Source organism: Gilliamella sp. Nev3-1 (assembly GCF_001690435.1).
GTDB lineage: Bacteria > Pseudomonadota > Gammaproteobacteria > Enterobacterales > Orbaceae > Gilliamella > Gilliamella apicola_C.
This window is the reverse complement of record NZ_LZHN01000074.1, coordinates 173,015-230,685: the sequence shown is the minus strand read 5'-3', so window position 1 is coordinate 230,685 and position 57,671 is coordinate 173,015. Positions and strand designations below refer to the sequence as shown.

Genomic DNA, 57,671 nt, shown 5'->3' with positions numbered 1-57,671 from the left:
TTAATCCCGCTTGGATTGCCCATTTTTGTAAAATATGCCCCGCTTCCGTATGGCAAGAGGCCGAATCGGCATTATATTCATAAACTTTAAAGCCACGCTCATCCATACAGAAATCTAATCGTCCAGTAATCATTTGATAACGGCGTTGCTGCCAAGAAAGACGTAATCTTGGCCATAATATTTCAGGAACATTAAAATTAATTAATAAATTATTATCCTTTAACACCTTGTCGGTAGCATGTAAATACATTAAATGTAACTCGTTTGTTGCCCGAATTAACTCTTGTTCCGCACTTTCTGAAATGGTGAAATAACGATATTGATCATCATGGCTAATCGCATGACCTGCTGCTAATACATACGCATTTTCTAATGGGTCTGATTCATTTAACCATTTTTTAGCAAATTGGCTTCCATTTTTAATATGAGCACTGTGGATTTCCAGTAAAGGCTTAGGAATTGTTGGTTGTGGTAAAGTATATTCGGTTTTGTCAGTTTGAATCATCCAACCTAAGATTTTCGTGTCATCAAACGTATCATGTAATTGATAGCCCTCATTGCTCACTGTCATTTTAAGTTCGCGCGTCCATTGTTGCCCAATGGGTAAACGGGTATGTATTACATTTTGCTCAGCTATCCTAATTTTATCTTCAAACACTTCAGTAATAACAGCGACATGACCTGTCCTATCAAATACACCTCCATCATCCCATATCAACAAAGATCCTGCTTCTGGTATTTTTTTACTACCATTAGCATACGCCTGTAAAGGTAAAATGGCTTCGTTAACAACTTGCCTTAAAAAGCGTAGTGAAAAAATTTCGTGAGCCATACCCACATCAGTAAATACAATACCGTAATTTAAGAATAAAAATCGCCTTGCAAATTCAACACATTGCCATTTATATCCCATATACTCATACCCAGAATAGCTACGAAATGATGCATCAGTCGGGTATTGGGTTCGATCCAATGTTTCATAATCAGAAGAATAAATGGCAACGCCACCTGGCGCATAACCTAATAATGTTCCGAAAGGTTCTTTATCGCTGAGCTGAGATAACATATTGTATTAACCTTATAGAGAATGAATAGCAAGATACATTTATCAAGCTGTTAGAATTTTCTTATCATAGATCAAATTATAGCCTTTAAAAAGCAATGTTTATATTTCATTACTTGAAGAAGACTAAATTGCCTATATATAGTGACTATTCTTAGTAGTCTTACTGATACATTGCTCCAATTAAGTGAGAAAAATACAATTATGCAAAAAACAAAATTAAATGAATTATTAGAGTTTCCTTGTTCTTTTACCTATAAAGTCATGGGAGAAGCAAAGCCAGAGCTGGTAGATAAAGTGGTATCAGTGATTCAACGCCACGCTCCTGGTGATTATACGCCATCAATTAAACCAAGTAGCAAAGGTAATTATCATTCTGTGTCAATTACTATTAATGCCACTCATATTGATCAGGTTGAAAATCTTTATAAAGAATTAAGCGAAATCGATATTGTTAGAATGGTTTTATAATATTTTATTTTTTATTAAAAATAGAGTCTTATTTCCACAAATAAGGCTCTCTATTGATTATAAAATAGGTTTAGTTGAATCAATATGATAGCTAAAAAATTGAGTAAAATCGATATTTCACCAGAAACAAAAACTTCAATAAAATCAATGGCTTTTCTGAATGTTTTTTTAGTAAAGTTTATGATATATTGGCTTTTAGTTTATTGTTGTATAAATAGAAAAATTAACCTAATGAATTAAAAAAGCGCAAGATAATGTTAACCCACTTGCACTTTTAATTGATAACGAATTATCCCAAAATTGTTGCTAATTCTTCGGTTACTTGAGCGACAGGCTGTGTTCCATCAACACGGAAATACTTTGTGCGTCCTTCTTTTGCTTCATGCTGATAATAATTAATAAGTGGTTTAGTTAAATCATGATATTCAACAAGGCGTTTACGAACGATCTCTTCATTATCATCTTTGCGAATGGTGAGGGGCTCACCTGTCACATCATCAATGTTTTCAACCTTTGGCGGATTATGGCGAATATGGTAAACACGACCTGAAGCAGCATGAATACGACGGCCACTCATACGATCAATAATCACTGCATCGGGCACATCAAATTCAAGTACATAGTCAACGTTAATGCCAGCCGCCTTCATTGCATCTGCTTGCGGAACGGTACGTGGAAAGCCATCTAATAAAAACCCATTTGCACAATCACTTTGCGCAATACGCTCTTTAACCAATGCAATAACAAGCTCATCGGTAACCAATTTACCTGCATCCATTAACTCTTTTGCTTGCAAACCAAGAGGCGTACCCGCTTTTACCGCTGCACGTAACATATCACCCGTTGAAATTTGGGAAATACCGTATTTTTGCATAATAAATTGTGCTTGAGTTCCCTTTCCTGCTCCTGGTGCGCCTAATAAAATAATTCGCATAAAATAACCTCTTATGGCTTTAAATATAGATACAATTTTCTATTCTGGTAAATAATGAAATATCACTTTACTGCTGGAGATTAAGCCATCAGTGTGACAAATATAGTTTATAGCGCCACAACCTTTAACCATTTGAGCACTCTGCTGGCAAATGGGGCAGACATACTGTTCTAGGTAATGCTGTTTGCAATGAGGACAGTCGTAATGTTGTGGCGACACAGTACTCATTTTATTATGGCATTTTGGGCAAATACCTTCTTGCCCACCACCATCAACGCTCTTTTTTGTTGTCATCAGCTATTTACGACCTCGTACATGTTTCATTAAACGGCGACGTTTACGTTGTTGAGAAGCCGTCAAACTATTCTTACGCCCTTCAAATGGGTTGGCTCCTTCTTTAAATTGAATTCGAATTGGTGACCCCATAATTTTTAACGATCGTCTAAAGTAGTTCATTAAATAGCGCTTATAAGAATCAGGTAAATCTTCAACTTGATTACCATGAATCACCACAATTGGTGGGTTATAACCGCCCGCATGTGCATATTTTAATTTAACGCGACGCCCTCGAACCAAAGGTGGCTGATGATCGTCTTGCGCCATTTGCATAATCTTGGTTAATAAAGCGGTATTAACTCGGCGCGTTGCACAATCATAGGCTTCTTGAATGGAATCAAATAAATTACCAACGCCACTGCCATGAAGTGCCGAAATAAAGTGTACACGTGCAAAATCAATAAAATCTAACCGATCATCTAACGTTGACTTTACTTGCTCTTTAATATCTTGAGATAAACCATCCCACTTATTAACGGCTATCACAAGTGATCGCCCACTATTAATAATAAAACCAAGTAATGATAAATCCTGATCAGATATACCTTCTCTGGCATCTATAACCAAAATAACAACGTTAGCATCTTCAATTGCTTGTAATGTTTTAATAACTGAAAACTTTTCGACAGTTTCGGTAACCTTTCCGCGTTTACGAACACCTGCAGTATCAATCATGACATATTCACGATCATCACGTGTCATAGGTATATAAATACTGTCACGCGTTGTACCCGGCATATCATAGACAACGACGCGTTCTTCACCTAAAACTCGATTAGTGAGTGTTGACTTACCAACGTTCGGTCTACCAACAATAGCAACTTTGATTGGCTGGTTAATCAGTGACTCAGCATCATCTTCAACATCATCATAAGCATCAAGAAGCTCATCATCGGTAGGCTCATCAGACAAAACCTCATGCTGATCATTTTCAAAATGAAAAATAGGATCTAATACCGTTTCGATTAACACATTAACACCACGACCATGACTTGCTGCAATCGGATGAATGTTACCTAATCCTAAACTATAAAAATCAGAAATAGCGCTATCAGCATCAATACCATCAATTTTATTAGCAACTAAAAATGTTGCTTTTTGACGAGAACGAAGATGTTTAGCAATGGCATGATCAGCAGGCATAGCACCAGCTCTTGCATCAACTAAAAAAAGCACAATATCTGCTTCTTCTATTGCTTGTAAGGATTGTTCAGCCATAAAGCTTTCAACCCCATCCTCGGTGCCATCAATACCACCAGTATCAATGACGATATATTCATGCCCTTTGATCTCTGCGCGCCCATACTTACGGTCACGCGTTAATCCAGGGAAATCAGCTACTAAGGCATCTCGAGTTCGAGTTAATCGATTAAATAAAGTCGACTTTCCAACATTCGGACGACCAACTAGTGCGACAACAGGTATCATATTTATTCTCAATTACTTTATTTTTTTGTGAATGCGTAAATATCACCATTTTTAGCCTGAACAATAATTTTATTATCCACAACTAATGGTTTCGAAATTAATCCACTACTACTTACTTTTGTCTTAGCAACAATTTCGCCATTTTCAGCATTCAACCAATATAGATAACCTTCAAAATCACCAAACACAACATAATTCTGGTAAATAACAGGATCTGTTAACTGGCGATGTAAAAGGCTTGTTTGAGTCCAAAGCTCAGCCCCACTATTCTTAGCAATCGCTTGGACATTATCATTTTGATCAATAACAAATAATTGATGTGTATCAACCGCAAAGTTATGAATAGAACCAAGTTCTTTGTGCCAAACAGGCTGACCATTACTTAAATCAAGTGCAACAACACTACCATTATAACCAACGGTATAGACTAAATTACCTTCAACTACGGGGCTAGAGTCAACATCATTTAATTTAGCAATTTCAGTAGAGCCTGATGGCTGAGAAATACGTTGCTGCCAAATTAATTGACCGTCGTTAATATAGTAAGCATTTACTCTACCATTATCATCGCCAACAATGGCTGCACCATGGGCAATCGTTGGTGTAGAGTTCCCTCTTAACGACAGTGCAGGGACTTCGAAAGAAACATCCCATAAATTATCACCAGTATCACGATTAAGACCTTGCAAAATACCACTTGCTGTATGAATAATTAATTTGTCTTGAGAAGATACAGGGCGAGCAAGCACTTCACCTTTTACAGGCTTTTCCCAGACCACTTTACCATCTAAGCGATCTAATGCATATACAACAGCGCGCTCACTACCTACATAGACATATTTATCATCGGCACTTACGCCCCCTGAAAATAGTGCGGTTTTACTACTAAAAAGGGTGCTTTGAGATAAATTTACATCCCATATAATATTACCACTAACTAAATCAATGGCTTTAACTTGTCCACTACGACTGGCAACGTAAATAGCATTATCATAATTAATTGGTCCTAATAATGAATAAATATGAGTATTGCCAGCCGTACTATTTTTCCACACTTGTTGGATAGGAAATTGGTTATCCACTTTCGGTGAAGGTGAAATTTGAACAATCTCTTCTTCCCCACCGAATAAAGAGCACCCAGCAAGTGAAAACATTAAAACACCAGTAAAAAGATATTTTGATAACTTCATTGTATAGCCCCTTATTGCAGGATAATTAATTTTTACTTTCGTCAGTTACAGCTTGTTTTGCCTTAGCTTCTTGTTCTGCTTTTTCTTTAGCGGCTTGGGCTTCTTGTTCAACTTGTTGTTTTGATTGCAAATATTCAGTTTGATTCAACTTCATTTTAATATTTTCTTCTAAATCTTTGGTTGGATTAGAAGTTAGAGCAACGTTATAAGCGTTAACTGCGTCGGCATAACGCATCATTTTAACTAACACATCACCACGGATATCATTAACAACAGCGCCCCAACTTTCGCTCGTTACATTGCTTAACGATGTTAAACTGTCTTGATATTGACCTTGTTGGTACTGTAAGCGTGCAATACGAATATGGGTAATGGTTCTGACAGGCTCTGAATCGGTTTTCTTTAATACATCAGATAATAATGCTTGTGCACCAGGGTAATCTTTTAATACTTCAACATAAAATTTTGCAGCGCGTAAATTCGCAAACACACTATAAATAGTATCGTCATCTTTCGCAAAAGAAACCAATTCATTAACTGAATCTGGCTTATTATCATCTAATTGAGTAAGTAATTGCTCATATTTATCTGATGATTCTATCGCTTTTTCAGCTTTACAAGATTGCCAATAACGCCAGCCATAAAAAGCGAATAATCCGATCACAAGAACCGCAACCATAATTTTCCATGTTTTAGCAAAAAAGCCCTTTATCTCTTCAAGTTGTTCTTCACTCGATAATTGATGACTCACGTTTTTCTCCTATTTTTTACTTAATTGACAAGCAAGTTTGAACAACGTCTTTTTGTGCAACTTCAACTTGTTCGCCTGTTTGTAAATTTTTAATCATTACTGAATGATTAGCTAGTTCATTTTCACCAATGATCACAGCTATTTTAGCACCTAACCTATCGGCTTTAGCAAATTGTTTCTTAAAATTAGTACTACCGTAATTTGTCATAATTCGCCAATCAGGTAGACTATCACGCAACAGCTCAGCAACACTCTGTGTGGCCGCAATTGTCTTCTCATCACCAGATGATATCATATAAATATCAATCGAATTATCGCAATTTAATGTTGGATTAACCGCCTGAACTAATAACACTAAACGCTCAACGCCCATTGCAAAACCAACAGCTGGTGTTGGTTGACCACCAAGTTGACTAACCAGACCATCATAACGACCACCACCACAAACGGTACCTTGAGCCCCTAAACTGCTTGTGACCCACTCAAAAACAGTACGATTATAATAATCCAAGCCACGAACTAATCTTTGATTAATATTGTATTTGATTCCAGCATTATCCAATAATCGACATAAACCTTCAAAGTGAATTTTGGAATCATCATCTATATAATCAAATAGTTGAGGTGCTTGATTTAGTAATTCTTGTACAACTGGATTTTTTGAATCAAGTACGCGCAATGGATTAGTATACATTCTACGCACACAGTCTTCATCCAATTTATCTTTATATTGTTCAAGAAAAGCAACGAGTGCATTTCGATAATTGGCTCTGGCTTCTAACGAACCAATTGAGTTAAGCTCAAGAGAGGTATATTGTTCAATACCAAGCGCTTTCCAAAAACGAGCTGTTAATAAAATAAGCTCTGCATCAATGTTTGGACCCTCTAGTCCAAATACTTCCACACCAAATTGATGAAATTGTCGATAACGGCCTTTTTGAGGTTTTTCATAACGAAAAGCTGGTCCTAAATACCAAAGGCGTTGCTCTTGGTTGTAAAAAAGACCATGTTCAATCCCAGCACGAACACAACCTGCGGTAAGTTCTGGGCGCAGCGTTATACTTTCATCATTACGATCGTTAAAAGTATACATCTCTTTTTCAACAATATCAGTGACTTCACCAACAGCTCGCTTAAATAGTGCAGTATCTTCAACAATCGGTGTTCTAATTTCGTTATAACCATAGCTATTTAATACGCCTTTGACAATTTTTTCAATCTGTTGCCAACTTGCACTATCTGTTGGAAGTAAGTCGTTCATTCCTCGTATTGATTGGATCTTTTTCTCAGTCATTTATTTATTCGCTATCTAATAAAATTATAATTCAGTTGCTGCAATTCTATTTTTCAACATGGATGCTTTAGCACGAATTTTAGCTTCTAATTCATCAATCATCTGTTCATTATCAATACGGCCAATACGCACACCATCTTCATAAAAACCACTTTTGTTATGACCTCCAGCAACTCCCATAGTTGAAGCTAATGCTTCCCCTGGACCATTGACCACACAACCAATAATAGATACATCCATTGGTGTAATAATGTCTTCCAATCGCTGTTCTAGTATATTGACTGTATTAATCACGTCAAACTCTTGGCGAGAACAGGTTGGGCATGCAATAAAATTAATACCCCGAGACCGTATACGCAGTGATTTTAATATATCAAAACCGACTTTAACTTCCTCAACAGGATCTGCGGCTAAAGATACTCGGAGCGTATCGCCGATGCCTTCTGATAACAATAACCCTAATCCAATCGCCGATTTAATAGCACCACTACGCACGCCACCTGCTTCAGTTATACCTAAATGTAATGGTTGCTTAATTTGCTTAGCTAACAATCGATAAGCATCCACTGCAGTAAATACATCTGAGGCTTTTACACTCACCTTAAACTGATCAAAATTAAACCTATCAAGTATATCAACATGGCGCATTGCTGATTCAACAATCGCTTTTGGGGTTGGCTCCCCATATTTCTCTTGGATATCTTTTTCCAGCGAGCCAGAATTAACACCAATGCGTATAGGAATATTTTTATCTTTGGCACAATCAACAACAGCCCTAATTCTTGACTCATTACCAATATTACCAGGGTTAATTCTCAAACAATCAACACCATATTCCGCCACTTTCAAAGCTATACGATAATCAAAATGAATATCAGCAATGAGCGGAACTTTAGATTGTTGTTTAATAAATTTAAATGCCTCTGCTGCATCCATCGTTGGAATGGAAACACGCACAATATCCACACCAACACGCTCAAGCGCTTGAATTTGGGCTACGGTTTTTTCTACATCAGTGGTGCGAGTATTTGTCATCGATTGAACCGCAATTGGCGCTCCGCAACCAATAGGGACATTACCGACATAAATTCGGGTAGATTCTCGTCTAAAAATTGGCGAATCTTGATGGCTCATACACTCTTAACTATATTACAAAATAACTAGCCAGCAATCTTAACAAGATTTAAGACAAATGTCTGTATGAGAATAAGAAAATTTGCTAACTATTAACACGAGTAGATGAGGATGGTGAAATATAATGGCTTACTTCAATAAGGTTATTTTTACTTTCTTTATTCACATAATATAACGTTATACCGAGAGCACAAAAAAGAATAAATAATCCAATAAAAATAAAGGGGAGCTTCCCTGGCTTTTTAGTTATAAATGCTTGCGTTTGGTATTTCTTTTGCTGAGATTTAGATTGTTGGGTTAACTCATCAATATAAGGTTGATACTGATCAACAGGTAAACCGACAATATCGGCATAAGATCGAATATAACCTTTTACAAAAACAAGAGGGGCGTGAGGCAATTGGTCTTTTTCGATATCAGCAACTACCGTTTTCCGCACATGAATTTTATTGGCAATATCATCTTGAGTTAATCCCATTTGTTCTCGTAAATCAGTGAGCATCACTCCTAGTGAAATATTGTCCATTATCCCCTCATAAACTTAATACTAACCGTTGTAAAACACCTTCTTTACATATTCTATAACTAATCAATTTTTTTTGCATTAAACCATTGTGTTGGTTTTTCAATTTCATGTTGCGCTGCCACTAATTGTAACTCATACTCATCTTGTCTTAACGTTTCAAGCATAACAGCATAGACAGCTGAAGTAGTATGTTCTAAGGCTTCAACCAATGATTTTCCCAGTAAAATATTAGCTAAAAATAACCCGCTAGTCATATCGCCAACACCAACTGGTTGCCTTACGCCAAAATCAACTAATGGACGATCAATATGCCATGCTTCGTCTTTAGTTACAAGCAACATTTCAAAACGATCATTTTTATAGCCAGCTCTGCTTAAATGTTTAACTAAAATAGCTTTAGGTCCTTTTTTGCATAGCTCACGGCAAGCTAAAATCGCTTCGTCAACATTATTAATCCGTTGTTTACCATTTAGCTCTTCAAGTTCTAAGATATTTGGTGCCATCATATCTGCCATAGGCAGTGCTGTATTGCATAAAAATTCAGATACCCCAGGAGCAACAAAGCATCCTTTTTCTGGATGTCCCATTACAGGATCGCAAAGATAGATGGCATCAGGGTTGACAGCCTTTACTTTTTTAACTATTTCAATAATGGCATTACCTTGCTCTGGCGAGCCCATATAACCACTTAACACCGCATTACAACGTTTTAATTCACCAATCTCATTGATCCCATCGGCAATCTCGGTTAAATGAGACGCCGACATTACCGTTCCAGTCCATTGGCGATATTGAGTATGATTAGAAAATTGTACGGTGTTTAAAGGCCAAACATTGACACCTAATCGACGAATAGGAAACTCAGCTGCACTATTTCCAGCATGACCAAATACCACATGAGACTGAATCGATAAAATATTTTTCATGAAATTAGCTCCAAATTAACAAGCAGTAATATTTTTTACCACGACGAAGTAAAGTATAACGATTAAAGAGCTTATCGCTATCAGCAAAACGGTAATCTGTTGTTGTATTACGTTCACCATTAATAGAAATAGCATTAGATTCAATCATCGTTCTTGCCTGCCCTCTTGAAGGTGCAAACTGTGCATTAACGATCGCTTGTTGTAAATCAACATCCGAACCAACGGCTAGCGTTGGCATACCGTCTTGAGCTAATTGTTCAAAATCAGCCTCTGATAGGTCAGCTAATTTACCAGAAAATAAACTGTCTGTAATACGTTTTGCCGCAACCAGACCCTCTTCACCATGAACAAGACGCGTAACTTGTTCAGCAAGCACATATTGAGCTCTTGGCGCAACACCACTATTTTTATCTTCTTCTTCCAATGCATCAATTTCACTTAATGGCATAAATGTAAAGAATTTTAAGAATCGATACACATCAGCGTCTGCCGTATTGATCCAGAACTGATAGAATTTATAAGGGCTTGTCTTTTTCGGATCTAACCATACTGCACCACTTTCTGTTTTACCAAATTTGGTACCATCTGATTTAGTGATTAGCGGCACAGTCAAACCATAAACCTGTTTTTGATGTAAACGACGGGTTAAATCGATACCGGCAGTAATATTCCCCCACTGATCAGAACCACCAATTTGTAAAACAACATCATGCGATTTATTCAAACACGCAAAATCATAAGATTGTAATAAACTATAAGAAAACTCAGTAAATGAGATCCCCGCCTCATCGCGATCAATACGTTGTTTAACTGATTCTTTATTGATCATCGCATTAACCGAGAAGTACTTGCCAATGTCACGTAAAAAGGTCAGTACATTCATACCACTAAACCAATCATAGTTATTGGCAACAATGGCTGCATTTTCACCACAATTAAAATCAAGAAATGGAGAAACTTGCTGTTTAATTTTTTCACTCCATTCAACCACTGTTTCTTCAGTATTAAGTTTACGTTCAACCGCTTTAAAACTTGGATCACCAATTAATCCTGTTGCCCCACCGACTAAAGCTACAGGCTTATGGCCAGCTAACTGAAATCGTTTTAAACAAAGTAATGGGACTAAATGACCGAGGTGTAAACTATCTGCAGTTGGATCAAAACCACAATAAAGCGCAATTGAATTTTGCTCAATTTGTTCTACTAGCGCTTTTTCATCGGTAAGTTGAGCAATCAGCCCACGTTCCTGTAGTTGTTTGATCACATTTTTTGTCATGATATTTTACCTATTAAATTTATTACGTTTATATTCTAGTTTAAATAAAATGTTATTCTGTTTTGTTATGGTAACGTTTATACGCTTGTTTAAAATGATCTTCCACTATATTGTTAGGCCTTTCATCAATAAGGCTAACAATAATAATCGCTATAGAAGAAAAAACAAACCCAGGGATAAGTGAATAAAGATTAAACCAATTAAAATTAAGCCATAGCAATACCGTTACAGCACCTGTTATCATTCCAGCTAAAGCACCATTACGAGTCATACGAGACCAAAAAACAGAAAATATGATTATAGGTCCAAATGCCGCACCAAATCCGGCCCAAGCGTGGCTCACTAAATCAAGTACGCTATTATTTGGATTAATGGCTAATAAAATAGCAATAACTGAAACTAACAACACCATAATACGGCCAACCCAAACAAGCTCTTTTTGTTTTGCTTCCGGTCTAAAAAATGCACGATAAAAATCTTCTGTTAGTGCACTTGAACAAACAAGCAATTGGCAACTTAATGTACTCATTACTGCCGCTAAAATAGCCGCAAGCAAAATACCAGCAACCCAAGGATTAAAAAGCAACTTAGATAGCTCAATAAAAATACGTTCATGTTTGCCATTATTAATCAAATAACCTAAATCTGGATGATGAGCAAAAAAGGCAATACCAAAAAAGCCAACTGTAATTGCGCCCCCTAAGCATAAAACCATCCAAGTCATACTAATTCTACGCGCATTTCTCATAACTTCATGAGAATCAGCCGCCATAAACCTAGCTAAAATATGAGGTTGACCAAAATAACCAAGCCCCCAACCTAATAAGGAAATAACAGAAATAAAATCCATATGAGCCAATAAATTGGTATAATCAGGGTTAAGTGATTCAATATATACCATTGCATCAGAAAAACCACCTGCATTTACCATAACCATAATTGGCGTTAAGATAAGGGCGAACATCATCAAACTAGCCTGAATAGTATCCGTCCAACTTACTGCTAAAAAACCACCAATAAAGGTATAGATAATTGTTGCACCAGCACCGGCTAACATAGCCCAACCATAACTCATACCAAATGTACTTTCAAATAACTTTGCACCGGCAACCACACCCGAAGCACAATAAATGGTAAAAAAGATAAGAATAATCAAGGCTGAAATAATGCGAAGCAAAGAACTTTTATCATCAAATCGCCGCGCAAAATAATCAGGTAATGTTAAAGAGTTATGATTGACTTCAGTAAAAACACGCAATCGCCCAGCAATCAATAACCAATTGAGGTATGCGCCAATGATAAGTCCAATGGCAATCCAACTTTGAGAAATGCCAAACAAAAAAACCGCACCAGGTAACCCCATCAGCAACCAGCCGCTCATATCAGATGCACCCGCCGAAAGCGCAGTCACAACACTACCAATACGACGCCCACCTAAAATATAGTCACCAAAATTCTGCGTTGATCGAAACGCAAAATAGCCAATCGCAATCATTCCTAAAATGTACACAGCAAAGGTAACAATCATGGGTAAGGACATATTAAAAAAAACCTTATTTGATGAAATTAAAAAGAGTCGGTTAGCTTACCATAAAATCAGCATGCTAAAAAGACAGTGATGATGAATGTAAATACGCAAATAAATAAAACCGATATAATTTTTCAAATAAATTCAACTCACAATCTGTAATTTCGTACACAATCAATTAGTACACTATCAATTTTATTGTTTATAACTCTAGAAAAACTAACAATGACCTACAGATAAACAATAAATAAAAGTATATAATATGTCTAAATAACTTTTAATATCATTATTTCGTGAAACAATTAACCCGAATCCAAATTTTAGAAAGACTAAAGGATCATATTAAAGATCCAACAACAGAGCTAATTTATCAAACACCTTTTGAGCTACTAATCGCCGTTGTGCTTTCAGCACAAGCAACTGATGTGAGTGTAAACAAAGCCACTAAACCCTTGTTTGCTATTGCCAATACTGCTGAGCAAATTTTGGCGCTTGGTATTGATAAATTAAAAAGTTATATTCGCACTATTGGGCTATATAATAGTAAGGCTGAGAATATTATAAAAACATGCCAAATTTTAGTTAATAAATATCAAGGCGAAGTGCCAGAAGATTTTAATTCGCTTATTGAATTGCCTGGCGTTGGACGAAAAACGGCTAACGTTGTCTTAAATACAGCCTTTGGTTGGCCAACTATTGCCGTTGATACTCATATATTTCGAGTCAGCAACCGCACTGGTTTTGCACCTGGAAAAACAGTTGAGGCTGTTGAAGAAAAATTGCTGAAAGTTGTACCTAAAGAGTACAAAATCAATTGCCACCATTGGCTAATTTTGCATGGCCGTTATACCTGTATTGCGCGTAAGCCTCGGTGCGGTTCTTGTGTGATTGAAGATTTATGCGAATTTAAAGAAAAAATTTACCCAGAGTGAGAATCATGCTAAATAAATTTAAATTAGATCATGAAGATATCGACTTATTTAAAAACAGTATCGGTAATATCAAAAAGATTAAGCAAGATACCGTTATTCATAAACCGATAAAACGCTCACAAAAAACGGTAGAAACAAAAAAATTACAACATGAAAAAGATCATGCTGAATTTTACTTTTCCGATAATTACCAACCATTATTGCAAGAAGATCCTATCCGCTATAGCAGAGAAAATGCTGATCCTTACGAAGTAAAAAAATTGCGCCGTGGATTTTATAATCCAGAATTCTTTTTAGACTTGCACGGGCTTACTCAACAAGAAGCTAAAAAAGAAATTGCAGCCCTTATCGCTGCATGTTTAAGAGAAAGAGCGCATTGTGCGTGTATTATGTATGGTCATGGTAAAAATATATTAAAAAAACAAACACCACTGTGGCTTGCACAACATCCACGTATTATTTGTTTTCATCAAGCCCCCAAAGAGTTTGGCGGTAGTGCTGCATTATTGATTTTATTTGATATTAATGAATTAATAGATATTTAAAATAACATATATCTCATCGATATATTCAAAAATATTCAATCATATTATTTCATAATATTTATTGTTATACGATTCACAACATATAGCTAACAAAGCAATCATTGTTGTCGAACAAAATATTGACGTTGTCACATAAAATATATCGTTGTTACACTCATTTTTGATATCAAAAAATATCCGTATAAAATGGATGACTAAATATTCAACATAATGGAAAAACAAAAAAATCTTATGATAGAGCTAAATAGGTGTAGAGAGGTTAGGAAAAATATTAAAGTGCAATACCCAAAATTATTTAGCAATAAATTAGAAAAGAAAACTAATTTTAATATTGGATTGATTACCACTAAACTGCTATCTGTAAAATAAAAAAGCCAGCTTAATTAAGCTGGCAAACATTGGAAGCAATGTGAGCAATGTCATACTTTCCAGAAGCCTTTCTACGCCCTAACAAAGTACGCGCCAATGATAATGATTATCATTATTAAAATCAAGCTTTTTTTTGACTTCTTCTAGTTACATAGCAATAAATTTATTATTCTCTTATTTTATAAATAATAAATTTACATTTGCTCAATACAAAAAAATAAAGCAGAAGCTTTCCCTTCTGCTTTTATAATACGATTTCACGCAATGAATAAATTATTTTAGATTAAGACAATCATCCTTATTATTTTTGATAAATAAACTCAACACCCTCTTCATCGCTTTCGTCCCAACCCTCAAATTCTTCATCATCAAAAGCTTCATCCATTACTTGTTGATGATAATCATCCCACATAAACTCCACTTTTTCTGGCGATGATTCTGCCTGCTCGGTTTCACGTGGATGTGCATTAATATATTCCATTAAATCCCAGCATAAAGCCTTTACACCTTCGTGGTTAATTGCAGAAATAGTATAATATTTATCTTGCCAATCAAGTGCCTTAGCAATTTCAGCCGCTCTCTCAGCCCCCTCTTCAGCACCTAATACATCCATTTTATTAAACACTAACCAACGCGGTTTATTAGCTAGTTTTTCACTATACTGATGTAGTTCTTGGATAATGACTTTTGCATTCTCGATCGGATCAGAGCCATCAATTGGTGCGATATCAATTAAATGTACTAACACTCGGCAACGTTCAAGATGCTTTAAGAAACGAATACCAAGCCCTGCTCCATCAGATGCACCTTCTATCAATCCGGGAATGTCAGCAACAACAAAACTCTGTTCGTTATCCATTCTAACCACACCCAAGCTAGGTACTAATGTTGTAAATGGGTAATCCGCTACCTTTGGCTTGGCTGCTGAAACAGCACGAATAAACGTTGATTTACCCGCATTAGGTAAGCCTAACATCCCCACATCAGCAAGTAATAATAACTCTAATAACACATCGCGTTTTTCGCCTGGTGTACCATCCGTTTTTTGCCTTGGCGCACGATTTACTGATGATTTAAAACGTGCATTTCCTAGGCCATGAAAGCCACCTTTAGCAACCAATACTTTTTGTTGGTGATGCGTTAAATCGCCAATAACTTCACCAGTATATTTATCCGTAATTCGCGTTCCTACAGGCACTTTAACAGTGATATCTCGACCTCGTTTACCAGTACAATCAGAACCTTGCCCATTTTGACCACGTTCAGCACGGTAATTTTTTTCAAACTGAAAATCAACAAGTGTATTCAAATTCTCATCAGCGATAAAAAATACATCACCACCATCACCACCATCACCACCGTCAGGGCCACCTTTAGGTATATATTTTTCTCGGCGAAAACCGACACAACCATTTCCACCATCTCCAGCTTCGACTCGAATTGAAGCTTCATCTACAAATTTCATTATTCTTCCCCTTTATTGCGGTTAATTAGCCAGCCTTTTCTTGGATGCCAAATATAATGCCCAATGGTCGCAAACATTGCGCCCGCAACAACAGACACTGCGCCAATATAACCTAAAATATTTAAATATTGCATAGCAAACTTTTCAGGCCAAATTAATGCAAACAGATCTGAAAAGACAAGTGCAAATAATGGCGTTAGGGTTGTTATAGCACTAACTTGTGCCGCTTGCCACCGCTCCATTGCCATCACTAACGCACCATATGCAATGATAGTATTTAAACCACAAAATATAATTGCAAAAAGTTGCGTTGCATCAGCATTTGCAATCCTGCTTGGTGAAGTAAATGGCATCAAAAACACGGTACAAATAAGGTAAATTAACCAAAGTAGCTGTTCTGCACGTAATTTACGTAATAACACCTTTTGAGCAAGTGCATAGCAAGCCCATGAGACCGAAGCAAGTAAACCAAGCCAAACCCCTATACCATACGAAGACATATTAGAAAACAGATCTGCAATATTTTTATTAAAAAATAGCCCTAACCCAATTAGTAAGACTAAAATACCAATGATCTGAGTCGGTCTTAGTCGCTCTTTAAAAATTAAAGCGCTTGACACCATAAATATCACAATGCCAGTTTGCCCAACAACTTGGGCTGTTGTGGCTGAAAGGTATTGAACTGCACTAGCAAATAATGCAAAATTACCCAGCAATCCAAATCCAGCAATTATCAATAAAATAAAGCGACGGCGTTTTTTAAACATCATTAAACTAGGAAATTGCTTTTTATAAGCCAACCAAATGGTAATCCCAAGCGCTGAAATAGCTAACCTAGACCAGGCTAATGTCAAGGGATCAACAACCACTAGTGCATATTTCATTGCAACTGGCACAATGCCCCACATCACCGCAGTTAACATGGCAAGTGCAAAACCTAATTTAACATTTTGCTGTTTTATCATATCGCTATCGATTTTATATGCGTTTAAAGAAAAGAAAAAAGCCCCACAATAACTGTGAGGCTTTTATAACTTTTGACCCGCTGTTAAGTTAGCTATTTGCAACTACACTAACATAACGACGGTTTTTAGGTCCTTTAACTTCAAATTTTACTTGCCCATCAATTAAGGCAAATAGAGTATGATCGCGACCACAACCTACATTGGTACCTGGGTGAAATTGAGTTCCACGTTGACGAACTAAAATATTACCAGCAAGAACTTCTTGACTACCATAACGTTTAACACCTAAACGTTTACTTTGGGAATCACGACCATTACGTGATGAACCACCAGCCTTCTTATGTGCCATTGTGCGATACTCCTATTAAGCGATTGCAGTGATCTTCACATCAGTGAACCACTGACGGTGACCTTGTTGTTTACGATAGTGTTTACGACGACGGAATTTAACAATTTTCACTTTGTCACCACGACCGTGCTCAACAATTTCTGCTTTAATTGTTGCACCTTCAACAAACGGAGCACCAACTTTGATGTCTTCACCATTTGCTACCATTAAAACTTTATCGAAAACAACTTCTGAGCCTGTTTCGACTTCAATTTTTTCCAAGCGAACGACTTGACCTTCGCTAACTCGGTGTTGCTTACCACCACTTTGGAAAACTGCGTACATACTTAACTCCGCAATAAAAAGCAGACGATTACTTGATTAAACATATATGTCTGCATTGATTAATCTTATAGGGCGTGAATTTTACGCAAAATTTATGCTTGTTGCAAGCGCTGTTTACCAAAAGATCGCAAAAAGTGACAAAAAAGATCAGCGATACACTTTTTTCAAGCTACAATAATCATAAATTACTAGTTACCCAAAACAAATTATAAAATAATGATGAGTGCTTATATACCGAAAAGAAAAATTAGCCACACCGCATCAATTATTAACCGTTTAACGCTATTACTGTTTTTTTTAGGGATGATTGCTTTAGTCGCATTATCGTTTTCAATTCAAGTAGCTAACGATGCCAAAGGTGGCGCATATATGGTAAATCAATTGGGGCTACTGAGAATGAAAAACTACCAATTGCTTACTATGATTCCACTGAACGAAAAAGAGTATGACCGTTTAAACATATTTAGTGATATTTCTTCATCACAACCGCATTTAATGCTTTTAAAACGTTATGACTTAATGAATGAATTTAATCAATTACAACTTGATTGGAATACTCGTATTGCCACTAAAATACAGCAAGCAAAAAAATTGAACGAGATAAAAACTGACATTGAAAACTATGTAACTCGTATCAACCATTTGGTGCATAAGATTGATCAAAAAACCGAAAGTAAAATTTATTATATTTCTCAATTACAACAATTATTTATTGCCATTATTGTCTGTTTTTTAATTGTTCAAATTTATTACTTGCGTTATTACCTGCTTGCACCATGGCAAAAGCTACTAGATATGGCGGAAGCTATTACAAATCACAATTTTAAAGAACGTTTTAATATTAGAAACCCAAAAAATGAGTTTGATCTATTAGGGCTGGCTTTTAATCGGATGTCAGAGCAGATCGAATCACAATATTTATTGCTAGGACAACAAGTTGCTGAAAAAACAGCCAAGTTACAACAAACCAATAAAATCGTTTCATTTCAATACCAAGCAACAAAACAACTACATACTTCAGAGCCATTATGTGCCCGTTTTTTAAAAATCCTACGTCAATTAGAAGAGTTAGTGCCATTAACTCACTTTCAAATTCGCTTTTATGAATCCGATGATCCTGAGCATTATCAACAAGCCAGTTACGATAACGAGCAAAAATTACCTTATTGCCAAAGCCCTAAATGCAATGCATGTTTAATCTCGTCCAAGCATGGTTCCGAAAAAAACCTTCAACGCCATTGGTATCTTCAAGAAAACGGAGAAAAATATGGGATATTATTTGCTTTGCAACCAACGGGATTAATATTAACCGATGAGCAAGAAAGCTTAATTATGGGGCTCATTGAGCAAATGACTACAGCAATGAAGCTAGAGAGAAAAATAGAACAACAGAAACAATATTTATTAATGAAAGAACGCTCTGCTATGGCCAGAGAACTGCATGATTCGATAGCACAATCACTTTCTTGTTTAAAAATACACCTTAGTTGCTTACAAATGCAATCAGATCTCACATCACAAAGCAGTATTGATTTATTAGCAACCATGCGTAAAGAAATCAATCTTACCTATTCACAATTAAGAGAACTCATTACCTCTTTCCGTTTACGTCTCAATCGCACAGGCTTTTATGCAAGTTTAATCGAACTCATTGAAGAGTTTAACCAAAAATTACAATTCAATATTCAATTTGAATACCAATTACCACTTAATATTATTAATAGTAAATATGCATTTCATTTATTACAGATTATTCGAGAAGGACTAAATAATATATACAAACATGCAAAAGCCACACAAGTCGCTGTCAATTTAAAAATGAATGATGATCAAATTGTTTCTGTTTGTATTGAAGATAATGGTATTGGTTTACAAAACAATATTAAACAGGATAATCGTTATGGACTAATTATTATGCGTGATAGGGTTGAAATACTAAATGGCAATTTATCAATCAACAGCAAACCTCATGTAGGAACACAAATTATGGTAGCATTTAAAGCAAACAAAACCATTCCATTAAAAAAATAGATGAGTAAAAAATGGAACAAATAAATAGTTCAATTCTTCTTATTGATGATCACCCAATGTTAAGAAATGGCGTGAAACAATTAATAAACACAGTAAACCATTTTGAAATTGTGGGAGAAGCTGGCTCAGGTATCGAAGGGGTTAAATTAGCCCAAGAGCTCGATCCTGATATTATTCTGCTCGATATCAATATGCAAGATGTCAATGGGCTAGAAATATTGCGCTATTTACGGGAGAAAAACATCGCAAGTCGCATTATTATGTTCACCGTATCGGACGCAAAAGAAGATATTATCACGGCACTAAAAACAGGTGCTGATGGGTATTTATTAAAAGATATGGAACCAGAAGATTTTCTAAAATCACTCAAAGAAATCTCGCTTGGAAAGTTAATTATGGATGATGCTATTTCACATATTATCCTCAATTATATGCGTCATGGTGAAGAACAGCTTACTAATCAAACTCACGATGTGAGCCTATTGACACCAAGAGAAAATGAAATTTTTAATTTATTAGTTCAAGGCCTGCCGAATAAATTAATTGCAAAAGAGCTAGGTATCGTAGAAAGTACTGTAAAAGTACACATCAAAAGCATATTCAAAAAACTTAATTTTAAATCACGAATGGAAATGACCGTATGGTATCTACAAAGTAAGGAATAATCTTAGCCATTGAAAAATAAAAATAGATAAATCGTTATGCGTTATCTTTGTTTAATAAAGTAAAACAATTTATAACCTAAAAACTTCCTGTTCGGCGAATTAGTAAATAACATTATTCATTTAACAAAATAACAAACATGACAAAAATCAAACAACGCATTGAAAACTAGAAAGATATGATAACTTATAATAGAATTGTGCAAATAAATAGCTGCTATTTATAGCCATACACATAAAATCTACAATAGGAATGTTTGAAATGCCAATATTGATTAATGCTTATTCTACAGTCACTCACCCACCAGCCATTGATTTCCCTTGTGAACGTTTATGTCATCGTGGATTAGATGATCCTGAATTGATGAAACACCTTGATGGTTTTATCGGTTATGTCATGCAAGCAGGCGATGGGCAGATGAATTCACGTCGTTATGCTTTGTATCGCCATATCCAACGAATTAAACACCAATGGACCTTTGAGATTGAAGAAGATAATTTCAATGAATTTACCACTTGGGGGTGGCAGGTAAATGCCATTATATTTATGCCAGATGGCACGATTCGAAATCCTGATGGAGATGTCTTACAAGATCCTGATGGGGATATTGATTTAGATGCAGTTATGCCTTATCCACCAGAAGCATTAAAGCGCAAAGCAAAAACGGAGCAGTATTTAGCTAAATTAGGATTGCATACACCGACACATTTACCACCGGTTATTGCTGAATCAGAAGTCATACTTAGAACACCAGAAGAAGTCGCTGCACGTGCTTTAGCGATAATGTTAACAGGTATTCAAGCCGAAAGTTTTCGAGAAAATGATCCGATTAATCCGATGGAATTTAAAGAACGTTGCCCAACGGGGTTTGCGGCTTTATCAAATAATGAACGTGACTTTATTTATAGCGAGCAACCAACAGAGCAAGATGTAATAGATATGTCTTGGAAATATGAGGCACTATTACCTTTACAATGGGCAATCAAGTGGCAATCTGAGCTTCCTTTTGCTGATACCATCTGTAATGTTTCATCGTTAGTTGACGAAGGGATGCAATACTGTGAGCAAGATAGCTCTACTGTAACCTTAAGACCAGTTAGTGAATTGTTAGATGCTTTAGATTTACATTACCGCTTACATTGGATAACCACAGATTATCAAATGAAAGATAAGCAACCACCCGCCTCAATGATAAGTGACGTTATTCAAGAGCGCCATTATGCATTAAATTGGTTAACTTGCTTTGAAAATGCGGATTGGGATGATGTCGATACACCGACCTGATATTTTGTTTTATTATTTAGCAGGCACCATGCCTGTATTAAATTAGTAGATACTTTATTAAATTAGTAGATACTTTATTCATTGGCTAATGATTCATCTCATTAGCCATTTTTTAAAGTGAATAACTGAACCTTTTATAAGTGGTGAAAAAATACAGTCGTAGCATTGCGCACAACTAAAACTGATCTATCTATTTTCATTAATGTTCAGAAAACCAACTCAGTTTTTCACGTAATGCAACAACCGGGCCAATAATAATTAAACTCGGACTGCAAGCTTGTAATGATAGTTGCGTTAAATGACATAACAAACCCGCTATAACTTTTTGCTTCGTTGTTGTACCTTCTTCAACAATGGCTACTGGCGTATTTGCATCCATACCCTGCTTAATTAACTGTTTTTCGATGTTTGCAGCTTGAGATAATCCCATATAAAAAACCAGTGTTTGTTTTTCGGCTGCTAAACTTTGCCAATCAAGGTGGCTACCATCTTTCAAATGCCCTGTAATTAACCGTACACTATGCGCGTAACTTCGATGCGTTAATGGAATGCCGCTATAAGCAGAACACCCCGACGCTGCCGTAATGCCTGGCACGACCGAAAAAGGAATATCAGCGTTAAATAATGTTTCTAACTCTTCACCACCTCGACCAAAAATAAAAGGATCGCCACCTTTTAAACGCACAACACGCTTACCTTTTTTAGCTTGCTGTAAAAGAATTTGATTGATTTGTTCTTGAGGTACACAATGAAATCCGGCTCGTTTACCAACAAAAATACGTTTAGCATCTCGGCGAGCAAGATTCATAATTTCATCTGAGACTAATCTATCATAGACAATAATATCTGCCTGCTGGATCTGTTGTAATCCTTTTAAAGTCAATAACCCAGCATCACCAGGACCCGCTCCGACTAACACAACCTCACCTCGAGAATCAAGCGAGGCATCAAATAACTCATTAGTAAGCTTTTCAACACGCTCAGAATCATTATTTGCAATTGCTTGAGCCAACCTGTCATGAGAAAACAACCTCTCCCAAAAACGACGGCGCTCAGTGATTGTTTGATAGGTTTTTTTAACTTTATTGCGCAAATAACCTGAATATTTAGCCAGTTTTCCTAAATGTTCGGGCAAAATAGATTCTAATTTCTCACGCAATAATCTAGCCAAAACAGGAGCATGCCCCTCTGAAGACACGGCTACCATAATAGGCGAGCGATCGATAATTGAAGGCATAATAAAACTAGCCTCCTTAGGAGAATCAACCACATTACAAAAAACACACCGTTTTTCAGCCTCAAGGCTCACTTTTTGGTTAATATCTTGGCAATCTGTGGCAGCAATAACCAGCCACTTATTATCAAGTAATTGTGCATTAAATTCCCCTTGAACTAGGGTAAGTTGCTGTTGTTCATGCCAACACATAAATTGCTCATTAAACGATTGAGAATTAACCGTAAGACGTGCGCCCGCTTCAAGTAATAGCCGCGCTTTACGTTCAGCAACTTCACCACCACCGACTAACAAACAATCACGGTTTTCTAACTTACAAAATAAGGGGAAATAATCCATAACACCTCAAAATAAAACATCTTTTTAACAATTTACTGATAATCAATCTAACAATAGCACTCTATGCATTATTCTGTGTTTAACTACCTTGCTATTTTGTATGACTTGTAACAATCAACGCCAAACACAATGCTCATTAAACATTCTTTATTGAAAGAGGGGAAATTCGCTATATCGCCCCTCCGATTTAAGCTAATGAGTTGAATAACCAACTTTTTATTCAGCAGTAATTAAGGTCGCTCAGCTCTAGGCGTTGAATACCAGTATCCGAGCCCCATAAATAACGCACCAGAAACAATATTTCCTAATGATACCCATAATAGATTATGACCAATTCCAGTTAGCGTGTAAGCATCACTATGGTTACCAAACCAAGAAAGCGAAAAAAGCGTCATATTGGCGATTGAGTGCTCATAACCACAAGCGATAAATGCTAACAAGCACCACCAAATTGCAATAAATTTTGCAGACCCTTCAACACGATTAGCCATCCAAATTGCTAAACAAACTAGCCAGTTACATAACACACCTCTAAAAAATAATGGGCAAGCCGCGGCCGATGTTTTTGCTAAAGCCGCAGTATGCACAAGGCTAGTATCGGTAGATAATAAAGGCGTTGCCGCATAAAAATACAGTGCCGCGACAAAAATTGAACCAACTAAATTTCCCAGCCATGTTTGTGGCAATACTAACCACATCTGAGTGTGTGTAATTTTTTTGCATTTCACCCCAAGCGTTAAAAACATGGTATGCCCAGTAAATAATTCTGATCCAGCAATTACCACTAACGTTAATGCGATCCCAAATGTCGCCCCCATAACTAAAGGTCTTATTGAAGGTTCAACCAAATTACCCAAAGTAAAAATTAAAATAATACCAAAACCTACATAAGCACCCGCCATGGCTGAACTTACCCAAAAACCGAATGGATTGGTTTTTGCCAAGCAAACAATACGCGCTGCATTAGCAGCACATTTATTGATTGTCTCTGTATACATATTTTTACCCTCTTAAAAAGATATTTAATTTGATTTAACCTGCACAGTACCATCATCATTAACATTCACTTGATAATAGGCGATAGAATATTGTTCATCATCCAAACAATAACCGTCTTTTAAACGAAAACGCTGTTTTTTTAGTGGGCTGGCAACATATAGCTCATTTTCATGCTGTCCAATAATGCCTCGCGATAACACACTTGCCTTAGCAAAAGGATCAATATTACTAATCGCATAAAGATCAGCATTATTATATGGACGAAAAATAGCAACGTGATCATGACCAACAAGCGCACAAACTCCGGTGCCTGGCAAAATATCATCAAGCTTACAAACCGTTATCCATTGACTCATACTATTCCCCTAACATTATTTTACGTTCTTCTGCTGTAGCAGGTCGATGCTGATCGCGCTCCGCTACAATTTGCACATTTTCATCACGCTGATTACTATTAATAAAGTGAGCAAATCGAACTTGATTTTCAGGATTTTCAACCGTCTTTTTCCACTCACACACCATTAATTTACGTAAGCGCGCCATTTCGCTTTCTAGTTCAGCATTAATCCCTAACTTATCGTCAACAATAACACTACGCAAATAATCAATACCCCCGTCTAGGTTTTCAAGCCAGACGGATGTACGTTGTAACTTATCAGCGGTACGAATATAGAACATAAGAAAACGGTCAATATATTGAATTAGCGTATTTTTATCTAGATCAGCCGCAAGTAAATCAGCATGGCGAGGCTTCATACCACCATTACCACAAACGTAAAGATTCCATCCTTTCTCTGTAGCAATCACACCAATATCTTTACCTTGGGCTTCAGCACATTCACGCGTACAACCTGATACACCTAACTTAAATTTATGCGGTGCACGAATACCTTTATAGCGATGTTCTAACTCAACGCCAAAACCCACACTATCACCCACACCATATCGGCACCATGTGCTACCAACACAAGTTTTTGCCATTCTTAATGCTTTAGCATACGCATAACCACTTTCAAAACCGGCATCAATAAGCTCCTTCCAAATAGCTGGAAGATCATCTTTTTGCGCACCAAATAAGCCAATACGTTGTGAACCAGTAATTTTAGAATAGAGGTGATATTTTTTAGCTATTTGACCAACAGCAATTAACCCTTCTGGCGTAATTTCACCACCCGCGCTACGCGGAATCACCGAATAAGTACCATTTTTTTGAATATTTCCCAAGAAAATATCATTACTATCTTGCAAAGGGATCAAATCATCTTTAAGAATATAATCATTCCAACTTGATGCTAATAACGATCCAACGGTGGGTTTACAAACCTCACAACCATAGCCATGACCATGTTTTTTAATCACTTGATCAAATGACGTTAAACCCTCAACACGAATCAAATGGTATAACTCCTGACGAGAATATTTAAAGTGCTCACATAATGCGTGACTAACCTCGATCCCTTGTTTAGCTAATTCCATATTAAGGATTTGGGTCACTAAGGGAATACACCCCCCACACCCAGTGCCCGCTTTCGTTTCGGCTTTTATTGCTGCAACGGTATGGCAACCCGCATTAATTGCATTAACAATTTTTTCTTTCGTTACATCAAAACAAGAACAAATTTGAGCCGAATCAGGAAGCGCTTCAACGCCCATCGTGGGTTTTGCTCCTGCATGAGCAGGCAATATCAAAGTATCTGGGTGCTCGGGCAGATCCATATCATTAAGCATTAATTGTAATAAATTACTATAGTCTGAAGTATCACCAACAAGCACTGCGCCCAATAACTTGTTATTATCTTGAGAGACAACTAATTTTTTATAAACAGGAACAGTTTCATCTAAATAAACATAGCTACGGCTACCGATTGTTTTCGCTTTAGCATCACCAATACTGCCGACATCTACCCCCATTAATTTTAATTTAGCACTCATATCTGCGCCTTCAAATGGGGTTTGCTCACCCATTAAATGCGCCAAGGCAACCTGCGCCATTTTATATCCTGGTGCAACTAAACCAAATACTCTGCCTTGCCAACAAGCACATTCACCAATAGCGTAAATATCAGGATCAGAAGTTTGGCAATAGTCATTAACCACAATTCCACCACGTTGGCCAATTTCAAGCTGACATGCTTTGGCAAGCTGATCATTCGGGCGAATACCTGTTGAGAAAACAATAAAATCAATTTCAAGTGATGTGCCATCAGCAAATTGCATAATTTTACCCGATGGTGTGTGAATAATTTCTTGGGTATTTTTGCTAGTGTGAACGCTAACGCCCATACTTTCAATTTTTCGGCGTAACTGCTCGCCTCCCATTACATCAAGTTGCTCTGCCATTAATACTGGTGCGAATTCAACGACATGTGTTTGTATTCCCAAGTTTTTTAATGCACCGGCAGCTTCAAGCCCCAACAAGCCACCACCAACAACAGCCCCCGTTTTGCAGTGGCTAGCACATTCAGCAATAGCATCAAGGTCTTCAATGGTCCGGTAAACAAAACAATTTAAACCATTAGCGCCTTTAATCGGTGGAACCCATGCATAAGATCCTGTTGCAATGATCAATTTATCATAGCTAACAATTCGCCCCGTCTGTGAATGAACTTCTTTACGCTGACGATTAATTAAAATAGCGCGTTCATTAAGTAATATGTTAATACCATTTTCTTCATATAGCCCTTCACGCACTAAAGAAAGTGCTTCAGCAGTATGACCGGAAAAATAAGAGGAAAGATGAACGCGATCATAAGCCAGGCGAGGCTCTTCACAAAAAATAGTAATATTAAATTGATTAGGCGACATTTTATCAATTAACTCTTCAACAAAACGATGCCCAACCATTCCATTACCAATGATAACGAGGTTGGTTTTACTCATACAACAACTCCAAATTTATTTTAATTTAATCATTTAATTTTTATTTTGCTCACATTGTATGAAACTTTGTACAGAATATAATTACTCTCAAGGATTACTACTTTAGTGGTAAAGATAAGATTATTTTAAAAAAAGTTTATTTAAAAATAAGCAATAATGACAATTACTTATAAAAAAATATCGACTCTAACCCCATAACCAATTCATAAAAAATAGTTAAAAAAGTTGCCAATTATAATTAACTTTATATAATTAGCCGACTAAATAAATTGAGTAATGATAATTGAATTACAATTCAAGAAAACTTCCTTCACGCGAAACTTTAGCAAAAGCGCAAAGATTTACTGATGAAACCATTGAGGTTTCCGGTGTCGATCTTGTCCTTAGTTTAATCACTACCGCCGATTTAATTCGCTCAAATATTTATGCGCAACTGGCAAAAGATTATGATGTATCTGAAGGAAAATTTGCGTTGTTAATGTCCTTGTATAGTGAAGGGGAAACTTGCGCTAGCGAGCTCGCATTAAGAGTCGGCGTTACACCGGCAACCGTTTCGGTAATGGTAAAACGAATGTTAGCTACGCAAGATCCTTTAATATCAATGACGAAAAGTGGACAAGACGGCCGCTCCCGACTCATCACGCTCACTACGACGGGAGTGAATCTTATTCAAAAAGCATTACCTGATCACTTAAAATCGATTCGCGCTTTTGCTCAAGTCTTAAATCCACAAGAGCAAGAATCTTTAATTGCAATGTTGCGCAAATTATTGCGGAAATAATTGCTAGTATTTATTAATAATCGTAATATTTTAACCATATACTTAGCTGACTAAATAAATGAAAAATAAATTAAACTTCAATGACTTACCTAAAAACATTAAAATCCCTGTTATCTTTTTATTGCTACTTCTTTTTGGCTCAATACTAATTTGTCTTGGTTCCAGAAACGATGCCATCACTGTGGCAAAAAGTATCAAATCAGGGGTATTAACTGCTGATGAAATCAATATTGCATTCCAAAATGTTGGTGGGAAGGTCATAAAACGATTTGTCCAAGAATCACAATTCGTAAAAAAAGGCGATCCTTTAATGCAACTTGAAGATATTGATACCCAGCTATCTATTGATCGCTTACAAGCATTAGTCGATAGCCAAACCGCTGCGGTCAATCAAGAACAAGCAGCAATCGAAATCACTGAAAACGAAATCAATCTTAATGAACTATCAACATGGCGCAAAATAGAAGAAGTCAAAGCAGGCTTAGAGGCAGCAAAATCAGCTCGAGATTTGGCTAATACTGAATTTCAACGCCATACTCAATTAAGAAAAACAGGTGGATCTTCACAATCGCAGCTCGACGCGGCGCGCAATGCCTACATCAGCACAAAAATGCAAGTTGTCCAGATTGAAAGCCAATTGTCAACATTAATGATTGGCGCAACCCCTGAACAAATGACGCAATTTGAACAAACCCGAAATGCAACCGGTATGACATTGCAATCAATCACAATTGCTAAACAAAAATTGCAAAATCGTCAAAATCAACTTGCTCAGATCCGAGCTCAATTAGCACAAGCTGAAACCGATTTAAAACAGCTCAAAGTCAATTACAACCGCCTTACATTGGTTGCACCAGAGGATGGCAAAGTACTAAAGCTGATGTTTGAAGATGGTGAAATGGTGCCGGCTGGTGCGCCTGCGGTATTGTTAGAAACTGATCGCAAATATATTGATATTTATGTTAACGAAAAAATGGTTAATGATTATCAGCCAGGTACTCAGGTAAAAGCGAACGTTATTGCACTCGACAAAACAGTAAAAGGCACCGTACGTTTTGCAACCGCTGCGCCTTCATTTGCTGATTTACGCATGACTCGCGAACGTGGCCAAGCCGATTTAACATCTTACCAAGTCAGAATTTATATAGAATCCATTCCTAAATTATTAACTGGAATGACACTTGAGGTTAATCAATGATGCAAAACATCATTAAATCTATGCTTGAAGAGCTTGATGCGATGCTATCAGGCCACTTCATCCCTTATTATAAAGTGTGTTTGGGCTTAGCCGCTATCGTGTCGCTTATCTTTTCAATTGTATTGAGCCATGGCTCTGTTTTTGAAGGAAAAATTGCGGTTATTGATTTAGATAGTTCGAATTATTCGACTGAACTAATCAGCAAAGTGAATACCTCGCCTTTTATTGAAATATCTGAGGTCATTCACTCACCAATAAATCCAATTACCTTAGTTTCACACGATCGTAATTTAGGGGTGCTATATATCCCTAAAGGGCTGGAAAAGTCATTAAAGAAAGGTGATCAAACGGTTAAACTAGGTTACTTTGTTGATGATACGAATGATGCACAAAACGCTAAAGTCATGCAAAGTCTTAACGAAATCATTCCTGAGCTAGGGGTAGAATTAAGCGTTGGTAAAGTTGCTGCATTAGGGCAAGGAAGAGAAGCAACCGAAGCTACTTTATCACCAATGCAATTAAAAACACGCTACATGTTTAACCCGGCGAGCTCATCAACAATATCGACGATTATCTATTTTGTCTACTTCTTCTCGTCGCTGACTTATGGACTAACATCGTTAATGATTATCGGCCGCTTAAAAAGCACAGGAATGTGGAATACCGTTATCGAGCGTGGATTTTTACCACTATTGGCGCGAACCGTGCCTTATGCCCTATTTTACACCACCGCGCTAACGTTAATTACCGCAATATTGGTCATTTTTGGACAACTGCGCTTTGATGGTAACTATTTTGCATTCGTACCTAGCGTATTTATGACAGGACTTGCGTTTGGTTGGTTAGGATTTTTACTTTCTTGGAACACCAGCCATCCTGGTGAAGGAGCAAGCCGGATGATATTTTTAGTGCCGCCGGGATTCATCATGGGCGGCTCAACCATGGCGGTCGGGATTATGCCTATTTGGGCCTATTATGCCAGTCATGCCTTTCCGTTAGTTTGGTTATTCCGATTTTTCCGTGACTGCGCTATGCGTGGGCGCTCGTTTATTGATATGCTTTCAACCTATGGGATCTTTATCATCTATTTAACGGTTATTGCTTTTGTTGTGATGATGTTTGTTGAGAGAGTGAAAAAAGTGGCTAGCGAGTAAATTTTTGTGAAAACGAGAACTTATTATCATAAAGTTGATGGCTATTTTTATCTTTAACACCAGCTGTTGTAAACTAGGTATTCCGCTGATCATCAATAAGTTGGATGCTGGTTTTCAAAAATATTACTATGTATTAGTTCCGACTTAATCGGACTAAGGGCTTGAAAAAGAGAGCGTTACCAGTTTTGATATTAGGTGTCAAATCTACAATCAAAACAACAAGAGGTAACGTTCATGCTTCATACTAACAATCAAATCATAAAACATAAAGTAGGCTTATTAAATTTAGCTGAAGAACTTCAAAACGTGTCTAGAGCTTGTAAAGTGATGGGAGTATCAAGGGATACGTTTTATCGTTATAAAGAACTCGTTGAAGAGGCTAGTTTAGACTCTTTAATATCAAGAGTAGACGGACACCAAATCTCAAAAATCGCGTTGATGACCCAACGGAACAAGCCGTTATTCGTTATGCTATTGACTATCCTGCTCATGGTCAGCATAGAACAAGCAATAAGCTTCGTAAGCAAGGTGTTTTTATTTCAGGAAGTGGCGTGTGCTCTGTTTGGTTAAGACATATTCTTGAGAATTTCAAAAAACGCTTACATGCTTTAGAAGAAAAAGCGGCTCAGGAAGGTATTGAACTCAATGATAACCAAATAGCTGCATTAGAAAAGAAAAAGCACGATGATGAAGCTTGTGGTGAAATAGAAACCGCTCATCCAGGTTATCTTGGCTCTCAAGATAGGTTTTATGTTGGTAATTTAAAGGGTGTCGGTCGGATTTATCAACAGGCTTTTGTTGATACTTATTCTAAAATTGTGCATTGTAAATTGTATGTGACCAAAACGCCAATTACAGCAGCCGATTTACTCAATGACAAGGTCTTACCATTTTATAATGCCCATCATTTGCCAATGCTTCGAATATTAACCGATAGAGGAACGGAGTTTTGTGGCACTATTGAAAAGCATGATTATCAACTTTATCTGGCGATTAATGATATTGACCATACTAAGACAAAAGCTATGCCGCCACAAACGAATGGGATCTACGAGCGTTTTCATAAAACTATTTTACATGAGCTTTATATGGTGACATTCCGTAAAAAGTGCTATTCAGATTTAGAAACACGCCAAACAGATCTGGACAATTGACTGCATTATTACAATAATGAACGAACTCATCAGGGAAAAATGTGCTGTGGTCGGACACCAATGGAAACATTGCTTGATGGAAAACGGATCTGGGAAGAAAAAAATCTGAACCAGATTTAACCTGACAGACACCCAATAAAAACGGGCAACTGTCAGATTAGGTTTGAGCTAGTACAACATAGAAACTCAAAATCATTCTTTACATAGGTTTTTATTTATCTGCTTTAAAAAACATTGGTATTCAAGCTCAATTTCTTTTTTGGCTTCTTGAGATAAGGTAGCCACATGAAATCGATGTAATGAACTATATAAGGCAAACAATATATTAATTGAGATGGAGGCTTTTTTTTGTTTTATCTTAAAATAAGCCTCTAAATACCCTACTTTTTTCAATGCCTCAACATCTGTAATTCCTACACTACACAATAATCTTTCCAATGACATAGTCATGTTTGGTAACTCTTTTATTCTTTTTGCCTTAATTTCATTTTTTTCATATTGTTCTTTTTTAGTATAGGTGATCACCATTTTTACCATAGCTAACAATTTATCTTGATCTTTAAATAACTCATCACTAACTTTATAATAATCAAGTAATTTTATTGACATTCCTGTTGTTATGCTCAACGGTTGCATACCTAAATCGATAAAAAATGAGCGGTAATTGGAATGCCCCCTTAAATAAAATTCTTTTCGAGTAATCCAACCAAACATGATATTTTTACTATTAACACTAAATCCGCCAAAAAATGTTTTGAGCGAAATATCTTCAACGTCAGAAAGTTCTGTTAAAATTCGATTAGCAAATGTTGAGCACATAATTAATTCCCATCCAAACTTTATCAAGTAACTGAAATGACTTACTAATTAATCTAATTTATAGCTACTTTATATTCAAATGATTTCTAAATAAATTCATAATTATGCGATCTGTATTCCATATATAAATATTAAATGCTTTATTACTTGATAAATTATATTTTTATAAAATTAAGTTAATTTTTGTTAAAAGTAATTAAGAAATAACAATTCTTAAAAAAAGAAAAATCGCTTTAACATTGTTATTCTGTTGTAATAATTATACAATCAAAGCCAGTTAACCGAATGGTATTCAATTTTTGTCAAATCGAATCAACATGATAAAAAACATCATTGCTTTATTTTTTATGTTTCACTCTTTTGTCGCCCTTGCCGATAAATTATCATTAATTGATTCATTCACCCCCTGCACTCCTGATTTTTTTCAACAGATTTATGCTAGCAAAGATGAATTAGAAAAATATACGGACATTACACTTTTTAAGCAAAATCAAGCTTATATTCCCGTCGAAAATCGCTCTGATATAGCTAAAAACTTTGTTTATTTCAAAACACCCATGACTTATAAAAATTTAATAATCACAGGCTATTACGATAGTGCTATGGATCTTGGAAAAATAGGAAAATATTATTTCTGGGGATTTATCATCGATAATGAGATTAGCCAAATCAAAGAGACATTAAATTTCATAGATTGGAAAAAGGTGGAAGAAGATGTTCTCTATATTGGAAACCCAATGATTCGTAGTATTAATGATGACATCCAAGTCTGGCATAAAAACACTGGCACCGTCGTTGGTGTGAAAACTATTCCAGCACCAGATACAACCGAAAAGTTATTATTGCTTGAAAAAGCACCGAATATGACGCTTCTTATTTGTTCTATTCAAGGTATTGTAACTTCTGAATTACTTAAACAAGAGCGACCTGATATTCAATAATTAAAACTAAATGGCTGATTCATCCATTTCACCAGTTCGAATCCGAATGACTTGCTCAACATTATAAATAAAAATTTTGCCATCTCCGATTTTGCCTGTTTGCGCTGTTTTCATAATAGTTTCAATGCACATCTCTAAAATATCATCTGGCACAATAAGTTCTATTTTTACTTTTGGCAAAAAATCAACCATATATTCCGCACCACGATAAAGTTCGGTATGCCCTTTTTGACGACCAAAACCTTTAACCTCAGTAACTGTCATACCGGTAATGCCTTGATCTGCTAGAGCCTCACGAATATCATCTAATTTGAATGGTTTAATAATAGCTTCAATCTTTTTCATATCTATTTTCCCTTAATTCGAGATTACCAATTTTTAAACCCAAAAGCACAAGTGATTGGATAGCGTCGCCCTTTACCAAAATTACGAGCTGTAATTTTCGGGCCAATGGCTGATTGACGACGTTTATACTCATTAATATCAACCAATTTAATCACTCGCCTTATTGTTGTTTCATCATAACCTTGCTCAATAAGTTGTTCAATGGAAAGATCGTGCTCAACATACCCTTTCAAAATGCCATCTAAAATATCATAAGGAGGCAAACTATCTTCGTCTTTCTGATCAGGCGCTAATTCTGCTGATGGAGGGCGAGTAATTACTCTTTCTGGAATAACATAAGAGCGGGTATTGCGATATTTTGATAATGCAAACACCATCGTTTTCGGCACATCTTTAAGCACATCAAAACCGCCAGCCATATCGCCATAAAGTGTTGCATAGCCTACCGACATTTCGCTTTTATTGCCAGTTGTAAGCACTAACCTGCGCCGTTTATTGGATAGCGCCATTAAGATAACTCCGCGACAGCGTGCTTGCAGGTTTTCTTCCGTGGTATCTTGTGGTGAGCCTAAAAACATTGGGCTTAACGATGACATAAATGCATCAAACATCGGTTCAATTGAAACAATATCAAACTCAACGCCTAATATTTCAGCTTCTTCTTTGGCATCGGCAATACTTATATCGGCAGTATAACGAAATGGCATCATCACAGCTTGAACCTTATCTTTACCTAAAGCGTCAACCGCAATAGCGAGCGTTAAAGCAGAATCGATACCGCCTGACAGCCCTAATACGGCGCCTTGAAAGCCATTTTTGGTAATATAATCACGAGTGGCAAGTACCAATGCATCATAAACTGATGCTAATTGATTATTTTGATTTTCATAAATTATAGTTTCAGTATTGAAACCAAATTTAAAAGGAACAACTTGTTTTTCAAACGATTTGAGTTGACAAACAATTTGACCAAGTTCATTACAAACAAAAGATCCACCGTCAAAAATCAACTCATCTTGCCCTCCTACTTGGTTGACATAAATAATTGGCAATCTTGTTCGTTTTGCATGCGTTTTAACTAAATCATGTCGGTGTTTTTGTTTTTCAAAATCATAAGGAGAAGCATTAATTGCAACCACAAAGTCAGCTTGAGCCTGTTGAATGTAATCAACAGGCTCATTTTGCCAAAGATCCTCACAGATTAATAACCCAATTTTTTGTCCTTTAAAATCAACGACACACGTTTTATTATCAGCGGTAAAGTAACGCTTTTCATCAAACACATCATAATTAGGTAGTCGTTGTTTGTGATAACGGACTAACAATTTTCCCTCGTAAAAAAACGAAAGGGCGTTATAAATATGTTGATCTTGCCAATGAGGATGACCAACAACAACCGCACACTGTGTGCTCGCTTGTTGAATTAGTGATAATGCTTTTCGGCAACGATCTTTAAAATCAGAACGAAACATTAAATCTTCGGGTGGGTAGCCACAGAGAGCAAGTTCTGAAAAGATGATCAAATCATCAGATGAATGGCTGTTTATTAATTCAATAATCTGTTGGGTGTTTCCCTCTATATCACCCACACGCCAATTTTTTTGCGCTAAAACAATAGATAAAGACATACAAAATTAAATACCACAAATCAAAATTGTTGATAAGTTTAAATGATTCTAAGTTGCGCTGCCACATTTTTATCGCTAACATGCAACAATAAATTGGCTTTCATTTTTCTGGATATTATTATGCAAAAAATTCTAAATGTAGCATTAACTAAACGCAGTTACCCTATTACTATTGGTGAAAATCTACTTAATGAATTTGAGCATTTTAAACTTCAGACTGGCCAACGCGTACTTATTGCGACCAACGAAACAATAGCCCCACTTTATTTACAAACATTAATTAACATGCTTGAAAAACATGGTGTAAAGACCAGTTCAGTGATTGTGCCTGATGGTGAAAAATATAAAACCATGGAAACTTGGAATACGATTTTAACAGCGTTGCTAGCCAATAATCACACTCGTAGCAGTATTGTTATTGCACTAGGCGGAGGTGTCATTGGTGATGTTACTGGCTTTGCTGCCTCTGCTTACCAACGAGGCATTAAGTTTATCCAAGTACCAACCACCTTACTATCACAGGTTGATTCATCGGTTGGGGGCAAAACAGCCATTAACCACCCACTGGGTAAAAATATGATAGGCGCATTTTATCAACCACAATCTGTCGTCATTGATATTAATTGTTTAAAAACATTGCCTCAACGAGAGCTTTCCGCAGGGCTGGCTGAGGTGATTAAATACGGTATTATTTTAGATGCTCAATTTTTTGCTTGGTTAGAAACCCATATCGATGATGTGCTAAACTTAGATATTGATGCTACAAGTTACTGTATTTATCGTTGTTGCGAACTTAAAGCGCAAGTGGTCGCTGCCGACGAGACAGAACAAGGTATGCGCGCACTGTTAAACCTTGGTCACACATATGGTCACGCTATTGAAGCAGAACTAGGGTATGGAAACTGGCTACATGGTGAAGCAGTCAGTGTTGGCATGTTAATGGCAGCTCAAACAGCCAAAAGATTAGGTAAATTAACAGATGCTGAAATAGCTCGCATTAAAAACCTTTTAATAAGAGCAAAACTTCCTGTCGTAAGACCATCACAAATGTCTATTGAATCTTACCTTCCACATATGATGCGCGATAAAAAAGTGATATCGGGACAGTTAAGGCTAGTTATACCAACTAAGATTGGCCATGCTGAAGTAATCGATGGAATTGATAAAAACCTAGTTTTAGATTCTATTTCGAGCACCTAGGCCTTATACTGATTAATTAAATTCGCATCAATCTTTTACTGAAACATAGTCATTACCTGAAACTGCTTTACACAACTAAATAAGCAATTATTTAGTTATGTTGATGAACAGGCTTTAATATTACTAACAGGTTGTTACATACAATACATGATTATCACTACCCTATGTAATGCTAAATAGCGATAATAAACTATTCGTTGAAAAAATTAGATAGACAAAAATGAACAACTCTATCAACTGTAAATTTAAATTTACAATCATGCTTATTTTTATTTGATTGATTTCATATAAACTATTTTTTATTTTGCCTTACATAATATAACCACAATAAATTTCCTTTATTCTAACCAAACAATAAGAATTTTATTTACTATTATGTAATTTTGTGTTTACATACTAGCCGTCTATGTAATTAATATTTTACATATAAAATATTTGAATGGTTTTAACAAGGAAAGCAAAATGTTAAAAGATACGCTAAATAATGTCCGAATTAAAGATGAACACATGTTAATCACACCTGAAGAAATAAAACAGCTTTACCCGTTATCCCACAATCTAGAAAACCAAATTGCCTTATCAAGACAAACTATCGTTGATATTTTAGAACGTCGAGATCATCGATTGCTTATCGTATGTGGTCCTTGCTCTATTCATGATACTGCGGCAGCACTTGAATATGCACATAAATTAAAAAAACTATCGGACGAAGTGAAAGATAATTTATTTATCGTCATGCGTGTCTATTTTGAAAAACCTAGAACAACCGTTGGTTGGAAAGGTATGATTAACGATCCTCATATGGATAGTTCATTTGATATTGAGCATGGACTAAAAAAAGCACGTAAATTACTACTGGATATCACTAAAATTGGTTTACCGATTGCAACCGAAGCGTTAGATCCTAATACTCCACAATATATTGGTGATTTAATTAGTTGGTCAGCAATCGGCGCAAGAACAACCGAATCCCAAACGCATCGAGAAATGGCTTCAGGGCTATCCATGCCGGTTGGTTTTAAAAATGGAACCGATGGTAGCTTAGATGTGGCAATTAATGCAATGAAATCCGCATCTATGGCGCACCGCTTTGTTGGTATTAATCAACAAGGACAGGTTACAATATTACAAACTATGGGTAATCCGCATGGCCATGTTATTTTACGTGGCGGTAAAACACCTAATTTTGATGCTGAAAATGTGGCAGTGTGTGAAACACAAATGCAAAAGGCAGGTTTATTACCTAATTTAATGATTGACTGTAGCCATGCCAATTCTAATAAAGATTATCGTAACCAACCGATTGTTGCTGATACTATTATTGATCAAATCGAAAAAGGTAATAATTCCATTATTGGTGTGATGATTGAAAGTAATTTATTTGAAGGGAATCAACCATCAGAGCAACCACAAGAAAACTTGAAATATGGTGTGTCTGTTACTGATGCTTGTATTAGTTGGGAAACAACTGAACAATTATTACAAAAAATGAATAACCGGTTAGCTAAGTCATTAACTCAAAGACAAAACCAATCAGCACAAGCTTAACCTTTGTAAACAACAATCATAAAAAATCGCCGATGTTATCATCGGCGATTTTGTTTTTAGTGTGAACTGAACTTACCCGAGTTGCTTACGCACATTACGGAACATTCGCATCCAAGGACTATCTTCGCCCCAGTTATCAGGATGCCATGAATTGGTCACAGCCCTAAATACTCGCTCTGGATGTGGCATCATAATGGTTACACGTCCATCTTTGGATGTTACTGCGGTAATACCATTTGGCGAACCATTTGGATTGGCTGGATATTGTTGAGTTACTTTGCCAAAATGGTCAATATAGCGTACTGCAATTAATCCAGAGGCTTCTAATTTGTGAAGATGAGTATCATCGCAGACCTCAACACGCCCTTCCCCGTGTGAAACCGCAATTGGCATATGTGAGTCATCCATATCAGTAAAGAATAATGAAGGGCTAGGTTGAATTTGCACTAAACTAAAGCGTGCTTCAAAACGCTCGGATAAATTGCGTACAAAACGAGGCCACAAATCGGCGCCCGGAATCAAATCCTTTAAATTCGACATCATCTGACAACCGTTACAAACCCCTAGTGATAAAGTATCTTGACGATGGAAGAATCGCTCAAATTCATCACGTACTTTTTCGTTAAATAAAATTGATTTAGCCCAGCCTTCACCAGCTCCTAAAACATCGCCATAAGAAAAACCACCACAAGCCACCAGTGTATTAAATTGGCTAAGTGTAATGCGACCTGAAAGTAAATCTGTCATATGCACATCGACTGCTTCAAAGCCAGCCCTATCAAATGCAGCAGCCATTTCAACATGAGAATTAACACCTTGCTCACGTAAGATTGCTACTTTCGGTTTGCTCCCTTTGGCTATATAAGGCGCGGCAATATCTTGCATTGGATCAAAGGTAAGCTTTACATTCAAGCCCGGATCGTCTTCATTCTGTTTAGCTTGATGTTCTTGATCTGCACATTCAGGATTATCTCGTAAGCGTTGCATCTGCCATGTCGTTTCTGCCCACCATGTTCTTAAAGTTGAACGTGATTCGCTGTATACCACCAAGGTATTATTACGCACAATGAATTGCTGACCAGCTTTAGCAGATCCTAACTGATGAATAGCATGAGAAAGCCCAAACTGCTTAAAGCAATTCATGACTTCATCTAAATCACTACCACGAATTTGAATAACTGCGCCTAGCTCCTCATTAAATAAAGAAGCAATCACATCACTACCAAGGGAATGAATATCAACATCAATACCACAATGCCCAGCAAATGCCATTTCTGCCAAAGTAACCAATAAACCACCATCGGAACGATCATGGTAAGCAAGTAAAGATTTTTGAGCTATTAACGCTTGGATAGCTTGATAAAAAGAAGCTAATTCTTTGGCATCATGAACATCAGCCGTTCTTTGCCCTAGGTGACGATAAACTTGTGCTAATGCGGTTGCACCTAATGCTTGATGACCTTTTGATAAATCGACAAATAATAATAAATTATCCTCATCTGTATCAAGTTGTGGTGTGACGGTTTTGCGCACATCTTCCACGCGAGCAAATGCAGAAATCACTAACGACAACGGTGAAGTTACCGTTTTTTGCTCACCATCTTGTTGCCATGTGGTTTTCATTGACATGGAATCTTTACCAACTGGAATGGCTAAGCCTAATGCAGGACATAACTCTTCACCAATAGCTTTAACTGCTTGGTAAAGACCAGCATCTTCGCCTGGGTGCCCAGCTGCTGCCATCCAGTTAGCCGAAAGCTTAATACGCTTAATATCACCAATGTTGGTCGCCGCAATATTGGTAATTGCCTCACCAACAGCTAAACGTGCTGATGCGGCATAATTAAGTAAGGCTACTGGCGCTCGCTCACCCATTGACATGGCTTCACCATAATAGCTATCAAAGCTTGCTGTTGTAACAGCACAATCGGCCACGGGTACTTGCCAAGGTCCAACCATTTGATCTCGAGCAACCATACCGCTTACAGAACGGTCACCAATCGTAATTAAAAATGTTTTTTCCGCTACAACGGGCAAATGTAGCACACGCTTTACGGCATCATATAAATTAATATCCGATGTGGAAAAACGATCGCCTTCGGCTTGACTAGATTTCACCTCTCGTAACATTTTTGGTGTTTTTCCCAATAAAACATCTAACGGCAAAGCTATCGGGTTATTATTAAAATGTTCGTCATGTAAAATCACAGCTTTATTGACGGTTGCCTCACCAATAACGGCATAAGGTGCTCGTTCACGCTGACAGAGTTCATCAAACAGCGCTAATTTATCGGGATGAATAGCAAGAACATAACGTTCTTGTGATTCATTACACCAAATTTCTAGCGGTGACATGCTGGGTTCATCGCTAAGTATTTTGCGGAGTTCAAATTGCCCCCCACAGCCACCATCACTAACCAGTTCGGGCATCGCATTAGATAAACCACCTGCGCCCACATCATGAATAAATAAGATAGGGTTATCTTCACCAAGTTGCCAACAACGATCGATAACTTCCTGACAACGACGTTCCATTTCTGGGTTATCTCGCTGAACAGAAGCAAAATCAAGATCCGCATCCGACTGACCAGATGTCATTGATGAAGCTGCGCCACCACCAAGCCCAATATTCATAGCTGGGCCACCTAAAACAATCAATTTAGAGCCTGCAGGAAACTCACCTTTTTGAATATGTTCATGGCGAATATTACCAATACCGCCTGCTAGCATAATAGGCTTATGATAACCGCGAAGCTCTTCACCATTATGGCTATTAACCTTTTCTTCATAGGTACGAAAATACCCTAATAGAGCTGGTCGCCCAAATTCATTATTGAAAGCAGCACCGCCAAGCGGACCTTCCATCATAATATCAAGCGCGCTAACAATACGATCAGGCTTACCAAAATCTTGTTCCCAAGGTTGTTCAAAATGAGGAATGCGTAAGTTAGAAACGGAAAATCCGACTAATCCTGCTTTGGGTTTAGCACCTCTTCCCGTTGCTCCTTCATCACGAATTTCGCCACCACTTCCCGTTGCAGCTCCTGGCCAAGGAGATATGGCTGTTGGGTGATTATGCGTTTCAACTTTCATTAAAATATCAGCAAATTCTTGATGATATCGATAAGTTTTATTGTCATTATCAGCAAAAAAACGCCCGACTTTAGATCCGTCCATAACCGCAGCATTATCTTTATAAGCGGATGACACATAATCTGGCGTATGTTCAAAAGTATTCTTTATCATCTTAAACAATGATTTGGGTTGCTTCACACCATCAATAATCCAGTCAGCATTAAAAATCTTATGACGACAATGTTCAGAGTTTGCTTGAGCAAACATATAAAGTTCAATATCCGTTGGATTACGGTTTAATTTTTGGAAATTCTCAACCAAATAATCAATTTCATCAGGGGCTAATGCTAATCCTAATTTAAGATTTGCTTCGTTTAATGCTTGGTGACCTTGTCCTAATAAATCAATTACCGTTACTGGTGCTGGTTTATCGGCTTTAAATAATTTTTCTGCTTGAGCAAAATCCGTAAATACCGTTTCCATCATGCGATCATGAATCAAGCTTTCAAAAGCGACTTGCTGTACTTGAGTAAAAGGGCTACTCATTTCAACATAATACGCAATACCCCGCTCAATTCGATGAACCTGCGTTAACCCACAATTATGCGCGATATCGGTTGCTTTTGATGACCAAGGTGAAATCGTTCCGGCACGAGGCGCCACTAAAAAGAGTTGTCTTTGGGTTTTATGCTCACCATTTACTTGCGTTGATTTAGGGCCATATTGCAATAACTTATCAAGCGTCAACTGGTCATCACTCGTTAAATCTTTAAACAGATCAATAAAATGAATATATTGCGCGTCAATATTAATAACGGGGATGGATTTTTCACGGCAAACAGATAGGATTTTACTTATACGAAATGCAGATAAAGCAGAAGAACCAGCTAAAATTTTCATGCTAATTACTCTTTTTAAGCTAAACATAGGTAAAAATAGAACAACATTATAAAAGAAAGTGAACGGCGTGGCTATTTAAAACATTGATTTTACCAAAAAGATTCAGACAAATAGATGGTTAAGTATAAAAAGAGGAGTTACTGGTGTATCTCAAGTCTAAATAAGCACAACAACTTTAGGATGTAATAAAATGGTTAGCCATTCTGCAATTACTTTCCTTGCTCGCTATAAGTTGTTAATTTGAAGTTGATGTAATACATTATCTCCACTGTTAAAATGGTATAGTATCCTGAATATTTTTTACAAAAAGTTTCTTTTAATTTTGACTAAACAATCAGAATCCCATTTGCTGGGCTTTTATATACCTCATAAGTAGAAAAACCAATTGCTACCGCTAAACAATCAATCCTAGATTGTCGTACATATTATTTGATAGTATCTGAAACAACAAAAGTTCTATCTATTTAAAAATCAAAAGAAAAACTTGATCCAGATCACAAAATAAACTTTTTTAAATTGCAAAAAAAATCTTAATTTGTAACATGTTACCAGTAACAAAATAGGTGGAAGAGTTTACTATGACAACACAAGATAAACCAATTTTTGTATTAATGGGTGTGTCAGGTTGTGGTAAATCAGCGGTTGCCAAGCAAGTAGCTTATAACCTTGATGCGTCTTTTTTAGATGGCGATTTTTTGCACCCTAAAGCCAATATTTTAAAAATGCGGAATGGCACACCATTAAACGATGAAGATCGAATGCCTTGGCTTAACCTAATTAGCAATGTCGCATTTGCAATGTGCAATGTTAATGATGTTTCAATTATTATCTGCTCAGCGTTAAAACGAAAATACCGAGATATTATTCGTGGTGAAAATAAAAACATTCACTTTATTTATCTAAAAGGAAGCTATGACGTCATTGCTAAGCGATTAGCTAAACGTAAAGGCCATTACCAAAAAAGCGAAATGCTACAATCACAATTTGACACGCTAGAAGAGCCAACGATTCATGAAAAAAATGTCTATACGGTTAACATTGAGCAACCATTAACTGATGTTGTCAATGATACAGAGCAAGTCATACGTTCAATATGTAACTGTGAATAATATAAATAAAATTGAAAAGATAACAATGATAATTTAAGAGGTTAATGTGAATCGCATCATTCAAGCTGTAACTCAACGTATTATTGAGCGTTCTAAAGCGACTCGCCAAGCTTATTTACAAAAAATAGAACACGCGATGAGTAAAAAAGTCACCCGCTCTAGTTTGCCATGCAGTAATTTAGCCCATGGTTTTGCGGCTTGTTGTATTAATGATAAAAACGATCTAAAAAACATCTTAAAAAGTAATATTGGCATTATTAATTCCTACAATGATATGCTTTCAGCGCACAAGCCTTACGAATGCTATCCTGAACAAATCCGCAAAGCACTTCACGAAGTTGGCGCTGTTGGCCAAATGGCTGGTGGTGTGCCGGCTATGTGCGACGGGGTAACTCAAGGCGAACCTGGAATGGAATTATCATTAATGAGTCGTGATGTCATAGCCATGTCGGTAGCAATTGGGCTTTCACATAATATGTTTGATGGCGCACTATACCTTGGCATTTGCGATAAAATCGTGCCTGGCTTATTGGTTGGTGCATTAACTTTTGGGCATTTACCTGCCATTTTTGTTCCTGCTGGACCAATGCCATCAGGGCTATCAAATAAAGAAAAAGTGCGTATCCGCCAACTTTATTCGGAAGGTAAAGCCTCGCGTGAAGATTTGCTTGAGTCTGAATCAGCTTCTTACCATACTAGTGGCACTTGCACCTTTTATGGTACAGCCAATAGCAACCAAATGGTAATGGAATTAATGGGGTTACATTTACCTGGCGCGGCATTTGTTCATCCTGAAACAGCATTACGTTTTGAATTAACTAATGCTGCTGCTAAACAGATCACTCGCCTAACTAGCCAATCGGGTAATTATATGCCCGTTGGTAAAATGGTTGATGAAAAAGTCATCATTAATGGCTTAGTGGCATTACTTGCCACTGGGGGATCAACCAATTTAACTATGCACATTGTAGCCATGGCTAAAGCTGCGGGAATTATCATTAACTGGGATGATATTTCAGACCTGTCCACCGTAGTACCCTTAATTTGTCGAGTTTACCCAAATGGACCTGCTGATATCAACTATTTTCAAGCTGCTGGAGGCACATCTTTATTGGTTAGAGAATTATTGGCAGGAGGTTTATTACACGAAGATGTACAAACCGTGGTAGGGCATGGACTTAGCCGTTATACCCAAGAGCCTATTTTAGAAAATGGTAAACTCATCTTTCGCGATGGCCCAACAAAATCATTAGATGATAGCGTGATTGCCTCAATCCAAAAACCGTTTAATTCACATGGCGGATTAAAAGTGATGTCTGGCAATCTTGGCCGTGCAATAATGAAAACATCGGCAGTTGCGTCTGAACACCAAATTATTGAAGCACCTGCAGTCATTTTTAATAACCAATATGATTTAGATGCTGAATATAAGGCCGGTAAGTTAGATAAAGACTGCGTGGTTGTTGTGCGTTATCAAGGACCCAAAGCCATTGGTATGCCAGAATTACACAAATTGATAACACCGCTAGGTGTGCTACAAGATAAAGGTTACAAAGTTGCATTATTAACTGACGGTCGATTATCGGGCGCATCAGGAAAGGTTCCAGCAGCGATCCATGTTATCCCTGAAGCTTATGATGGCGGTTTACTTAGTAAAGTACAAAATGGCGACATGATCCGTGTAAATGGGCAAACAGGTGAAATAACCCTATTAGTTGACGAAGCAGAATTAGCTAAACGTACACCTTACCCTTTCGAATTAACCGATTCGCATCTTGGTTATGGAAGAGAGCTATTTACCATTATCAGAGAAAATTTAACTACCGCAGAAGAAGGTGCGGTTAGCTTTTAATACGCTTAATCTGCCACATACAGTGGCAGAAATCTTAAGAAAATAGACTAAAAATTAGATATTAGCTGAAACTTCTTTATAAATAAATTTATCGGTATAAATAAATTATTTCTTTATAAAATTATCTACCAATAAATTTACCACTTCCCCCATTTTTCCATGTAATGAGGCTTTGACACCATAAAGTGCCATTCCCATTACTTGCGATGCGTGGATTTCAGGGGGCATAACAAGTTCATTAGCACTGGTTTTAACATCTAATAACGCTGGACCAGGGTGAGCTAAAAATGATTGCACAGCAGATTCAAGTAAATCAGAATCATCCACCCTGATAGAAAAAAGACCAATTGAATCAGCAAGTTTTGCAAAATCAGGATTTTGTAAGTCAGTATAGTGATCAACTAACCCTTCCGATTTTTGCTCTAATTCAACAAAGTTAAGCGAGCTATTATTTAGTACAATAATTTTTATAGGCAACTGTTCTTGAATTGTGGTTAATAAATCTCCTAGCAACATACTTATACCGCCATCGCCTGACAAGGAGATCACTTGCCGATTTGGAAATGCTTTTTGTACTCCTAAAGCTTGTGGCATCGCATTAGCCATTGTGCCATGTTTTAAACTGATTACGGTGCGTCTTTTGCCATTGGTATTAAAATGGCGACAAGCCCAAACCATTGCCGAACCGACATCAGCACAAAGTACAGCATCATCAGTTGCATATTTATCAATAAGTTCAGTTAAATATTGAGGATGAATGGTTGAGCGAGAAGGAATCGTTTTTTGATTCAATTTTTTCATTGATTTGGTGTACAATTTTTGGCATAACCCTAAAAACTCATCATCTTGTTTCTCATCAACTAAAGGTAGCAGTGTTGCCAAAGTCGGTTTACAACTCCCAACTACACCGATATCAACAGGATGCCGCCGTCCAAGGTGAGTTGCATCAATATCAACTTGAATAATAGCAGCCTTATCTGGGTAGAATTGTGACCATGCAAAATCAGCACCTAACATTAAAAGTACATCACACTCTTTTATTGCGGTGGTTCCTGACTCAACGCCAAACATTCCTGTCATGCCAACATTGTAAGGGTTATCATATTCAACAAAATCTTTAGCTCTCGAAGTATGTACAATAGGCGATTTTAATTTATGGGCTAAAGCAATGAGCTCATCATGAGCTTCATAGACACCTTGACCTGCAAAAATAGTCACTTTATTATTTTTATTTAACATACTGGCAATTTTGCTAAGTTCTTGATCAGATGGACGAATAATAGGGTGAGGATGATAAATTTTACGGTGGCTATTATCCTCCACTTTCTCTAAACTCACATTATACGGAATAACTAAAACGGCTACGCCTCGTTGGTTAACTGCTGTTTGAATGGCTGCTGTAGTGATTTCTCTTACTTGAGTAGGATCATTGATTTGCCGACAAAATACAGAACAATTTTTATATAACGTTTCAAAATCAACTTCTTGTGGGAAATCTGTTCCTTGCTGTGAAGTAACAAGCTGGCTTGCTAACAAAATAACAGGAACTCGATTGCGTTGTGCTTCATAAATACCATTAATAAAATGCAAACTGCCTGGCCCACAAGAGCCAGCACAAGCTGTGATTTGATCGGTCAAATAAGCTTCAGCTCCTGCAGCAAAAGCACCAACTTCTTCATGACGAACATGCACCCACTGAATATCGCTTTTTTTAATGGCTGAGGTGATGTGATTTAACGTATCGGCCACAATACCATAGCAATGTTTAACACCCGCCTCAGCTAAAATATCAACTATAATTTGTGCTACTGTTTTTTTTGATGACATACTCTCTCCTCAAAAGCTCGCTCAATGACTTACCTCATCCGTATAAATTACACCCACTTTGAAATAACGCGAATAGCCTTTAAAATAAACAGCAATAAATGCTAAAAAACAAGCAATGAACAGAACGCTTATCTGCTTATTGCATAACAAACTTTGTGTGAAGATATTCCCTATTGCAATAAACCAAGGTATTATGTCGAAAATCTTCTCGAAACAATAGAGTGATATTCCGTGGAACAATCGCCATCTGGACATAATTTAATGTCATCGATTACAGCCTTTTTACCGAGCTCTTTTTCCCAATATTCGCCACTGATTACTGTCTGCTTATTATTGTTTATTGCAATTATGCTATTCTCATTGAGCAAATTAAGAATGGACATTATTGCATTACTGACAATTACAGCCATTACCATCACTGGCGTACTCACGCCATCAGAAGCATTAGCAGGCTTTAGTGATCCCAACATAATCCTAATTGCATTATTATTTATAATTGGAGAAAGCCTTGTAAGAACAGGTATCTCATACAAAATGAGCGAGTATATTCTTAAAATAGCAGGCAAAAACGATATCCGTATTATTATCTATATCATGTTAGGCGTTGCCTTGCTCGGCTCAGTAATGAGCTCAACAGGCGTTGTTGCTATTTTCATCCCTGTTGCTATCAGCATTGCTAATCACACTGGCATTCATGTAAAAAAATTAATGATGCCACTTTGTATTGCTGCTTTAATTAGTGGCATGATGACTTTAGTGGCCACAGCCCCCAACCTAGTTGTCAACAGTGAACTGAGCCACTTTAAATTAACTGAATTTGGTTTTTTTTCAATTACACCAATTGGTTTAGGTGTTTTAGCAGTTGGGATCATTTACTGTGTATTAACTCGAAATTGGTTACTTTCAGCGGAACAAGCCTCCCCCACCAATACCCAGCCACAAAGGCGAAAAATAACCGATTTAATTCGAGACTATAAATTAATTGGTCGTGCACACCGAGCACAGATACTTGCTGGCTCACCTTTTGTGGGGCGCACTATCGATGGTTTACATCTACGTAGTGAACACGGCGTAAATGTGATTGGTATTGAGCGCTGGCGAAAATTCCAAAAAGTACTAATCCCCGTTAATGGATCAACTGAATTTCGTGAAAATGACATTCTATTACTTGACATGTCGCATTCTGAAGCCGACTACCGCACTTTTTTAACCACCAATCACCTTGAACCGAAAGTATTACGTGGCGAATATTTTTCAGAACAAGTTAAAGAAGTCGGCATGGCTGAAGTTGCACTATTACCAGAATCAACATTATGTGGTAAAACACTCAATGAAATTAATTTTAGGGGAAAATATTTCCTAACTGTCATTGGCATCTGGCGCAATCATGCCCCTGTTGAAACCAACAACTTATTCCAAGAGCGCCTAGAAATGAGCGATACATTATTAGTGTGTGGTGACTGGGGATCGATCCAAAAACTACAAACACGAACAAGCGATTTTGTTGTATTAGATTACCCATCAGATATTGATGATGTCGCACCAGCAAGTTCACAGGCATATGCAGCATTAATTAATTTAGCCATAATGATTCTATTCATGGTTACAGGTATTGTACCAAATGTCGTAGCTGCACTCATTGCCTGCTTATTAATGGGTGCAACACGGTGCATTGACATGGCCAGCGCTTACCGATCAATCCACTGGCCAACATTAATTTTAATCATTGGTATGATGCCCTTTGCACTAGCTCTCAATAAAACAGGAGGGATATCACTTATATCCGCATGGCTCGAAATCCACCTGCGCCATTTTGGTCCCTATATGGTACTAACATTTATTTTTTTATTATGCTCAACAATTGGCTTATTTATATCCAATACCGCAACAGCCATTTTAATTGCACCAATTGCTATTGATTTAGCATTAAAATTTGGCTATTCGCCGTACCCATTTGCTATGACGGTAGCCATTGCCACATCAGCGTCATTTATTACGCCAGTGTCTTCACCAATTAAAACCATGGTAGTAGCACCTGGTGGCTATAGCTTTGGAGATTTTGTCAAAATTGGCGTGCCATTAACGTTTTTGGTGATGGCAGTTGATATTGCACTAGTGCCAATATTCTTGCCATTTTAAAACTAAATAATTGTTTATTAATTTGTTTATAACAAAATTATTCCCAATAAAATAGCATCGCTAAACATCCTTGTTTGGCGTGCTAACCTCATACCGTCGGTAGCACATTCTGACACCGTATAAGCACGGTATTAGCCTTTAGGGGAAAAAACGGTTATTTTTTCATAAAAAAATCAAAATAAAAACTTCAATAAAATCAATGGTTTTTCTGAATGATTTTTAAGCGCCAAATATCCCCATTTTTAACTACCACCAACGGAGCAAGCTTAACACGCCCGAAAGCACACAAATAAATATCACTCCTTGCTGATTAAAGATTCTTGCTAAAATTTGGGGTATAATTCCTATTATCTTTTAATCATGGATATAATATTAATGCCACATATAACTAAACCATTAAATATTATTTTTGCTGGCACGCCTGGTTTTGCCGCGACCCATCTAAAAGCGCTAATTGAGTCTCATCATAATGTGATTGCTGTTTTTACTCAACCCGATCGACCTGCTGGTCGTGGTAATAAGTTAACAGCAAGTCCTGTTAAGCAATTGGCTGTTGAGCATGATATTGCAGTTTATCAACCAGTAACGCTTAAAAATGAAGAAAATCAAAAAATTATTGAAAAATTAAATGCTGATATTATGATTGTTGTTGCTTACGGGCTGATTTTACCACAATCTGTACTTGATATACCTAAATTAGGCTGTTTGAATGTGCATGGTTCATTACTTCCACGTTGGCGTGGTGCAGCACCTATTCAACGTGCTTGCTGGGCTGGCGATCAAGTTACAGGTGTTACTATCATGCAGATGGACGCAGGGCTTGATACGGGTGATATGTTATATAAACTTTCTTGCCCAATTGAGCATACCGACACCAGCGCATCACTGTATGAAAAACTAGCCCAATTAGGACCACAAGCGCTACTTGATACATTAACCTTAATCGGCGAAGGAAGAATCCAACCAGAAAGGCAAGATTCATCACAAGCAACCTATGCCGAAAAACTTTCAAAACAGGAGGCAAAACTTGATTGGAGTTTACCTGCTAAGCAACTTGAGCGTTGTATTCGCGCTTTTAACCCATGGCCAGTTAGCTATTTTGACATTAATGGTGAGCCGATTAAGGTATGGCAAGCCGCTGTTGTTGAAATTGACACAGAACAACCCGCAGGCACTATTTTAAAAGCAGATAAAAATGGTATTTGTATTGCAACTAGCCAAAATGCATTGAATATAACACTTCTACAACCTGCAGGTAAAAAGCCGATGTCAGCGCAAGATTTATTAAATTCTCGTAAAACATGGTTTGTTGTTGGTGAACAACTAAGTATGGGTTAACAATACATAGGCTCACAATCTAAGCGCTAATATTACAGGATTTCATCCTGTAATATTTATCGTTTTCTCGCCAAAAGTGTAGCAAACCTTAATTTTATTCGGTTACCATGAATATCTGTTTTATGCAATTGGCCAATATCTTCATTATATTTTATGATCTCCCAATCTTGATAATAATTTAATAATTCTTGTTTTTTAAATGTGAATGAAAATCCGATAGAACATGGGTAATCATCCGTTGACATTGCGCAAACAATTAAATTATAACCGCCATATTGGGTAACTTGTTGCATATTATGAATAATATCTGGGATTTTATCGGGTTGTAAAAACATCATCACAACAGTTGAGATAATTAGATCATATTCACCTTTTAAGTTTGCTTGGTTAATATCATAAATCGTAGCATTTATACGTGGCAAATTTTCGTTTGTAATAATTTGTTGTAGATTCTCAATACTTGATTGAGATTTATCTACCGCCTCTACATCAAAGCCTAACCGCTGAAGATAAAGCGAATTACGACCAGATCCACAGCCAAGATCTAACACCCGCCCCCTAGGAATAAATTGACACGCTGACACGACTTCAGAATGCGTCTTAGTCATTTGGTACTTTTTATGCGTGTAATCCTCGGGTTGACAATAAAAAGCGAGTTGGCATTGTAGGTCATTTGACACCTTGGCAATACGGTGCCACTGCTGAGGCAATACAAATGGTGGTTGATGCTCAATATCATAGTGATGTCGACTTATGACCTCTCCTTGCTCAGTTAGCATTTCAAAATCCAAACTACCAGCAATAATATGTAATTTTGCCCAAGTGCCCGCTTGGGTATTGTGCTTTTCGCTAAATGATGGCGGTAAGTTTTGCGCATCCCAAATTGGCAACATTTTATAATTAACTAAGTTTTTCAAATTGCATCATCCTTAAAACAAATTAATAGTTAGCTATTATAGTCAATGGCTAAGCACATAAACAACTCACAGTAACACAAGATAAAATAACAACAAGTTGCGAAACATAAATTTATTGTGGCGCAATTGCCGTTATCAACATATAATCGTCACTATCCTAATCTATTAAAGTAGAAACATTAGAGGAATAATTTATGGGATTTTTAGCAGGTAAGCGCATACTGGTTACTGGTGTTGCAAGTAATCGTTCTATTGCTTATGGTATTGCACAAGCGATGCATCGTGAAGGAGCTGAATTAGCTTTTACTTATCAAAATGATAAATTAAAAACACGTGTTGAAGAATTCGCTGCTGATTTTGGTTCTAAAATCGTTTTACCTTGCGATGTCGCTCACGATGATAGCATCACTGAACTATTTGCAGAACTTGCAAAAACTTGGGATAAATTTGACGGATTTGTCCATGCTATTGCTTTTGCACCTGGCGATCAATTAGATGGCGATTATGTTAACGCAGTAACTCGTGAAGGGTTTGCTATTGCACATGACATCAGCTCTTATAGTTTTGTTGCGATGGCAAAAGCATGCCGATCGATGTTAAATCCAAATTCAGCTTTAGTAACTCTTTCTTATCTAGGTGCTGAACGTGCGATTCCTAACTATAACGTAATGGGCCTTGCTAAGGCATCATTAGAAGCCAATGTTCGTTATATGGCAAATGCCATGGGACCAGAAGGTGTGCGTGTTAATGCCATTTCAGCAGGACCAATTCGTACGCTTGCAGCATCTGGCATTAAAGACTTCAAGAAAATGTTATCTCATTGCGAATCAGTCACGCCAATTCGCCGCACAGTTACTACCGAAGATGTGGGCAATTCGGCTGCGTTTTTATGCTCAAATCTAGCATCTGGCATTACTGGCGAAGTCATCCATGTTGATGGTGGGTTTAGTATTGCTGCAATGAATGAGTTAGAACTTAAATAATTTAACATCAAATATTCTCCTACAATTGTGGGAGAATATTATTAATCATGAAAAAACAACTAGGTTACCAGCATAAAAAATAGATTATCAACTAAAATATGGCTCCTTATATCACTAATCATTTTTTATGTATGCGCTAAAAGCTAAAATAAGTAATTATACACTTCTCTCTGTTAAGCTTTGTTTTCAACCCTCTATAAAAGCAAGATCTTCTGCTACTGAATAATTACCACTTTGTTAATTAGTTAAATAAATCCATTATTATGTACTGAGTGTTAGCTGAGAATTAGGCAGCCTTGTTCTTGATGCTCTTTATACCTTAGCATTGTGAAAAAAGTTATCAGAACCTAACAGACGAAAACCGCTAACAAGCTGATAGATCTAAATGGCCACACTAATTTTTACTGGCACTCGCTTAGCAAATTAAGTGTCAAAGAATATATAACAACACATTAATTTATATTAACATAATAAAGCGCTAATTTTAATTAGCGCTCCAACACGGACTAGTGTCAAAATATAGGTTGATTTGCGATAAATGCATAAAAATACACATTTACAAAATAACAACTCAACTTGACATTCTCTTAAGTAGATTCAATTTATTATAGGTATTAATCATTACCCAATAATAGTTTTAATCAACGAATTTAACCAATAATACTTTGCAATTACTGGCAAACTAAAAAATCTGGGCATCTATAACCATCCTCACAATCAGTATCAATTAAACCAGTGCCTGCATCAACATCAAAATGATGAAAGATAGGGGCTTTTTTAAAATAGTTTAACCAAATCCAATATCTATCAATATCGATCATTTTCTCTATTAGACCAATTAGAATCTGGATAAGCCTGATGAAGTGTATATCCCCATTCACTAAATACAATACCATTACCACTCTAAATAATCGATTGATTCATTGATTATCCCCTGCACGCAACCAGATGATTATATTGCATATCGTAAGCATTTACATTTCCGGCTCGAGCATCACCAACAAACATACTAGCGTTAGTAGCATGAATATTCGATGACCAATAATATGCCTTACCATCTTTAGCATGTATAAAGCTTCCCCATTGAGAATCAGGATAACTGATTTTATCAGTATACCCCCATTCTGCAAACACTCCCCCCCCTATTGCTCTAGTAAATGTATTTGAGATAAATCGCCAATCAGTATTTAAAGCAATATTATTTTGTGGGGAATTAGTAAACATTGACAAAGAAGGAATATTTTGTACTCCACCACATCGTTTCTTTGCTGCTTCCCAACTCATATAATCATCCGCTTGAGGAAGCAACCAAACAGATGTTGGGTTAAAAGTATAATCATGATAAACAGTTGAATCTCTTTTCAGGGTTACGCGTATAGTAATATTTCCTGTTGGCTTATTTTTTAATAAAACCATTCCATTATCGTCAATCAAAACCCTTTCGCCAGAATTATTAAGTATTTGATAGCGATAATCGCTCTGTGAACCCGTCATCACTAATTGGAATTTAGCGCCAGGAAAGCCTGTAGTTGGGAATGTTTTTGGCGAAATTGTAGGTTTAGCTTTAAAACCATAATCTGGTACATAATCACTGGTAAAACCACCGCCATGAATAGAATGACGCTTTGTACGATTCTTATCATTCCACTCTTCTGAGCTACCATCACTATTATAACTAAGCCATTGCTCTTTAGGATGGCCAATAATGCCATTCGGTTTTGCATAGCAAATTTGTGTTCTAGCCGCTATTTGATACGTTTTGGCTAATGTAACAGATTTACTTTCTTTTGGGATCCCATACTCCGAATAGGCTTTTAGTTTTGTTTCAATTATCAATTTTAATGGCATTGAAAAACCACTGCCACAACCTATAATCTTTTTCTTATCATCACCAGTTATGCGTCTTCCGGTATTGTCATACCACCAATAGTAAGTCGATTCCACCTTAAACGGTTGGCTCGTATCAGCATTATCACCATCGATATCGCGATAATTCTTTACCCTATCTAAGTTGGTTGGCGTATAAGTTGCCACTTTAAAATCATTTAGCGTTAAATTACCATCAAATTCTTTCACTTCACCAGATTTTAGCGTGCCATTTTCCTCACTATAAAAAACACCGTTGACAGTAAAACCATGTTTATCTGCACTCGATAACGCCACCACTTGCGGTGCATTCCCAACAATAACCTGACTTGAAGTCGCTGTTAGTATTGCATTAGCTGAGCTAACGTGTATCCATTGTGATAATAAGATTAAACTCATGACTTGAGTAGGTTTTGGTTTTAAGTAAGCTGTCAGTGCCGTTATTTTGGTAGCAAAGTGAGATTTGCAATGGAAGTGTTTAAAACAAAAAGGTAACGCTAAAGATAAAACGTTTTGCTGTAATATTACATTTGAAATAAAACGATTAACAAAATGCCCGTTGCCCGTTGCCCGTTGCCCGTTGCCCGTTGCCCGTTGCCTGTTTAAGTCCACATTTTATCATGATTTTATTATTCCTCATACTTATTTTTATTAGTTTGTTGTTATAAAATAAACAGTTAATATTATTTTCAATACTTTTAGCTTAAAATAGTATATAACTATGCTACCCTATTTTAAAATAAAAGCTTCATTTTTCATCTACTTTTTTGTAAAGTCTTGTTAAGAGTCTAGATGTTGACTTTTCAATTTAACAATTTAGACATAAATTATCAGTGTGATAAAAGTATTTCATATTGTTAAATTCAACAGGCAAAAGCATTGTTTTTATTTCTTACTAAATATGAATAAATCAAAATTGATCGATACTATAAAATAGCAATCAATTTATTGATTAAAATAAAAACCATCCGTATTAGGATGGTTTGATTAATGTTTATAATAAAAAATAATATTTTACTTTTAAATATTTCTATAAGAAATCAACCTTTACAAATTATATAATTATCCAGCCATTTTCCATCTTTAGTATTTGCTATTTCAATACAACCACTATCAGCATATACGGTAAATTGAGTAAATGAAGAGTGAATATCCTTTGTCCAATAAGGCTTTGTAAAAAACTCCGAATTCCAGTGAGATTTAGGATAAGCCGCTTTATTTATTGGTCCCCATTCACCTAGCAATGAATCACCTATCGCTCGCGTAAATAAATTAATAGCTGGCGGGGTTGGCGATAACTCAGGCGCATTTTTAACTGGTGAATTACTCAATTCCTTTCTAGTAAAAAGATTATTAATTCCTCCACATTGTTTTACGGCAGTATCAAATCCACCTTTCATATCACCTTGAGGAAGCGCCCAGATACTTGTTGGATTAAAGCTATAATCATGAATTATTGATGGTTTTCTTTTTAAAATAGCCCGAACTGTCACTGTACCTGCTGGTTTACTATTTATAACAATACTTCCCATAGTATCAACCGAAACACCATTTCCTGGATTATTGATTACATGATAATCATAATCACTCTGCGAACCTGTCATCACTAGTTGGAACTGAGCACCAGGAAATCCTGTTGTTGGGAAACGTCTATTTGAAACAGTTGGATTAGCTTTAAAACCAAAATCCAATACATAATCGCTAGTGCGACCACCACCACCGATAGGATCTGGTGTATTTAAATGAGGTTTATTCCACCCCACTCCATTACCAGTACCTTTACCATCAAAGCTAAACCATTGAAGTGTTGAGTGCACATTTATCGCATTCGGTTTGGCATAACATAGCTCTGATTTAGCTGCTATTTGGTAAGTTTTGGCTAAGGTTAATTGCTCACTTTCTTTTGGAATACCATACTGCGAATACGCTTTTACTTTTGTTTCAATTATCAATTTTAATGGCATTGAAAAACCACTGCCACAACCTATAATCTTTTTCTTATCATCACCAGTTATGCGTCTTCCGGTATTGTCATACCACCAATAGTAAGTCGATTCCACCTTAAACGGTTGGCTCGTATCAGCATTATCACCATCGATATCGCGATAATTCTTTACCCTATCTAAGTTGGTTGGCGTATAAGTTGCCACTTTAAAATCATTTAGCGTTAAATTACCATCAAATTCTTTCACTTCACCAGATTTTAGCGTGCCATTTTCCTCACTATAAAAAACACCGTTGACAGTAAAACCATGTTTATCTGCACTTGATAACGCCACCACTTGCGGTGCATTCCCAACAATAACCTGACTTGAAGTCGCTGTTAGTATTGCATTAGCTGAGCTAACGTGTATCCATTGTGATAATAAGATTAAACTCATGACTTGAGTAGGTTTTGGTTTTAAGTAAGCTGTCAGTGCCGTTATTTTGGTAGCAAAGTGAGATTTGCAATGGAAGTGTTTAAAACAAAAAGGTAACGCTAAAGATAAAACGTTTTGCTGTAATATTACGTTTGAAATAAAACAACTAACAAAATGCCCGATGCCCGATGCCCGATGCCCGATGCCCGATGCCCGATGCCCGATGCCCGATGCCCGATGCCCGATGCCCGATGCCCGATGCCCGATGCCCGATGCCCGATGCCCGATGCCCGATGCCCGATTTAGAGCCACATTGTATCATATCTTTACAACTCCTTATAGTTATTTTCTTATTTTTAATAATTATTCAATAGAATATCTTATACAATACGAATAGTTAAATTGAAACCTAGAAATAAAAAGATGCTATTGTATTCAAGACGATAACGCATAATAAAATAAATTAATTCTTTTGTAATGAGATTTTTTGTAAAGAATTGTAAACTTTCCAAAGCAGTTGCTTTTTATACTAAAATACGAAGCTTTCCTGAAACTTCTTTACAACAAAAAAGTCTTCCACTTCGTTCGCAAACTGGAATTAACTCATTTCCTAGCCCCCCAGATCTTTCTTAACTAAAAACTTTTTATAAAAATAAGAAATTAGCATACAGATAATCTTTTTTCAGCTAAAATCTATAGCTTATTTGCTCGTTATAGCCCGTTGGAGATAAAATGAAAATAGCAAAAAACACAATAGTAAGTATAGCATACCAAGTTAGAACGAAAGATGGCGTTCTTGTTGATGAAGCAACAGCAACTGCTCCGCTTGAGTATTTGCAAGGCGCAGGAAACTTATTACAAGATCTTGAAAAAGCCTTAGAAAGTCATCAAGTTGGTGATAAATTTGAAGTTGAAATAATTAATGCATATGGTGATTTTAATGATGCACTTGTGCAAAATGTTCCTCGTGATGTGTTTGTCGGTGTTGATGAATTAGAAGTTGGTATGCGCTTTTTTGCTGATACTGAGCATGGTTCTTTACCAGTTGAAATTACCGCTATCGATGGCGATAATATCACTATTGATGGTAATCATATGCTAGCGGGACAAGATCTAAAATTTAACGTTGAAGTATTAGCTATTCGTGAAGCCACAGAAGAAGAAATAGCCCACGGTCATATTCATGGTGAGCATGGACATGATCATGGTGGTTGCGGTTGTGGTGTCCATGATCATGAAGATGATGATAGTGGTTGTTGTGGCGGAGGCCATGGCGGTTGCGGTTGCCACTAAGTTGTCGT

47 protein-coding genes and 1 pseudogene (1 of these 48 cut by a window edge) are annotated in these 57,671 nt (G+C 36.8%); 19 read left to right on the top strand and 29 right to left on the bottom strand.

Annotated features, from left to right (window positions below; all coding sequences use genetic code 11):
• On the bottom strand, positions 1-1,066 hold the 5' portion of the coding sequence (gene gss, locus A9G40_RS12685) for a bifunctional glutathionylspermidine amidase/synthase (RefSeq protein WP_065583310.1). It extends 809 nt beyond the left edge of the window; only the first 1,066 of its 1,875 coding nucleotides appear in the window; the start codon lies at positions 1,064-1,066; the stop codon falls past the left edge of the window.
• 201 nt (positions 1,067-1,267) lie between these two features.
• Here gss and ybeD point away from each other — a divergent pair, with 201 nt between their 5' ends.
• Entirely contained in the window at positions 1,268-1,534 is a 267-nt protein-coding gene (gene ybeD / locus A9G40_RS12680; RefSeq protein WP_065568404.1) for a DUF493 family protein YbeD, read from the top strand.
• 289 nt (positions 1,535-1,823) lie between these two features.
• On the opposite strand, the gene adk is transcribed toward ybeD, so the two are convergent.
• From adk to putP, 11 genes are all read right to left on the bottom strand, one after another.
• Positions 1,824-2,468, bottom strand: a complete 645-nt coding sequence (gene adk / locus A9G40_RS12675; protein ID WP_065583309.1) for an adenylate kinase — start codon at positions 2,466-2,468, stop codon at positions 1,824-1,826.
• A 39-nt stretch (positions 2,469-2,507) separates the two neighbouring features.
• Positions 2,508-2,762 (bottom strand): YfgJ family double zinc ribbon protein, encoded by a 255-nt coding sequence (locus A9G40_RS12670; RefSeq protein WP_065579714.1) that lies wholly within the window; start codon positions 2,760-2,762, stop codon positions 2,508-2,510.
• Between the two features lie 3 nt (positions 2,763-2,765).
• Complete coding sequence (der, locus tag A9G40_RS12665) at positions 2,766-4,232, bottom strand: ribosome biogenesis GTPase Der (RefSeq protein WP_065568407.1); 1,467 nt, start codon at positions 4,230-4,232, stop codon at positions 2,766-2,768.
• A 17-nt stretch (positions 4,233-4,249) separates the two neighbouring features.
• Positions 4,250-5,422 carry an outer membrane protein assembly factor BamB gene (gene bamB / locus A9G40_RS12660; RefSeq protein WP_065583308.1) on the bottom strand — a complete coding sequence of 391 codons (1,173 nt, stop codon included), beginning with the start codon at positions 5,420-5,422 and terminating at the stop codon, positions 4,250-4,252.
• A gap of 25 nt (positions 5,423-5,447) precedes the next feature.
• A complete protein-coding gene (locus A9G40_RS12655; RefSeq protein ID WP_065583307.1) occupies positions 5,448-6,173 on the bottom strand; it encodes a YfgM family protein in 726 nt (241 codons plus the stop codon).
• Between the two features lie 16 nt (positions 6,174-6,189).
• On the bottom strand, positions 6,190-7,467 hold the full coding sequence (hisS, locus tag A9G40_RS12650) for a histidine--tRNA ligase (protein ID WP_065583306.1): 1,278 nt from the start codon (positions 7,465-7,467) through the stop codon (positions 6,190-6,192).
• A gap of 24 nt (positions 7,468-7,491) precedes the next feature.
• Complete coding sequence (gene ispG / locus A9G40_RS12645; protein WP_065583305.1) at positions 7,492-8,601, bottom strand: flavodoxin-dependent (E)-4-hydroxy-3-methylbut-2-enyl-diphosphate synthase; 1,110 nt, start codon at positions 8,599-8,601, stop codon at positions 7,492-7,494.
• Between the two features lie 85 nt (positions 8,602-8,686).
• Positions 8,687-9,127 (bottom strand): helix-turn-helix domain-containing protein, encoded by a 441-nt coding sequence (locus A9G40_RS12640; RefSeq protein WP_065583304.1) that lies wholly within the window; start codon positions 9,125-9,127, stop codon positions 8,687-8,689.
• Between the two features lie 59 nt (positions 9,128-9,186).
• Positions 9,187-10,053 (bottom strand): pyridoxal kinase PdxY, encoded by an 867-nt coding sequence (gene pdxY / locus A9G40_RS12635; protein WP_065583303.1) that lies wholly within the window; start codon positions 10,051-10,053, stop codon positions 9,187-9,189.
• 4 nt (positions 10,054-10,057) lie between these two features.
• Positions 10,058-11,329 carry a tyrosine--tRNA ligase gene (tyrS, locus tag A9G40_RS12630; protein ID WP_218058022.1) on the bottom strand — a complete coding sequence of 424 codons (1,272 nt, stop codon included), beginning with the start codon at positions 11,327-11,329 and terminating at the stop codon, positions 10,058-10,060.
• Positions 11,330-11,381: 52 nt separating this feature from the next.
• Entirely contained in the window at positions 11,382-12,869 is a 1,488-nt protein-coding gene (gene putP, locus A9G40_RS12625) for a sodium/proline symporter PutP (protein ID WP_176700498.1), read from the bottom strand.
• 281 nt (positions 12,870-13,150) lie between these two features.
• On the opposite strand from putP, the gene nth reads away from it, so the two are divergent.
• Together nth and smrB are read left to right on the top strand one after the other, a co-directional pair.
• A complete protein-coding gene (gene nth / locus A9G40_RS12620; protein WP_065583300.1) occupies positions 13,151-13,789 on the top strand; it encodes an endonuclease III in 639 nt (212 codons plus the stop codon).
• Positions 13,790-13,794: 5 nt separating this feature from the next.
• Positions 13,795-14,334 (top strand): endonuclease SmrB, encoded by a 540-nt coding sequence (smrB, locus tag A9G40_RS12615; protein WP_065583299.1) that lies wholly within the window; start codon positions 13,795-13,797, stop codon positions 14,332-14,334.
• Positions 14,335-15,004: 670 nt separating this feature from the next.
• Here the strand turns inward: smrB and cgtA are convergent.
• The 4 genes from cgtA to rplU form a co-directional block, all read right to left on the bottom strand.
• Positions 15,005-16,168 carry an Obg family GTPase CgtA gene (gene cgtA / locus A9G40_RS12610; protein ID WP_065583298.1) on the bottom strand — a complete coding sequence of 388 codons (1,164 nt, stop codon included), beginning with the start codon at positions 16,166-16,168 and terminating at the stop codon, positions 15,005-15,007.
• Complete coding sequence (locus A9G40_RS12605) at positions 16,168-17,133, bottom strand: DMT family transporter (RefSeq protein WP_065579710.1); 966 nt, start codon at positions 17,131-17,133, stop codon at positions 16,168-16,170. The genes cgtA and A9G40_RS12605 overlap by 1 nt, the downstream gene beginning before the upstream one ends.
• An 88-nt stretch (positions 17,134-17,221) precedes the next feature.
• On the bottom strand, positions 17,222-17,482 hold the full coding sequence (gene rpmA / locus A9G40_RS12600; protein ID WP_034915250.1) for a 50S ribosomal protein L27: 261 nt from the start codon (positions 17,480-17,482) through the stop codon (positions 17,222-17,224).
• Positions 17,483-17,497: 15 nt separating this feature from the next.
• Positions 17,498-17,806 carry a 50S ribosomal protein L21 gene (gene rplU / locus A9G40_RS12595; RefSeq protein WP_034948580.1) on the bottom strand — a complete coding sequence of 103 codons (309 nt, stop codon included), beginning with the start codon at positions 17,804-17,806 and terminating at the stop codon, positions 17,498-17,500.
• A gap of 219 nt (positions 17,807-18,025) precedes the next feature.
• Here rplU and narX point away from each other — a divergent pair, with 219 nt between their 5' ends.
• From narX to A9G40_RS12580, 3 genes are all read left to right on the top strand, one after another.
• Positions 18,026-19,837 (top strand): nitrate/nitrite two-component system sensor histidine kinase NarX, encoded by a 1,812-nt coding sequence (gene narX, locus A9G40_RS12590; RefSeq protein ID WP_176700868.1) that lies wholly within the window; start codon positions 18,026-18,028, stop codon positions 19,835-19,837.
• Between the two features lie 11 nt (positions 19,838-19,848).
• Positions 19,849-20,502, top strand: a complete 654-nt coding sequence (gene narL / locus A9G40_RS12585) for a two-component system response regulator NarL (protein WP_065568421.1) — start codon at positions 19,849-19,851, stop codon at positions 20,500-20,502.
• Between the two features lie 259 nt (positions 20,503-20,761).
• Complete coding sequence (locus tag A9G40_RS12580; RefSeq protein WP_065583296.1) at positions 20,762-21,784, top strand: DUF4272 domain-containing protein; 1,023 nt, start codon at positions 20,762-20,764, stop codon at positions 21,782-21,784.
• 199 nt (positions 21,785-21,983) lie between these two features.
• Here A9G40_RS12580 and cysG read toward each other — a convergent pair whose 3' ends face one another.
• From cysG to nirB, 4 genes are all read right to left on the bottom strand, one after another.
• On the bottom strand, positions 21,984-23,357 hold the full coding sequence (gene cysG, locus A9G40_RS12575; RefSeq protein ID WP_065583295.1) for a siroheme synthase CysG: 1,374 nt from the start codon (positions 23,355-23,357) through the stop codon (positions 21,984-21,986).
• Between the two features lie 230 nt (positions 23,358-23,587).
• The gene (gene nirC / locus A9G40_RS12570) at positions 23,588-24,355 is read right to left on the bottom strand and encodes a nitrite transporter NirC (RefSeq protein ID WP_065583294.1); all 768 of its coding nucleotides are present in this window, start codon (positions 24,353-24,355) and stop codon (positions 23,588-23,590) included.
• Between the two features lie 24 nt (positions 24,356-24,379).
• Positions 24,380-24,712 carry a nitrite reductase small subunit NirD gene (nirD, locus tag A9G40_RS12565; protein ID WP_065568425.1) on the bottom strand — a complete coding sequence of 111 codons (333 nt, stop codon included), beginning with the start codon at positions 24,710-24,712 and terminating at the stop codon, positions 24,380-24,382.
• Position 24,713: 1 nt separating this feature from the next.
• Positions 24,714-27,236: a nitrite reductase large subunit NirB gene (gene nirB, locus A9G40_RS12560; protein WP_065583293.1), complete on the bottom strand. Its 2,523-nt coding sequence runs from the start codon at positions 27,234-27,236 to the stop codon at positions 24,714-24,716.
• 283 nt (positions 27,237-27,519) lie between these two features.
• Between nirB and A9G40_RS12555 the strand changes: the two genes are divergently transcribed.
• The 4 genes and pseudogenes from A9G40_RS12555 (at position 27,520) to A9G40_RS14440 (ending at position 31,643) form a co-directional block, all read left to right on the top strand.
• Entirely contained in the window at positions 27,520-28,017 is a 498-nt protein-coding gene (locus tag A9G40_RS12555; protein ID WP_065568427.1) for a MarR family winged helix-turn-helix transcriptional regulator, read from the top strand.
• A 58-nt stretch (positions 28,018-28,075) separates the two neighbouring features.
• The gene (locus A9G40_RS12550; protein ID WP_065583292.1) at positions 28,076-29,215 is read left to right on the top strand and encodes an HlyD family secretion protein; all 1,140 of its coding nucleotides are present in this window, start codon (positions 28,076-28,078) and stop codon (positions 29,213-29,215) included.
• Positions 29,212-30,369, top strand: a complete 1,158-nt coding sequence (locus tag A9G40_RS12545) for an ABC transporter permease (RefSeq protein ID WP_218058021.1) — start codon at positions 29,212-29,214, stop codon at positions 30,367-30,369. The genes A9G40_RS12550 and A9G40_RS12545 overlap by 4 nt, the downstream gene beginning before the upstream one ends.
• Positions 30,370-30,603: 234 nt before the next feature.
• Positions 30,604-31,643 (top strand): annotated as a pseudogene (locus A9G40_RS14440) (IS481 family transposase).
• 72 nt (positions 31,644-31,715) lie between these two features.
• Here the strand turns inward: A9G40_RS14440 and A9G40_RS12530 are convergent.
• A complete protein-coding gene (locus A9G40_RS12530; protein ID WP_065583289.1) occupies positions 31,716-32,342 on the bottom strand; it encodes a TfoX/Sxy family DNA transformation protein in 627 nt (208 codons plus the stop codon).
• Positions 32,343-32,659: 317 nt separating this feature from the next.
• Between A9G40_RS12530 and A9G40_RS12525 the strand changes: the two genes are divergently transcribed.
• Complete coding sequence (locus A9G40_RS12525) at positions 32,660-33,283, top strand: hypothetical protein (RefSeq protein ID WP_065583288.1); 624 nt, start codon at positions 32,660-32,662, stop codon at positions 33,281-33,283.
• A gap of 6 nt (positions 33,284-33,289) precedes the next feature.
• Here the strand turns inward: A9G40_RS12525 and glnB are convergent, their stop codons facing one another.
• Positions 33,290-33,628 (bottom strand): nitrogen regulatory protein P-II, encoded by a 339-nt coding sequence (gene glnB, locus A9G40_RS12520; RefSeq protein ID WP_065583287.1) that lies wholly within the window; start codon positions 33,626-33,628, stop codon positions 33,290-33,292.
• A 23-nt stretch (positions 33,629-33,651) separates the two neighbouring features.
• Complete coding sequence (locus tag A9G40_RS12515) at positions 33,652-35,256, bottom strand: NAD+ synthase (protein ID WP_065583286.1); 1,605 nt, start codon at positions 35,254-35,256, stop codon at positions 33,652-33,654.
• A gap of 120 nt (positions 35,257-35,376) precedes the next feature.
• Here A9G40_RS12515 and aroB point away from each other — a divergent pair, with 120 nt between their 5' ends.
• Positions 35,377-36,456, top strand: coding sequence for a 3-dehydroquinate synthase (gene aroB / locus A9G40_RS12510; protein WP_065583285.1), 1,080 nt, complete (start codon positions 35,377-35,379; stop codon positions 36,454-36,456).
• A gap of 462 nt (positions 36,457-36,918) precedes the next feature.
• Positions 36,919-38,004 (top strand): 3-deoxy-7-phosphoheptulonate synthase, encoded by a 1,086-nt coding sequence (locus A9G40_RS12505; protein WP_065583284.1) that lies wholly within the window; start codon positions 36,919-36,921, stop codon positions 38,002-38,004.
• Positions 38,005-38,076: 72 nt separating this feature from the next.
• On the opposite strand, the gene purL is transcribed toward A9G40_RS12505, so the two are convergent.
• A complete protein-coding gene (gene purL, locus A9G40_RS12500) occupies positions 38,077-41,979 on the bottom strand; it encodes a phosphoribosylformylglycinamidine synthase (protein WP_065583283.1) in 3,903 nt (1,300 codons plus the stop codon).
• Between the two features lie 578 nt (positions 41,980-42,557).
• Here purL and A9G40_RS12495 point away from each other — a divergent pair.
• Positions 42,558-43,088, top strand: a complete 531-nt coding sequence (locus A9G40_RS12495; protein WP_065583282.1) for a gluconokinase, GntK/IdnK-type — start codon at positions 42,558-42,560, stop codon at positions 43,086-43,088.
• 46 nt (positions 43,089-43,134) lie between these two features.
• The gene (gene edd, locus A9G40_RS12490) at positions 43,135-44,940 is read left to right on the top strand and encodes a phosphogluconate dehydratase (RefSeq protein ID WP_065583281.1); all 1,806 of its coding nucleotides are present in this window, start codon (positions 43,135-43,137) and stop codon (positions 44,938-44,940) included.
• 105 nt (positions 44,941-45,045) lie between these two features.
• Here the strand turns inward: edd and A9G40_RS12485 are convergent, their stop codons facing one another.
• Positions 45,046-46,767 carry a thiamine pyrophosphate-dependent enzyme gene (locus A9G40_RS12485; protein ID WP_065583280.1) on the bottom strand — a complete coding sequence of 574 codons (1,722 nt, stop codon included), beginning with the start codon at positions 46,765-46,767 and terminating at the stop codon, positions 45,046-45,048.
• 261 nt (positions 46,768-47,028) lie between these two features.
• On the opposite strand from A9G40_RS12485, the gene A9G40_RS12480 reads away from it, so the two are divergent.
• Positions 47,029-48,906 (top strand): SLC13 family permease, encoded by a 1,878-nt coding sequence (locus A9G40_RS12480; RefSeq protein ID WP_081297871.1) that lies wholly within the window; start codon positions 47,029-47,031, stop codon positions 48,904-48,906.
• 384 nt (positions 48,907-49,290) lie between these two features.
• Positions 49,291-50,244, top strand: a complete 954-nt coding sequence (fmt, locus tag A9G40_RS12475; protein WP_065583334.1) for a methionyl-tRNA formyltransferase — start codon at positions 49,291-49,293, stop codon at positions 50,242-50,244.
• 56 nt (positions 50,245-50,300) lie between these two features.
• Here the strand turns inward: fmt and tehB are convergent, their stop codons facing one another.
• A complete protein-coding gene (gene tehB, locus A9G40_RS12470; RefSeq protein ID WP_065567143.1) occupies positions 50,301-51,161 on the bottom strand; it encodes an SAM-dependent methyltransferase TehB in 861 nt (286 codons plus the stop codon).
• 194 nt (positions 51,162-51,355) lie between these two features.
• Between tehB and fabI the strand changes: the two genes are divergently transcribed.
• Positions 51,356-52,144: an enoyl-ACP reductase FabI gene (gene fabI / locus A9G40_RS12465; RefSeq protein WP_065567144.1), complete on the top strand. Its 789-nt coding sequence runs from the start codon at positions 51,356-51,358 to the stop codon at positions 52,142-52,144.
• Between the two features lie 671 nt (positions 52,145-52,815).
• Here fabI and A9G40_RS15075 read toward each other — a convergent pair.
• The 3 genes from A9G40_RS15075 to A9G40_RS12455 all read right to left on the bottom strand — a co-directional run bounded on the left by A9G40_RS15075 (position 52,816) and on the right by A9G40_RS12455 (position 56,682).
• Positions 52,816-52,965: a hypothetical protein gene (locus tag A9G40_RS15075; protein ID WP_176700497.1), complete on the bottom strand. Its 150-nt coding sequence runs from the start codon at positions 52,963-52,965 to the stop codon at positions 52,816-52,818.
• A gap of 106 nt (positions 52,966-53,071) precedes the next feature.
• Positions 53,072-54,622, bottom strand: a complete 1,551-nt coding sequence (locus A9G40_RS12460) for a hypothetical protein (protein ID WP_065583279.1) — start codon at positions 54,620-54,622, stop codon at positions 53,072-53,074.
• A gap of 428 nt (positions 54,623-55,050) precedes the next feature.
• On the bottom strand, positions 55,051-56,682 hold the full coding sequence (locus tag A9G40_RS12455) for a hypothetical protein (RefSeq protein ID WP_065583278.1): 1,632 nt from the start codon (positions 56,680-56,682) through the stop codon (positions 55,051-55,053).
• A gap of 420 nt (positions 56,683-57,102) precedes the next feature.
• Here A9G40_RS12455 and slyD point away from each other — a divergent pair, with 420 nt between their 5' ends.
• A complete protein-coding gene (gene slyD, locus A9G40_RS12450; RefSeq protein ID WP_065583277.1) occupies positions 57,103-57,663 on the top strand; it encodes a peptidylprolyl isomerase in 561 nt (186 codons plus the stop codon).
• Positions 57,664-57,671: the final 8 nt, after the last annotated feature.

Excerpts from the sequence above, each read along its gene's own strand:
- A9G40_RS12640 (WP_065583304.1), bottom strand. The coding sequence starts at position 9,127 with ATGGACAATATTTCACTAGGAGTGATGCTCACTGATTTACGAGAACAA.
- nirC (WP_065583294.1), bottom strand. The coding sequence starts at position 24,355 with ATGTATACAGAGACAATCAATAAATGTGCTGCTAATGCAGCGCGTATT.
- pdxY (WP_065583303.1), bottom strand. The coding sequence starts at position 10,053 with ATGAAAAATATTTTATCGATTCAGTCTCATGTGGTATTTGGTCATGCT.
- A9G40_RS12505 (WP_065583284.1), top strand. The coding sequence starts at position 36,919 with ATGTTAAAAGATACGCTAAATAATGTCCGAATTAAAGATGAACACATG.
- tyrS (WP_218058022.1), bottom strand. The coding sequence starts at position 11,329 with ATGACAAAAAATGTGATCAAACAACTACAGGAACGTGGGCTGATTGCT.
- A9G40_RS12580 (WP_065583296.1), top strand. The coding sequence starts at position 20,762 with ATGCCAATATTGATTAATGCTTATTCTACAGTCACTCACCCACCAGCC.
- A9G40_RS12605 (WP_065579710.1), bottom strand. The coding sequence starts at position 17,133 with ATGATAAAACAGCAAAATGTTAAATTAGGTTTTGCACTTGCCATGTTA.
- purL (WP_065583283.1), bottom strand. The coding sequence starts at position 41,979 with ATGAAAATTTTAGCTGGTTCTTCTGCTTTATCTGCATTTCGTATAAGT.
- cysG (WP_065583295.1), bottom strand. The coding sequence starts at position 23,357 with ATGGATTATTTCCCCTTATTTTGTAAGTTAGAAAACCGTGATTGTTTG.
- slyD (WP_065583277.1), top strand. The coding sequence starts at position 57,103 with ATGAAAATAGCAAAAAACACAATAGTAAGTATAGCATACCAAGTTAGA.
- aroB (WP_065583285.1), top strand. The coding sequence starts at position 35,377 with ATGCAAAAAATTCTAAATGTAGCATTAACTAAACGCAGTTACCCTATT.
- A9G40_RS12550 (WP_065583292.1), top strand. The coding sequence starts at position 28,076 with ATGAAAAATAAATTAAACTTCAATGACTTACCTAAAAACATTAAAATC.
- nirD (WP_065568425.1), bottom strand. The coding sequence starts at position 24,712 with ATGAGTCAATGGATAACGGTTTGTAAGCTTGATGATATTTTGCCAGGC.
- A9G40_RS12670 (WP_065579714.1), bottom strand. The coding sequence starts at position 2,762 with ATGACAACAAAAAAGAGCGTTGATGGTGGTGGGCAAGAAGGTATTTGC.
- putP (WP_176700498.1), bottom strand. The coding sequence starts at position 12,869 with ATGTCCTTACCCATGATTGTTACCTTTGCTGTGTACATTTTAGGAATG.
- glnB (WP_065583287.1), bottom strand. The coding sequence starts at position 33,628 with ATGAAAAAGATTGAAGCTATTATTAAACCATTCAAATTAGATGATATT.
- A9G40_RS15075 (WP_176700497.1), bottom strand. The coding sequence starts at position 52,965 with ATGATCGATATTGATAGATATTGGATTTGGTTAAACTATTTTAAAAAA.
- nirB (WP_065583293.1), bottom strand. The coding sequence starts at position 27,236 with ATGAGTAAAACCAACCTCGTTATCATTGGTAATGGAATGGTTGGGCAT.
- A9G40_RS12530 (WP_065583289.1), bottom strand. The coding sequence starts at position 32,342 with ATGTGCTCAACATTTGCTAATCGAATTTTAACAGAACTTTCTGACGTT.
- adk (WP_065583309.1), bottom strand. The coding sequence starts at position 2,468 with ATGCGAATTATTTTATTAGGCGCACCAGGAGCAGGAAAGGGAACTCAA.
- A9G40_RS12545 (WP_218058021.1), top strand. The coding sequence starts at position 29,212 with ATGATGCAAAACATCATTAAATCTATGCTTGAAGAGCTTGATGCGATG.
- ybeD (WP_065568404.1), top strand. The coding sequence starts at position 1,268 with ATGCAAAAAACAAAATTAAATGAATTATTAGAGTTTCCTTGTTCTTTT.
- rpmA (WP_034915250.1), bottom strand. The coding sequence starts at position 17,482 with ATGGCACATAAGAAGGCTGGTGGTTCATCACGTAATGGTCGTGATTCC.
- rplU (WP_034948580.1), bottom strand. The coding sequence starts at position 17,806 with ATGTACGCAGTTTTCCAAAGTGGTGGTAAGCAACACCGAGTTAGCGAA.
- A9G40_RS12495 (WP_065583282.1), top strand. The coding sequence starts at position 42,558 with ATGACAACACAAGATAAACCAATTTTTGTATTAATGGGTGTGTCAGGT.
- A9G40_RS12525 (WP_065583288.1), top strand. The coding sequence starts at position 32,660 with ATGATAAAAAACATCATTGCTTTATTTTTTATGTTTCACTCTTTTGTC.
- hisS (WP_065583306.1), bottom strand. The coding sequence starts at position 7,467 with ATGACTGAGAAAAAGATCCAATCAATACGAGGAATGAACGACTTACTT.
- cgtA (WP_065583298.1), bottom strand. The coding sequence starts at position 16,168 with ATGAAATTTGTAGATGAAGCTTCAATTCGAGTCGAAGCTGGAGATGGT.
- der (WP_065568407.1), bottom strand. The coding sequence starts at position 4,232 with ATGATACCTGTTGTCGCACTAGTTGGTCGTCCGAATGTTGGAAAGTCG.
- narL (WP_065568421.1), top strand. The coding sequence starts at position 19,849 with ATGGAACAAATAAATAGTTCAATTCTTCTTATTGATGATCACCCAATG.
- A9G40_RS12485 (WP_065583280.1), bottom strand. The coding sequence starts at position 46,767 with ATGTCATCAAAAAAAACAGTAGCACAAATTATAGTTGATATTTTAGCT.
- smrB (WP_065583299.1), top strand. The coding sequence starts at position 13,795 with ATGCTAAATAAATTTAAATTAGATCATGAAGATATCGACTTATTTAAA.
- fabI (WP_065567144.1), top strand. The coding sequence starts at position 51,356 with ATGGGATTTTTAGCAGGTAAGCGCATACTGGTTACTGGTGTTGCAAGT.
- A9G40_RS12515 (WP_065583286.1), bottom strand. The coding sequence starts at position 35,256 with ATGTCTTTATCTATTGTTTTAGCGCAAAAAAATTGGCGTGTGGGTGAT.
- narX (WP_176700868.1), top strand. The coding sequence starts at position 18,026 with ATGAGTGCTTATATACCGAAAAGAAAAATTAGCCACACCGCATCAATT.
- ispG (WP_065583305.1), bottom strand. The coding sequence starts at position 8,601 with ATGAGCCATCAAGATTCGCCAATTTTTAGACGAGAATCTACCCGAATT.
- bamB (WP_065583308.1), bottom strand. The coding sequence starts at position 5,422 with ATGAAGTTATCAAAATATCTTTTTACTGGTGTTTTAATGTTTTCACTT.
- A9G40_RS12480 (WP_081297871.1), top strand. The coding sequence starts at position 47,029 with ATGTCATCGATTACAGCCTTTTTACCGAGCTCTTTTTCCCAATATTCG.